The 56,172-nt window shown below is 71.3% G+C and carries 53 protein-coding genes and 1 riboswitch; of the genes, 29 read left to right on the top strand and 24 right to left on the bottom strand.

Features of this window, described 5'->3' with window-relative positions:
• Positions 1-40 precede the first annotated feature (40 nt).
• Complete coding sequence (locus AB0F52_RS00265) at positions 41-394, top strand: hypothetical protein (RefSeq protein WP_103337040.1); 354 nt, start codon at positions 41-43, stop codon at positions 392-394.
• Between the two features lie 335 nt (positions 395-729).
• Here the strand turns inward: AB0F52_RS00265 and AB0F52_RS00260 are convergent, their stop codons facing one another.
• Positions 730-1,404, bottom strand: coding sequence for a hemolysin III family protein (locus AB0F52_RS00260; RefSeq protein ID WP_360162880.1), 675 nt, complete (start codon positions 1,402-1,404; stop codon positions 730-732).
• 80 nt (positions 1,405-1,484) lie between these two features.
• Here AB0F52_RS00260 and AB0F52_RS00255 point away from each other — a divergent pair, with 80 nt between their 5' ends.
• The 3 genes from AB0F52_RS00255 to AB0F52_RS00245 all read left to right on the top strand — a co-directional run bounded on the left by AB0F52_RS00255 (position 1,485) and on the right by AB0F52_RS00245 (position 7,220).
• Positions 1,485-2,261 carry an isoprenyl transferase gene (locus tag AB0F52_RS00255; RefSeq protein WP_360162877.1) on the top strand — a complete coding sequence of 259 codons (777 nt, stop codon included), beginning with the start codon at positions 1,485-1,487 and terminating at the stop codon, positions 2,259-2,261.
• A gap of 459 nt (positions 2,262-2,720) precedes the next feature.
• Positions 2,721-4,013, top strand: coding sequence for a PhoH family protein (locus AB0F52_RS00250; RefSeq protein ID WP_013229808.1), 1,293 nt, complete (start codon positions 2,721-2,723; stop codon positions 4,011-4,013).
• A 123-nt stretch (positions 4,014-4,136) separates the two neighbouring features.
• Positions 4,137-7,220, top strand: coding sequence for an amidohydrolase family protein (locus AB0F52_RS00245; protein WP_360162873.1), 3,084 nt, complete (start codon positions 4,137-4,139; stop codon positions 7,218-7,220).
• On the opposite strand, the gene AB0F52_RS00240 is transcribed toward AB0F52_RS00245, so the two are convergent.
• A complete protein-coding gene (locus AB0F52_RS00240) occupies positions 7,221-8,660 on the bottom strand; it encodes a GuaB1 family IMP dehydrogenase-related protein (RefSeq protein ID WP_360162870.1) in 1,440 nt (479 codons plus the stop codon).
• 44 nt (positions 8,661-8,704) lie between these two features.
• On the opposite strand from AB0F52_RS00240, the gene AB0F52_RS00235 reads away from it, so the two are divergent.
• Positions 8,705-9,172, top strand: a complete 468-nt coding sequence (locus AB0F52_RS00235) for a DUF309 domain-containing protein (RefSeq protein WP_360162867.1) — start codon at positions 8,705-8,707, stop codon at positions 9,170-9,172.
• A complete protein-coding gene (locus AB0F52_RS00230) occupies positions 9,166-9,681 on the top strand; it encodes a hypothetical protein (protein ID WP_360162864.1) in 516 nt (171 codons plus the stop codon). The genes AB0F52_RS00235 and AB0F52_RS00230 overlap by 7 nt, the downstream gene beginning before the upstream one ends.
• Here AB0F52_RS00230 and AB0F52_RS00225 read toward each other — a convergent pair.
• Complete coding sequence (locus tag AB0F52_RS00225; protein WP_360162861.1) at positions 9,678-10,301, bottom strand: MBL fold metallo-hydrolase; 624 nt, start codon at positions 10,299-10,301, stop codon at positions 9,678-9,680. The genes AB0F52_RS00230 and AB0F52_RS00225 overlap by 4 nt on opposite strands.
• A gap of 364 nt (positions 10,302-10,665) precedes the next feature.
• Between AB0F52_RS00225 and AB0F52_RS00220 the strand changes: the two genes are divergently transcribed.
• A complete protein-coding gene (locus AB0F52_RS00220) occupies positions 10,666-11,154 on the top strand; it encodes a hypothetical protein (RefSeq protein ID WP_360162858.1) in 489 nt (162 codons plus the stop codon).
• Here AB0F52_RS00220 and AB0F52_RS00215 read toward each other — a convergent pair.
• The 6 genes from AB0F52_RS00215 to AB0F52_RS00190 form a co-directional block, all read right to left on the bottom strand.
• A complete protein-coding gene (locus AB0F52_RS00215; protein WP_360162855.1) occupies positions 11,151-11,765 on the bottom strand; it encodes a Pr6Pr family membrane protein in 615 nt (204 codons plus the stop codon). The genes AB0F52_RS00220 and AB0F52_RS00215 overlap by 4 nt on opposite strands.
• Before the next feature lie 99 nt (positions 11,766-11,864).
• Positions 11,865-12,305 carry a hypothetical protein gene (locus tag AB0F52_RS00210; protein WP_360162852.1) on the bottom strand — a complete coding sequence of 147 codons (441 nt, stop codon included), beginning with the start codon at positions 12,303-12,305 and terminating at the stop codon, positions 11,865-11,867.
• A gap of 194 nt (positions 12,306-12,499) precedes the next feature.
• Complete coding sequence (locus AB0F52_RS00205) at positions 12,500-14,032, bottom strand: ATP-dependent DNA ligase (protein ID WP_360162849.1); 1,533 nt, start codon at positions 14,030-14,032, stop codon at positions 12,500-12,502.
• A gap of 31 nt (positions 14,033-14,063) precedes the next feature.
• The gene (locus AB0F52_RS00200; protein WP_360162846.1) at positions 14,064-14,915 is read right to left on the bottom strand and encodes a helix-turn-helix transcriptional regulator; all 852 of its coding nucleotides are present in this window, start codon (positions 14,913-14,915) and stop codon (positions 14,064-14,066) included.
• The gene (locus tag AB0F52_RS00195; protein WP_360162843.1) at positions 14,915-16,312 is read right to left on the bottom strand and encodes a class II fumarate hydratase; all 1,398 of its coding nucleotides are present in this window, start codon (positions 16,310-16,312) and stop codon (positions 14,915-14,917) included. Before AB0F52_RS00195 ends, AB0F52_RS00200 begins: the two co-directional genes overlap by 1 nt.
• 27 nt (positions 16,313-16,339) lie before the next feature.
• The gene (locus tag AB0F52_RS00190) at positions 16,340-16,963 is read right to left on the bottom strand and encodes a hypothetical protein (protein ID WP_360162840.1); all 624 of its coding nucleotides are present in this window, start codon (positions 16,961-16,963) and stop codon (positions 16,340-16,342) included.
• Positions 16,964-17,040: 77 nt separating this feature from the next.
• Here AB0F52_RS00190 and AB0F52_RS00185 point away from each other — a divergent pair, with 77 nt between their 5' ends.
• The gene (locus AB0F52_RS00185; protein WP_360162837.1) at positions 17,041-18,030 is read left to right on the top strand and encodes an NAD(P)/FAD-dependent oxidoreductase; all 990 of its coding nucleotides are present in this window, start codon (positions 17,041-17,043) and stop codon (positions 18,028-18,030) included.
• A 1-nt stretch (position 18,031) separates the two neighbouring features.
• On the opposite strand, the gene AB0F52_RS00180 is transcribed toward AB0F52_RS00185, so the two are convergent.
• From AB0F52_RS00180 to AB0F52_RS00155, 6 genes are all read right to left on the bottom strand, one after another.
• Positions 18,032-18,784: a serine protease gene (locus AB0F52_RS00180; RefSeq protein WP_360162834.1), complete on the bottom strand. Its 753-nt coding sequence runs from the start codon at positions 18,782-18,784 to the stop codon at positions 18,032-18,034.
• 8 nt (positions 18,785-18,792) lie between these two features.
• Complete coding sequence (gene glpX / locus AB0F52_RS00175) at positions 18,793-19,842, bottom strand: class II fructose-bisphosphatase (protein ID WP_360162831.1); 1,050 nt, start codon at positions 19,840-19,842, stop codon at positions 18,793-18,795.
• Positions 19,843-19,927: 85 nt separating this feature from the next.
• Complete coding sequence (locus tag AB0F52_RS00170; RefSeq protein WP_103337055.1) at positions 19,928-20,149, bottom strand: exodeoxyribonuclease VII small subunit; 222 nt, start codon at positions 20,147-20,149, stop codon at positions 19,928-19,930.
• A complete protein-coding gene (locus AB0F52_RS00165) occupies positions 20,146-20,550 on the bottom strand; it encodes a hypothetical protein (protein ID WP_103337056.1) in 405 nt (134 codons plus the stop codon). The genes AB0F52_RS00170 and AB0F52_RS00165 overlap by 4 nt, the downstream gene beginning before the upstream one ends.
• Positions 20,547-21,794 carry an exodeoxyribonuclease VII large subunit gene (gene xseA, locus AB0F52_RS00160; RefSeq protein ID WP_360162826.1) on the bottom strand — a complete coding sequence of 416 codons (1,248 nt, stop codon included), beginning with the start codon at positions 21,792-21,794 and terminating at the stop codon, positions 20,547-20,549. The genes AB0F52_RS00165 and xseA overlap by 4 nt, the downstream gene beginning before the upstream one ends.
• Positions 21,791-22,546 (bottom strand): lipid droplet-associated protein, encoded by a 756-nt coding sequence (locus AB0F52_RS00155; RefSeq protein ID WP_360162823.1) that lies wholly within the window; start codon positions 22,544-22,546, stop codon positions 21,791-21,793. Before AB0F52_RS00155 ends, xseA begins: the two co-directional genes overlap by 4 nt.
• A 141-nt stretch (positions 22,547-22,687) precedes the next feature.
• Here AB0F52_RS00155 and AB0F52_RS00150 point away from each other — a divergent pair, with 141 nt between their 5' ends.
• Positions 22,688-23,683, top strand: a complete 996-nt coding sequence (locus tag AB0F52_RS00150) for a 4-hydroxy-3-methylbut-2-enyl diphosphate reductase (RefSeq protein ID WP_360162820.1) — start codon at positions 22,688-22,690, stop codon at positions 23,681-23,683.
• A gap of 191 nt (positions 23,684-23,874) precedes the next feature.
• On the opposite strand, the gene AB0F52_RS00145 is transcribed toward AB0F52_RS00150, so the two are convergent.
• Together AB0F52_RS00145 and AB0F52_RS00140 are read right to left on the bottom strand one after the other, a co-directional pair.
• Positions 23,875-24,795, bottom strand: a complete 921-nt coding sequence (locus AB0F52_RS00145; RefSeq protein WP_360162817.1) for a DUF6542 domain-containing protein — start codon at positions 24,793-24,795, stop codon at positions 23,875-23,877.
• 392 nt (positions 24,796-25,187) lie between these two features.
• The gene (locus AB0F52_RS00140; protein WP_360162814.1) at positions 25,188-26,102 is read right to left on the bottom strand and encodes a DNA recombination protein RmuC; all 915 of its coding nucleotides are present in this window, start codon (positions 26,100-26,102) and stop codon (positions 25,188-25,190) included.
• Between the two features lie 217 nt (positions 26,103-26,319).
• On the opposite strand from AB0F52_RS00140, the gene AB0F52_RS00135 reads away from it, so the two are divergent.
• From AB0F52_RS00135 to AB0F52_RS00125, 3 genes are read left to right on the top strand one after another with little or no spacing between them, the layout of a single operon-like run.
• The gene (locus AB0F52_RS00135) at positions 26,320-27,471 is read left to right on the top strand and encodes an exonuclease SbcCD subunit D (protein ID WP_360162811.1); all 1,152 of its coding nucleotides are present in this window, start codon (positions 26,320-26,322) and stop codon (positions 27,469-27,471) included.
• The gene (locus AB0F52_RS00130; protein WP_360162808.1) at positions 27,468-30,419 is read left to right on the top strand and encodes an SMC family ATPase; all 2,952 of its coding nucleotides are present in this window, start codon (positions 27,468-27,470) and stop codon (positions 30,417-30,419) included. The genes AB0F52_RS00135 and AB0F52_RS00130 overlap by 4 nt, the downstream gene beginning before the upstream one ends.
• Before the next feature lie 21 nt (positions 30,420-30,440).
• Positions 30,441-30,632, top strand: coding sequence for a DUF1737 domain-containing protein (locus AB0F52_RS00125; protein ID WP_360162805.1), 192 nt, complete (start codon positions 30,441-30,443; stop codon positions 30,630-30,632).
• A 4-nt stretch (positions 30,633-30,636) separates the two neighbouring features.
• Here AB0F52_RS00125 and AB0F52_RS00120 read toward each other — a convergent pair whose 3' ends face one another.
• Positions 30,637-32,037 carry an AlkA N-terminal domain-containing protein gene (locus AB0F52_RS00120; protein ID WP_360162802.1) on the bottom strand — a complete coding sequence of 467 codons (1,401 nt, stop codon included), beginning with the start codon at positions 32,035-32,037 and terminating at the stop codon, positions 30,637-30,639.
• Between the two features lie 102 nt (positions 32,038-32,139).
• On the opposite strand from AB0F52_RS00120, the gene ychF reads away from it, so the two are divergent.
• The 4 genes from ychF to AB0F52_RS00100 all read left to right on the top strand — a co-directional run bounded on the left by ychF (position 32,140) and on the right by AB0F52_RS00100 (position 34,680).
• Positions 32,140-33,222, top strand: coding sequence for a redox-regulated ATPase YchF (ychF, locus tag AB0F52_RS00115; protein ID WP_360162799.1), 1,083 nt, complete (start codon positions 32,140-32,142; stop codon positions 33,220-33,222).
• A 65-nt stretch (positions 33,223-33,287) separates the two neighbouring features.
• A complete protein-coding gene (locus AB0F52_RS00110) occupies positions 33,288-33,878 on the top strand; it encodes an ArsR family transcriptional regulator (protein ID WP_360162796.1) in 591 nt (196 codons plus the stop codon).
• Entirely contained in the window at positions 33,875-34,342 is a 468-nt protein-coding gene (locus AB0F52_RS00105; RefSeq protein WP_360162793.1) for a hypothetical protein, read from the top strand. Before AB0F52_RS00110 ends, AB0F52_RS00105 begins: the two co-directional genes overlap by 4 nt.
• Complete coding sequence (locus AB0F52_RS00100; protein WP_360162790.1) at positions 34,342-34,680, top strand: hypothetical protein; 339 nt, start codon at positions 34,342-34,344, stop codon at positions 34,678-34,680. The genes AB0F52_RS00105 and AB0F52_RS00100 overlap by 1 nt, the downstream gene beginning before the upstream one ends.
• 408 nt (positions 34,681-35,088) lie before the next feature.
• On the opposite strand, the gene AB0F52_RS00095 is transcribed toward AB0F52_RS00100, so the two are convergent.
• On the bottom strand, positions 35,089-35,373 hold the full coding sequence (locus AB0F52_RS00095; protein ID WP_360162787.1) for a 4a-hydroxytetrahydrobiopterin dehydratase: 285 nt from the start codon (positions 35,371-35,373) through the stop codon (positions 35,089-35,091).
• Between the two features lie 32 nt (positions 35,374-35,405).
• Positions 35,406-35,513: riboswitch (TPP riboswitch) on the top strand.
• Positions 35,514-35,532: 19 nt separating this feature from the next.
• Here AB0F52_RS00095 and AB0F52_RS00090 point away from each other — a divergent pair.
• From AB0F52_RS00090 to AB0F52_RS00080, 3 genes are all read left to right on the top strand, one after another.
• Positions 35,533-36,582 (top strand): thiamine ABC transporter substrate-binding protein, encoded by a 1,050-nt coding sequence (locus AB0F52_RS00090; RefSeq protein ID WP_360162784.1) that lies wholly within the window; start codon positions 35,533-35,535, stop codon positions 36,580-36,582.
• A gap of 83 nt (positions 36,583-36,665) precedes the next feature.
• Positions 36,666-38,222 carry an iron ABC transporter permease gene (locus AB0F52_RS00085; RefSeq protein ID WP_360164549.1) on the top strand — a complete coding sequence of 519 codons (1,557 nt, stop codon included), beginning with the start codon at positions 36,666-36,668 and terminating at the stop codon, positions 38,220-38,222.
• Entirely contained in the window at positions 38,222-39,229 is a 1,008-nt protein-coding gene (locus tag AB0F52_RS00080; protein ID WP_360162781.1) for an ABC transporter ATP-binding protein, read from the top strand. The genes AB0F52_RS00085 and AB0F52_RS00080 overlap by 1 nt, the downstream gene beginning before the upstream one ends.
• A gap of 19 nt (positions 39,230-39,248) precedes the next feature.
• Here AB0F52_RS00080 and AB0F52_RS00075 read toward each other — a convergent pair whose 3' ends face one another.
• Genes AB0F52_RS00075 through AB0F52_RS00065 form a run of 3 tightly spaced genes read right to left on the bottom strand, consistent with a single transcriptional unit; the run spans position 39,249 to position 42,195 of the window.
• A complete protein-coding gene (locus tag AB0F52_RS00075; RefSeq protein ID WP_360162778.1) occupies positions 39,249-40,130 on the bottom strand; it encodes an ABC transporter permease subunit in 882 nt (293 codons plus the stop codon).
• Positions 40,127-41,101 (bottom strand): ABC transporter ATP-binding protein, encoded by a 975-nt coding sequence (locus AB0F52_RS00070; RefSeq protein WP_360162775.1) that lies wholly within the window; start codon positions 41,099-41,101, stop codon positions 40,127-40,129. Before AB0F52_RS00070 ends, AB0F52_RS00075 begins: the two co-directional genes overlap by 4 nt.
• The gene (locus tag AB0F52_RS00065; protein WP_360162772.1) at positions 41,098-42,195 is read right to left on the bottom strand and encodes a sigma-E factor regulatory protein RseB domain-containing protein; all 1,098 of its coding nucleotides are present in this window, start codon (positions 42,193-42,195) and stop codon (positions 41,098-41,100) included. The genes AB0F52_RS00070 and AB0F52_RS00065 overlap by 4 nt, the downstream gene beginning before the upstream one ends.
• Before the next feature lie 148 nt (positions 42,196-42,343).
• Here AB0F52_RS00065 and AB0F52_RS00060 point away from each other — a divergent pair, with 148 nt between their 5' ends.
• From AB0F52_RS00060 to AB0F52_RS00050, 3 genes are read left to right on the top strand one after another with little or no spacing between them, the layout of a single operon-like run.
• The gene (locus AB0F52_RS00060; protein ID WP_360162769.1) at positions 42,344-43,060 is read left to right on the top strand and encodes a response regulator transcription factor; all 717 of its coding nucleotides are present in this window, start codon (positions 42,344-42,346) and stop codon (positions 43,058-43,060) included.
• Positions 43,057-44,379: a HAMP domain-containing sensor histidine kinase gene (locus AB0F52_RS00055; protein ID WP_360162766.1), complete on the top strand. Its 1,323-nt coding sequence runs from the start codon at positions 43,057-43,059 to the stop codon at positions 44,377-44,379. Before AB0F52_RS00060 ends, AB0F52_RS00055 begins: the two co-directional genes overlap by 4 nt.
• Positions 44,380-44,390: 11 nt before the next feature.
• Positions 44,391-44,780 carry an NUDIX domain-containing protein gene (locus AB0F52_RS00050; RefSeq protein ID WP_360162763.1) on the top strand — a complete coding sequence of 130 codons (390 nt, stop codon included), beginning with the start codon at positions 44,391-44,393 and terminating at the stop codon, positions 44,778-44,780.
• A 56-nt stretch (positions 44,781-44,836) separates the two neighbouring features.
• Here AB0F52_RS00050 and trpS read toward each other — a convergent pair whose 3' ends face one another.
• Complete coding sequence (gene trpS, locus AB0F52_RS00045) at positions 44,837-45,802, bottom strand: tryptophan--tRNA ligase (RefSeq protein ID WP_360162760.1); 966 nt, start codon at positions 45,800-45,802, stop codon at positions 44,837-44,839.
• A gap of 174 nt (positions 45,803-45,976) precedes the next feature.
• Between trpS and AB0F52_RS00040 the strand changes: the two genes are divergently transcribed.
• Positions 45,977-46,276, top strand: a complete 300-nt coding sequence (locus AB0F52_RS00040) for a YciI family protein (RefSeq protein WP_360162757.1) — start codon at positions 45,977-45,979, stop codon at positions 46,274-46,276.
• Here AB0F52_RS00040 and AB0F52_RS00035 read toward each other — a convergent pair.
• Positions 46,273-46,422, bottom strand: coding sequence for a hypothetical protein (locus AB0F52_RS00035; protein ID WP_360162754.1), 150 nt, complete (start codon positions 46,420-46,422; stop codon positions 46,273-46,275). The genes AB0F52_RS00040 and AB0F52_RS00035 overlap by 4 nt on opposite strands.
• A gap of 194 nt (positions 46,423-46,616) precedes the next feature.
• On the opposite strand from AB0F52_RS00035, the gene typA reads away from it, so the two are divergent.
• The 6 genes from typA to AB0F52_RS00005 all read left to right on the top strand — a co-directional run bounded on the left by typA (position 46,617) and on the right by AB0F52_RS00005 (position 55,986).
• Entirely contained in the window at positions 46,617-48,542 is a 1,926-nt protein-coding gene (gene typA, locus AB0F52_RS00030; protein WP_360162751.1) for a translational GTPase TypA, read from the top strand.
• A 381-nt stretch (positions 48,543-48,923) separates the two neighbouring features.
• Positions 48,924-50,660: an ABC transporter family substrate-binding protein gene (locus AB0F52_RS00025; RefSeq protein ID WP_360162748.1), complete on the top strand. Its 1,737-nt coding sequence runs from the start codon at positions 48,924-48,926 to the stop codon at positions 50,658-50,660.
• 290 nt (positions 50,661-50,950) lie between these two features.
• Entirely contained in the window at positions 50,951-52,762 is a 1,812-nt protein-coding gene (locus tag AB0F52_RS00020; RefSeq protein ID WP_360162745.1) for an ABC transporter family substrate-binding protein, read from the top strand.
• A 186-nt stretch (positions 52,763-52,948) separates the two neighbouring features.
• Positions 52,949-53,965, top strand: a complete 1,017-nt coding sequence (locus AB0F52_RS00015) for an ABC transporter permease (RefSeq protein WP_360162743.1) — start codon at positions 52,949-52,951, stop codon at positions 53,963-53,965.
• A 1-nt stretch (position 53,966) separates the two neighbouring features.
• Positions 53,967-54,890, top strand: coding sequence for an ABC transporter permease (locus AB0F52_RS00010; RefSeq protein ID WP_360164547.1), 924 nt, complete (start codon positions 53,967-53,969; stop codon positions 54,888-54,890).
• 79 nt (positions 54,891-54,969) lie between these two features.
• Positions 54,970-55,986, top strand: a complete 1,017-nt coding sequence (locus AB0F52_RS00005) for an ABC transporter permease (RefSeq protein ID WP_360162741.1) — start codon at positions 54,970-54,972, stop codon at positions 55,984-55,986.
• Positions 55,987-56,172: the final 186 nt, after the last annotated feature.

Genomic DNA, 56,172 nt, shown 5'->3' with positions numbered 1-56,172 from the left:
GTCGATAAAGGACGACCGGATATTGCCCGATGATTTTATCATGATGAAAAAGACGCTCTTCGCAGCCGCAGTCATCGGTGGCGCCATGCTCGCTGTCGCCGCGCCGGCATCCGCCGGTGAGGGCGGCGGGCACCACCCGGGCGGCGGCATCAGCATCGGCGACAACCTCTGCGCGGCCCCGTGGCAGTGGAACGGTCCCCTCGAGCTGCTGCACGCGGGCCACGCCCCGTCGTACGCGGCCTGCAACAACAACTCCACCGGCGGCGGTCACGGTGGCATCAGCATCCTCGACAACGCGTGCCTGCTGCCCTGGCAGTGGAACGGCCCGCTCGAGCTGCTGACGGTCGACCACAACCCGTCGTACGTCGCCTGCAACGGCAACTCGGCCGGCTGACCGAAAGGAAGAGCCGCCGGCTGGTTGATTGAGTGTGCACCAACCATCCGGGGCTCAATTACAAGAAAAAAGCGCGGCCATTCACTCGATGACGAGTGAATGGCCGCGCTTTTGTTTTTGCTCGAGCCGGCGAAATGCGATTCTGCCAGCGGGCCGGGCGGCCTGGCGGACCCAGCCGCACCCCACCCTGCATCCCGATCCGAAGCCCGAACGCGGCCGGTGGCACCGGGTCAAGACACGCTTTCCCGTCTTGACGCGGTGCCACCGGCCGTCGTCACAATCAGGCTTCGGGATGCAGGTCCTACGACGGTGCGACGAAGATCTGCAGACGCGTCCTAGGCGTACATGGCCAGCCAGATCGCGATGTAGTGCGACACGGCAGCCAGCACAGTGCAGGCATGGAAGAACTCGTGGTACCCAAAGGTCTCAGGCCAGTGGTTCGGCCACTTCACGGCATAGAACACCGCACCAAGCGTGTAGAACAACCCACCCACGCACAGCAGCACGAGCGCACCGACCCCGGCGTGCGTAGCCAGCTCCGGGAACACGAACACCGCAACCCAGCCAAGCGCGATGTAGATCGGCACCCCAAGCCACCGCGGCGCGTTCGGCCACAGCATCTTCAGCGCCACACCGGCGATCGCCCCGCCCCAGACGATCGACAGGATCACGTACCCGGTCGGCTTGGACATCGCCAGCAGCGTGAACGGCGTGTACGTCCCCGCGATGAACAGGAAGATCATCGAGTGGTCCGCGCGCTTCATCCACTTGTACGCGCGGGGGCTCCAGAACCGGCGGTGGTACAGCGCGCTCACGCCGAACAGGCCGAGGACAGTCAGGCCGTAGACCGACGTCGCCAACGTGGCGACCGGGGACACTGTGGACGCCGCCAGGGTGATGAGCGCGGCCGCCGCGACCAGCGCGCCGAAGAACGTCCAGAAGTGGATGTGTCCGCGCAGCCGGGGGCGGAGGTCCACTACGGGCTCGGGTGGTTCCGTCTTCAGGCTCACACATCCAGGTTACGACAGCGTAGGTTCTCCCGCGGTGCTCAAGTCACACGCCTCACACCGGGTGCGTAGGCTGACTCGACGTGAGTGTTCGCTCCTTCTTGTCCGACGTCGTGTACAGCGCCTACGGCAGGCGCCTCATCCAGCAGGCCGCCGGGCGGCATCCCCGGCACATCGCCATCATGCTCGACGGCAACCGCCGATGGGCCCGTGAAGCGGGCTTCACGGACGTTTCGGACGGCCACCGCGCCGGGGCCAAGAAGATCGCGGACTTCCTGAGCTGGTGCCAGGAGGCCGACGTCGAGGTCGTCACCATGTGGCTGCTGTCCACCGACAACCTCAACCGCGACCCGGACGAGCTCACGCCGCTGCTGAAGATCATCACCGACGTCACCGACGAGCTCGCCGCCCCCGGCACGGCGTGGCGGCTGCGGATCGTCGGCGCGCTCGACCTGCTGCCCGCCGAGGTCGCCAAGCGCCTCAGCGAAGCCGCCGCCCGGAGCGAAGGGCGCAGCGGGATGGAGGTCAACATCGCGGTCGGCTACGGCGGGCGCCAGGAAATCGCGGACGCCGTGCGCAAGCTGCTGCGGCAGCACGCCGACGAGGGAACGTCCATTCACGAGCTGGCGAAGATCCTCGACGTCGACCACATCTCCGAGCACCTCTACACGTCGGGCCAGCCGGACCCGGACCTCATCATCCGCACGTCGGGCGAGCAACGGCTCTCCGGCTTCCTGCTGTGGCAGTCCGCGCACTCGGAGTTCTGGTTCACCGAGGCGTACTGGCCCGCCTTCCGCCGGGTCGACTTCCTGCGTGCCATCCGCGACTACGCCTGGCGGCACCGCCGGTTCGGCTCCTAGACACCGGAAAAACCGCTGGTCAACGGCCCTGAAAGACACTCAGGGTTGATTTCGGACGACCGACGGTGAGGTGACGATCTGGCGAATCACCGTGTTGGCTCCCTGCGCGACGCCGGATTCGTGGGTACCTTCCGAGGTGAGGGCGCGCGTTCCGTGCGGGTCCTCGCGGGAGGCCCTGGTCGTGGCGGTGATCGAGGGGGCGGCACAGCCGCCCACGAGACGCTCGAGGGGGCCGGCACCCGGCCCTCGTGGCCGCACCACCTGACCCACCGGTCAGGAGGAGTGGTCCAGCCAGGGAGGTGCCCGGCCCAGCGAGTGCGGGCGTGAGGTGCACACGCCCTCGAGGGAGATGCCGTCGTGACTGCGCAGCGTTTGCCCCGTAAGGCCTCTGGCCACTCTTCGACCGGTGCCGTTCCTGGCCCGGAGAAAGCCTCGACCTCGCCCGAATTCCAGCAGCACATGTACGTGCTCGACACGTCGGTCCTCCTTTCGGACCCGTGGGCGGTCACTCGGTTCGCCGAGCACGCTGTCGTGCTTCCGCTGGTCGTCATCAGTGAACTGGAGGCGAAGCGCCACCACCCGGAGCTCGGCTGGTTCGCCCGGGAATCCCTGCGCATGCTCGACGACCTGCGCCGGCAGTACGGCAGGCTCGACGCGCCGCTCCCCATCGGGGACCACGGCGGCACGCTGCAGGTGGAGCTGAACCACTCGGACCCGTCGGTGCTCCCGTCCGGGTTCCGGACCGACTCCAACGACCACCGCATCCTCGCCTGCGCGCTGAACCTGGCGGCGGAGAACGCGGCGGTCACGCTGGTGACCAAGGACATCCCACTGCGGGTCAAGGCCGGGGCCGTCGGTCTCGAGGCGGACGAGTACCGCGCGCAGGAAGTGACGCCGTCCGGCTGGACCGGCATGGCGGACGTCGACGTCGAGCAGGACGTGCTGGACACGTTGTTCGGCGGCAGCACCGTCGATCCGGTCGAATACGGCATGGACGAGCTCGCCGAGCTGCCCTGCCACACCGGGCTGCGGCTGCTCGCGGGCAGCTCCAGCGCGCTCGGGCGGATCACGGCGGACAAGCGCATCCGGCTGGTCCGGGGCGATCGCGAGGCGTTCGGCCTGCACGGCCGCAGCGCCGAGCAGCGCGTCGCGCTCGACCTGCTGCTCGACTCCGACGTCGGGATCGTCTCGCTGGGCGGCCGGGCCGGCACCGGCAAGTCGGCGCTCGCCCTCTGCGCCGGCCTCGAGGCGGTGATGGAACGCCGTCAGCACCGCAAGGTCGTGGTGTTCCGGCCGGTCTACGCGGTCGGCGGCCAGGACCTCGGCTACCTGCCCGGGTCCGAGAGCGAGAAGATGCAGCCGTGGGCGCAGGCGGTGTTCGACACCCTCGGCGCGCTGGTCAGCCAGGACGTCCTCGACGAGGTCTTCGACCGCGGCATGCTCGAGGTGCTCCCGCTGACCCACATCCGCGGCCGGTCGCTGCACGACACGTTCGTGATCGTGGACGAGGCGCAGTCGCTGGAGCGCAACGTCCTGCTCACGGTGCTTTCGCGGCTCGGCACGGCGTCTCGGGTGGTGCTCACGCACGACGTCGCCCAGCGGGACAACCTGCGTGTCGGACGGCACGACGGCGTCTCGGCGGTGATCGAGAAGCTCAAGGGCCACCCGCTGTTCGCGCACGTCACGCTGACGCGCTCGGAGCGGTCGCCGATCGCGGCCCTGGTCACCGAGATGCTGGAGGACCACGGCTGACGGACCCCGGGGGCGGCGCGAGCGCGCCGCCCCCGGCAACCGTTTCCGCGGGTGCCGGACATCCGGTGAAAAACCCGCTCGGCCGCTGGACGGCCGATCCGGCGGGTGGGCATAGTTGGCCGTATGGCGCCAGAAGGCCTCTCCCGTCGTGAACTTCTCGTCCGAGGTGGCGCAGCCGCCGCCGCACTGGCCGTGGCCGGGGCGGGGGTCGCCGAGGCCGAACCGGACAGCCTGCCGGATGGCGGGCGGGACGGTGTGGTGCTGCGGGAGGGCACGAACATGTCCGCCGCGCTGTCACCGGACGGCCGGTGGATCGCGGTCGACCTGGTCACCGGGATCTGGGTGCTGCCCGCCGGCGGCGGTCGCGCCCGGCGGCTCACCGACGACCTCCAGGACGCCACGCTCCCCAGCTGGTCGCCGGACGGCCGCCGGCTCGCGTTCCAGTCCTACCGCGACGGCAACTTCCACCTGTACGTCATCGACGTCGCCGGCGGTGCGCCCCGCAAGCTCACCAGCGGGCGGTTCGACCACCGGGAACCCGTGTTCTCGCCGGACGGCACCAAGATCGCCTTCAGCAGCGACCGGGACGGCAGCTACGGCATCCACCTGCTGGACGTCGCTTCCGGAGTGATCAGCACGGTGGTGTCCACCCCGGACGAAGAGGCGTCGCCGCGGTGGTCGGCCGACGGCACGAAGATCGTCTTCACGGTGAACGACGCCGCCATCGACGTCGTCACCGTGGCCACCGGTGCCCGCACGCGCCTGGTCACCGCGACCGGCACCGACAAGTTCTACGGCCCCGCGTTCGGTCCCGGCGGCCGGCCCAGCTACCTGCGGCTGCGGGGCGCCGAAGCGGACCTCATGCTCGGCGACGAGCAGCTGACCAAGGGCGAGGACGTCTTCGGCTTCGCCGCGAACTGGTCCGGGTCCGCCGTGCTCTACACCGCCGACGGGCACCTCCGGCGGCGCGAACAGTCCGGCGCCGTCAAGGACATCCCGTTCGAAGCAAGCGTGTCCACGGCACCGCGCGACTACCGGAGGCGGGTTCGTGACCTGGAGTCGGCCGCGCCGAAGCCCGTCCGGGGCATCGCCGGTCCGGTGGTCTCCCGGGACGGCAAGCGGATCGCGTTCCGGGCCCTCAACGCGATCTACGTCGTCGCGGCCGGCGGTGGCCGGCCGCAGCGGCTGATCGACGACGGCTACTTCAACTCCGACCCGGACTTCCACCCGGACGGGACGAAGCTGCTCTACACGAGCGACCGGCTCGGCACCGCCGACCTGTGGCTGCGTGACTTCGGCACCGGCAAGGACACCGTGCTCACCCAGCTGGCGGGCGCCCAGGTCGCGCCGCGGTGGTCGCCGGACGGTGGCCGGGTGGCCTACGCCGACCAGGACGGCGCCACGTGGATCTACGACGTGACCACGGCCCAGGCCCAGCAGGTGACGCCGCCGCTGTTCATGCCGGGCCGCCCCACCTGGTCGCCCGACGGGTCGGTCGTCGCGCTGGCCGCGGTCAAGCCGTACTCGAAGCGCTACCGCGAAGGCACGAGCCAGATCCTCACGGTCGACCTGAAGACCCAGGAGCTCCGCTACGCCGAGCCGATGCCGTTCCGTTCGCTCGCCACCCGCGGCGACGACGGTCCACTGTGGTCACCCGACGGCCGGTACTTCGCGTTCACGGTCGAGAGCGTCGCCTGGATCGCCCCGGTCGACGGCACCGGACGGCTGATCGGTGCGCCGAGGCAGGTCACCCACGACGTCACCGACTCCCTGGCCTGGCAGGGGAACGACACGCTCGTTTACCTGTCGAAGGGGCAGCTCAAGGCCCAGAAGATCACCGGCGGCGAGCCGCGCACGATCCGGCTCGACTTCACCTGGGCCCGGCCGCGCCCACCGCACCCGACCGTCATCCACGTCGGCGCGGCGTGGGACGGCGTCGCCCGGACGCTGCGGCGCGACGTCGACATCGTCGTCGCCGGTGGCCGGATCGCCGACGTCCGGCCGCACCGGGACGCACCGGGGACCGTCGACGCGCACGACCTGACCGCCATGCCCGGCCTCGTCGACATCCACAACCACTGGCACCTGCGCGGCCGGCAGTGGGGTGACCGGCAGGGCCGGCTGTGGCTGTCCTACGGCATCACCACGACCCGCTCGCCCGGCGACCCGGTGTACCAGATGCTGGAGACGCGCGAGGCGCTGGAATCCGGAAACCGCGTCGGGCCAAGGTACTTCGGCACGGGTGAAGCCATCGACGGCTCCCGGATCTACTACAACTTCATGCGGCCGACCCTTTCGCCCGAGCAGCTGAACCTGGAGCTGTCCCGCGCGGTCGAGCTCGAGTACGACATGATCAAGACGTACGTCCGGCTGCCTGTGGCGCCCCAGCAGGCCGTGGTCCGGGCCGCGCACCGGGCGGGCATCCCGCTGTCGTCGCACTACCTGTACCCGGCGGCGAACATCGGCATGGACGCGATGGAGCACACCGGTGCCACCAACCGGCTCGGGTACTCGCACACCGTCAGCCGGATCGGCCGGGCGTACCAGGACGCCGTCGCCTTGTTCACGCGCTCGGGGATGTCACTCACGCCGACGTTGTTCACCTCCAGGGCGCTGTACGCGGACGACAAGTCGCTCGTGACCGACGAGCGCACCGAGGTCCTGTTCCCGCCGTGGGAATACCAGCAGCTCAAGACCACGGCGGACACCGCGGGCAACCCGGAGAACGCCTACCTCCGCCAGGTCCTCGCCGGCAACGTCGACATGGTGCTGCGGATCCACCGCGCGGGCGGGTTCGTGGTCACCGGCACGGACTCCCCGTTGGACAACGTGGCCGTCTCGACCCACCAGAACCTGCGGGCCATGGTCGCGTTCGGGTTCACGCCGTACGAGGCGCTCACCACCGCCACCCGCAACCCGGCGCGGTGGCTGGGACTCGAGGACCGGATCGGTGTGCTCAAGCCGGGTGCGTACGCCGATCTGTCGCTCGTCAGCGGCAACCCGTTGCAGGACATCAAGGCGGCCGCGAACGTCCGCAGCGTGCTGGTCGGCGGGGTGCTGCACACGGTCGGCGAGTTGCTCGCGCCCTACCGGAGCCAGCCGGGGCAGCGGGCGGCCACCGAGGTGGCGCCCGCGGCCCGGTCGGCGGAGAAGCAGCACTGGTGGCACGTTCCGGAGTGGTCGGAACACGTCTGCTGCGCTGGCTGACTACCAGCCTGCGGGAAGGGGACGGCCTTCGGCGAACCCGGCCGCCGACTGGACGCCCAGCAGCGCGCGCTCGTGGAACTCCTCGAGCGTCCGCGCACCCGCGTAGGTGCACGAGGACCGGACACCGGAGCCGATCGAGTCCAGCAGGTCCTCGACACCCGGGCGCTGCGGGTCGAGGGACATCCGCGACGACGAGATGCCCTCTTCGAACAGCGCCTTGCGCGCGCGGTCGAACGAGTTGTCCGTCCGCGTCCGCGCGCCGACCGCGCGCTTCGACGCCATGCCGAACGACTCCTTGTAGGGCCGCCCCTGCTCGTCGAACCGCAGGTCGCCGGGCGATTCGTAGGTGCCGGCGAACCACGAGCCGACCATCGCCGCGGACGCGCCGGCGGCCAGCGCCAGTGCGACGTCACGCGGGTGGCGGACCCCGCCGTCGGCCCAGACGTGCTTGCCCAGCTCGCGTGCGGCGGCCGCGCAGTCGGCGACCGCGGAGAACTGCGGGCGGCCGACGCCGGTCATCATCCGGGTGGTGCACATCGCGCCCGGCCCGACACCGACCTTGACGACGTCGGCGCCGGCCTGGATCAGGTCGCGCGTGCCGTCGGCCGTGACCACGTTCCCGGCGACCACCGGGACCTGCGGCGACACCGACCGGACGGCCTTGAGCGCGGCGATCATCTTCTCCTGGTGCCCGTGCGCGGTGTCGACGACCAGCACGTCGACGCCTGAGCCGAGCACGGCTTCGGCCTTCGCGGCGACATCGCCGTTGACGCCGACCGCGGCGGCGACACGCAGCTTGCCCGCGTCGTCGACGGCCGGGGTGTAGATGTCCGCGCGCAGCGACCCGACGGCGGTCAGCACGCCCGCGAGCCGGCCGTCGGCGTCGAGGCCCAGCGCCAGGTTCGCGCCGTGGCTGTGCAGGAGTTCGAAGACCTCCCGCGCCGGGGTGGTCAGCGGGACCGCGACGGCCGGGGGCTGCGCGACGTCGGCGAGCCGGGCGAAGCGGTCGACGCCCGCGCAGGCCGCTTCGTCGACGATGCCGACCGGGCGGCCTTCGCCGTCCACGACGACGACAGCGCCGTGCGCCCGCTTGTGGACCAGGTTGAGGGCGTCGGCGACGGCGTCGCCGCCGGTGAGCACCAGTGGCGTGTCCCACACGGTGTGGCGGCTCTTCACCCAGCCGACGATCTCGGCGACGGCGTGGCTGTCCACGTCCTGGGGGAGCACGACCAGCCCGCCGCGGCGGGCGACGGTCTCGGCCATCCGGCGGCCGGCGACCGCGGTCATGTTCGCGACCACGATCGGGATCGTCGCGCCGGTGCCGTCCGCGGTGGAGAGGTCGACGTCGAAGCGGGACTCCACGTCCGAACGGTTCGGCAGCAGGAACACGTCGTCGTAGGTCAGGTCGTGGGCAGGCCGGTGGCCGTCGAGGAAACGCACGAGTCCCCAGACTACCTGCCGGGCCCGTGGCAAGATCTCAGGGTATGAGCCGCCGCGACCGGGACGACGAGGGACGGGCACGCAACGCACGGCCGCGTGACGGCCTCGGCCGGCCGCTGCCGTACGGCGCGGACGGCGTCGAGCGCCAGCCCGAAGGCATCGCGCGCAGCCCGGCGCAAACGCTTGCGGAGGCCCAGCGGCTGCTCGACGACGGCAAGCCGTTCCACGCGCACGAGGTCTTCGAGGACGCCTGGAAGACCACGGACGGCCCGGACCGCGAACTCTGGCGCGGTCTCGCGCAGCTGGCCGTCGGGCTGACGCACGCGGCGCGCGGCAACAACGTGGGCGCGGTGTCGCTGCTCGAGCGCGGCGCGGCGAACATCGAGCCGTTCCGGGACGAGCCGCCGCACGGCATCGACGTCGCCGGGCTGCAGGAGTGGGCGCGCAGCCTGGCCGATGAGGCGAAACAGCGCGTACGGGTGTCGCCGGGCGTGCCGCGGCTGACGTGCTGACGGCGGTCGGTGCCGCGGTCATCGCGGCGGTGGCGTCACTGGTCGGCGTGACGCTGGGCGCGCTGGTCGAGCCGGTGAAGCTCAACGCCGCCCGGCGCGCGAAGCTGCGGCAGGACCGGGCCGACCGCTGCGCCGGGCTGATCGAGGCCGCCACGCGGGCGCGCAAGCACATCATCGACATCAACGTGATCCACCGCCGCCGGGAACTGGGCAAAGAGCTCGAGACCGACGGGCAGCGGGAGATCGAGTTCGAAGACGGGTACTACACGGCTCGCACCGACATGCGCGCGTTCTACGGGCTGCTCGTGATGAGCGGTCCGGACGAGCTGGTCGAGCAGGCGAACATGCTCCGCAGGAAGGAGATGGAACTCCACCACACCCGGTGGGAGCTCGACGACTCCGGGAAGTTCGACCGGAAGTTCCTGCCCACTCCGGTCCGGGAAGCCAGTGCCGCCTTCGACCAGGCGATCGAGGAGTTCGCCCTCGTCGCCCGGAAACACACCTCCTAAGGCTGGTCCCAGCCGTCCGAAGCCGCCTTCTCGGCGCCGATCGTCGTGCCCTCGCCGTGCCCGGTGTGGACCTTCGTCGCCTCCGGGAGCGCGAACAGCTTCTCGCGGATGGAGTGCACGATCGTCGGGTAGTCCGAATAGGACCGGCCGGTGGCGCCGGGGCCGCCGTGGAAGAGGGTGTCGCCGGTGAACAGGACGCCCAGTTCCGCCGCGTACAGGCACACCGCGCCGGGCGCGTGCCCCGGCGTGTGGATGACGCGGAGTTCGGTGCCGGCGATGGTGAGCACCTGACCGTCGGCCAGCTCGCCGTCCGGGGCGCGGTCCGGGTGCGTCAGGTTCCAGACGACCCGGTCGTCCGGGTGCAGCAGGATCGGCGCGCCGGTCGCGGCGGCGAGTTCCGGGGCGGCGTTGACGTGGTCGTTGTGCGCGTGGGTGCAGACGATGGCGGCCAGTTTCCGGTCGCCCACGACGTTTTCGATCGCCTTCGCGTCGTGCGCCGCGTCGATCACGATCACTTCCGCGTCGTCGCCCACGAGCCAGACGTTGTTGTCGACGTCCCAGCTGCCCCCGTCGAGCTGGAAGACACCGGAGGTCACCAGGTTCTGCACGATCGCCGTCATGCGCCCGACCCTAGTGGTCATTCGGTCGGTCGATGACATACCGGCGGTATGCTACCGTCGCCCTCCTGGCGGAGCCGGTGAAGCTGCGGTGCGGCCGATCCGGCGGTCTACCGGCCGCGGACCGGCGCGGTCGAGGGTGCGGACAGGCGGCTGTGGGTGCAGCTGAACCACCCCGGCCGGCAGAGCCCGCGGTACCTCTCGCGGCAGCCCGTCGCGCCGTCCGTGGTGCCCTTCGGCAATCGAGGCGTCCGTACCGCCTTCGCCATCCCGCGGGCCCTGACCGGCGAAGAGATCGAAGCGGGCTTCACGGGCGTGCAGATCCATGGCGCCCACGGCTATCTGGCCTCGCAGTTCCCTGGAGGTCGTGCGCGAACTCGGTGAGGCCGGGCTGGACCTGCTGGAAGTCTCCGGCGGCACGGACGAGAAGGCCGCGATGATGGGCGCCGGGCGCGCGAGCACCCAGGCGCGCGAAGCGTACTTCCTGGACTACGCGGCGAAAGCGCGTGAAGTCTCCGACGTTCCCCTGATGGTCACCGGCGGGTTCGCGTCACCGGACGGAATGGCCGACGCGCTGCGCTCGGGCGAGGTCGACGTGATCGGGCTCGGCCGCCCGCTGGTCGCCGACCCCGGCCTGCCCGCCCGGCTCCTCGCCGGCGAGGACGTCCGCGCCGAGCGGCTGTGCCCCAAGACCGGGGTCCGGCTGGCCGACAGCCTCCTGGAGATCCAGTGGCACACCCGGCGGATGCACCGGATCGCCGCGGGCAAGCCGGTCGACCGGCGCGGCGCGCTCCCGACGCTGATGCGGGCCGGACTCACCGACGGGATCAACGCCTTCCGCCGCGTCCGGGGTTAGGCGGGTTCGAGCCGCGTGAACCGGCGGTCGTGCAGGAGCGCGGCCGCCGCGAGCACGGTGAAGAAGAGGCCGATGAAGACGCAGTTCAGCGCGACCTGGCCGTAGCCGAGGGCGCCCGCGTCGACGAACGGGTACGGGTAGAAGCCGGTGACCGCGCCACGCGGGAGCGTGAAGGCGAGCCAGGCCAGCGGGTAGAGCAGCGACCACCAGACCGTGCGCCACGTGAGAGCCCCGCGCGGGCCGGCCAGGAGCCAGCCGAGCACGAACAGGACCGGGGTCACCTTGTGCAGCATCGTGTCGGAGAACAGCGAAAGACCGTGCAGGTCGTGCAAGCCGGCCAGGGCGACCTGGTAGACGATGCCGGTCACGATGATGCCGGCCAGCGCGTCGAGCCAGAGGACGGTGAACAGCCGCCCGCGCGCCCGGCCCAGCGCGACCAGCACCGAGGTGAGCACGACCAGCAGGTTCGAGTCGATCGTGAAGAAGCAGAACAGGTTCGCGACCCGCCCGTCCGGGGCGCTCGCGGTCGCGACGACCTGGGTGACGAGGCCGGCCAGGGCCACCACCGCGGTGACCGCGAACCAGGCGCGGGTGAACTTCTCGCTGCGCATCGCCGGAGCTTAGCTCCACTGTGGACATAAGTCGCGGACGCGGCGAAGCCGTGGACCGCCGGACGCGCCCCGGTGCCGTCCGCACCGGGGCGCCGGTCGTCACGCCGCGAGCAGCGAGTCCCGGAGGGCGACGAAGGCCTCGTACTCCGCCTTCTGCTCGACCGGCAGCTGGTAGGCGGCGGCCAGGAGCTTCGTCACGGACGGGAGGATGCTGAGCCGGAACGTCCGGCCGTCGGTCGTCTTGATGACGAACCGGCCCTGCAGGTCGCGCTTCTTGACCGAAGCCCGGTTGGCGTCGTTGATCGTCAGCGGCGTGCCCGCCGTGACGGTGCCGTTCTTCTCCTCGAGCGGAACGAGGACGAGATCGGTCTGCCCCGGCTTGAAGCCCAGGGCGAAGTTGGCGACCGAGGTGGTCCGGAAGACCAGGTAGTTCTTCTGCCTGATCTCCGCGGCGTACACCTTGGTGTAGCTCGCCCCGTCGGCGACGGCTCCGTCGAAGGCGGCGTGGATGGCCGCCTTCATCTGTTCCTTGCTGACCACTGCGTGCTCCTCCATGACCGCTCGGGAAGTGAGCGGGATCTCTGTGAAGGAGCGCACTTTAGGGATCATCGCCGTCGGCCATGGCGGGAAAATTCCCGTCAACTTTCGCCTGAAGCAGCGCCGAGCGCATCGGCTGTCCGCCCACTTTGGCCGGGCCGGGCCGCGGGCACCAGCGACTTTCGTCTGTCCTTGCGTCAGCTCCCTTCCGAGCGGTCGCCGTGCAGCAGGCCGCGGACCGTGTCGATCGTGTCCGCCTCGGCCGGGTCCTTGTCCGGGCGGTAGCGGACCACCCGGGCGAACCGCAGCGCCAGACCACCCGGGTAGCGCGTGCTCACCTGCGCGCTGTCGAGCTCGATCTCCACCACGACCTCCGGCCGGACGTACACCGTCCAGTCGTCGCGGTGGGTCTCGATCTCCTGGAACGTCCTGGTCTGCCACGCCAGCAGCTCGTCGGTCATGCCCTTGAACGTCTTGCCGACCATGATCGGCGGGCCGCCGTCCGGGTCGCGCGCGCCCAGGTGCAGGTTGGACAGCGTGCCGGTGCGCCGGCCGTGACCCCACTCCGCCGCGAGCACCACCAGGTCGATCGTGTGCACCGGCTTGACCTTCAGCCACGCCCGCCCGCGCCGCCCGGCCGCGTACGGCGCGGCCAGGTCCTTGACCATCACCCCTTCGTGGCCCGCTTCCATCGCCGCCTCCAGGACCGAAGCGGCCCGCGAAGTGCCCACCTCGCCGGGGATCACGTGCGCCCCGGCGACCTTGCGCAGTGCCGCGTTGCGCTCCGACAGCGGCGCGTCCAGCAGGTCGACGCCGTCGAGGTGCAGGCAGTCGAAGAAGTACGGCCGCAGCAGCAGCGCCTTGACCTGCTCCTCGCGGGTGCTGCCGAACCGGCTCATCGTGTCCTGGAACGGCCGCGGCCGCCCGGCGTCGGTCAGCGCCAGCGTCTCGCCGTCGAGCACCACCGACTCGCACGGCAGCGCCCGCACGAGGTCCACCAGTTCCTGCACGCTCCCGGTGATCTCGCGCAGCGTCCGCGTCCAGACGTGCACCTCGTCGCCCTGGCGGTGCACCTGGATCCGCGCACCGTCCATTTTGTACTCGACGATCGCCTCGGCGTGCTCGGCGACGGCTTCGTCCAGCGACTCGGCCGGCGACGCCAGCATCGGCTTGATCGGCGTGCCGAGGGTGAGCCGGAACTCCGCCAGCGCGGCGGGCCCGCCGGTCATCGCCGCGACCCCGGTGACGCCGAGCTTCCCGGACAGCATGAAGGCCCGCCGCACGTCCTCGGCCGGCACCTCGGCCGCGGCGGCGATGGCGTCGACCATCACGCCTTCCAGCGCGCCCTGCCGCAACTCCCCGGTGACCAGCCGGAACAGGAACTGCTGCTCGTCCTTCGGCAGCCGCTCGAACAACGCCCGCAGCACTTCCTGCCGGCGCGTCGACGAACCCGTGCCCGCCGCGACCCCGGCCGCCGCGGTCAGCGCCGCGTCCACCTCCAGCACCGAGGCCACCGGTTCGGCGGCGGAGCCCGCGCCCAGCCCGGCCAGGGTGCGCCAGCCCGCACCCAGCCTGTCCTGCGCCGTCTGCCCGGTGAGGTACGCGATCACCGTGGGCAGCTCGGCGATCTCCGCCGCGCGCAGCACTCCGGCCAGGAGGGCGATCTTCGCCTTCCTGGACCTGGTCGCCGCCAGTTCGGCGGACGCGCGGACCAACTCGCTCAGCAACACCCGGACATCATGACCCGGACCACCGACAATTTCAGGTTGGCAGGACGTTTTCCCTGGTCAGGGGCGCCTCGGCGATCCAGCTGGCCAGCAGGCCGAGCGCGCGCTCGCTCTCCGACCCGGGCTCGGCGTGGTAGATCACCAGACCCTGGTCCGGGTCGTCGGGCAGCCGCAGCGTCTCGTACCGCAGCCGCAGCTCGCCGACCACCGGGTTCATGATCAGCTTCCAGCCGCGGGCCTTCTCCTGGACCGCGTGCTCGGCCCACAGCTCCCGGAACCGCTCGCTCGCCAGCGAAAGCTCGCCGGCCAGCCGGGCGAAGTGCGGGTCATCGGGGTGCTTGCCGCTCTCGGCGCGCAGGTTGGCGACGACGTCCCGGCACACCTCGTCCCACTCCGGGTGCAGCTGCTTCGCGCGTTCGTCGGTGAAGACGAGCTTCGGCATGCTGCGCTCTTCGAGCCGGCCGAAGTCGAACGAGACCGCGCCGCCGAGGGCGTTCCAGGCCAGCACGTCCAGGTAGCGGCCGAAGACGAACGCGGGCGCCTGGACGGCGTCCAGCAGGTGCTGCAGCTCGGGCCGGACCCGCTGCGGCGCGCTCTTCTCCCGGCGCTTCGGCGCGGCGAGGTTGCGCAGGTAGGACTCCTCGCCGGCGTCGAGGCGCAGCGCGCGGGCCAGCGCGCCGAGGATCGCGTCCGAGACGTTCTTCCCGCGCCCTTGCTCCAGCCGCGTGTAGTAGTCGACGCTGATGCCGGCCAGCTGCGCCAGCTCCTCACGGCGCAGGCCCTTGACCCGCCGCTGGGTGACCCCCGGCGGCAGGCCGAGGTCGGCGGGGTCCAGGGCGGCGCGGCGCGCCTTCAGGAAGGCGCCCAGCTCGGCGGCGTCACTCATCATTTGCCGCCGCGGGCCATGCGCAGCACGTCGAGGGCCTCGTCGAGCTGCTCCTCGGTGAGCTTGCCGTCCTGCACGTACCCGCGCTCGATGACGACCTCGCGGATCGTCTTCAGCTCCTTCAACGCCTGCTTCGCGACCGCGGCCGCCGCTTCGTAGCCGATGTACTTGTTCAACGGCGTCACGATCGACGGCGAACCTTCGGCGTAGGTCCGCGCGCGTTCCGCGTTCACCGTGAGGCCGGCGAACACCTTGTCCGCCAGCAGCCGCGAAACGGCCGCGAGCAGCCGCGCCGATTCGAGGACGTTCCGGGCGATCACGGGCAGGTTGACGTTCAGCTGGAAATTGCCCGCCGCGCCCGCGAAAGCGACGGCCGCGTCGTTGCCGATCACCTGCGCGACCACCTGCAGCGTCGCCTCCGGGATCACCGGGTTCACCTTGCCCGGCATGATCGACGAGCCCGGCTGCAGGTCCGGCAGCGCCAGCTCGGCCAGGCCGGTGCGCGGACCGGACCCCAGCCAGCGCAGGTCGTTGGCGATCTTGTTGAGCGACACGGCGACGGTGCGCAGGTGCCCGGACGTCTCGACGACGCTGTCCTGCGTGGCCTGCGCCTCGAAGTGGTCGCGGGCTTCGGTCAGCGGCAGCCCGGTCACCGTGGCGAGTTCCGCGGCGACCGACGAGCCGAAGCCGTCCGGCGCGTTCAGGCCCGACCCGACGGCCGTGCCGCCGATCGGCAGCTCGCCCAGCCGTGGCAGGCCCGACTTCAGCCGTTCGACGCCGAAGCGGACCTGGGACGCCCACGCGCCCGCCTCCTGCCCGAGCGTGATCGGCACCGCGTCCATCAGGTGCGTGCGGCCGGACTTCACCACGTCGGCCCACTCCGCGGCGCGCACCTCGATGGCGCCGGCGAGGTACTCCAGCGCCGGGATGACGTCCTTGAGCACGGCTTCGGTCGCGGCGACGTGGATGGTCGTCGGGAAGGTGTCGTTCGACGACTGCGACGCGTTGACGTGGTCGTTCGGGTGGACGTCCCGGCCGAGGGCGCGGGAGGCCAGCGTCGCGATGACCTCGTTGGCGTTCATGTTCGACGACGTCCCGGACCCGGTCTGGAAGACGTCGATCGGGAAGTGCGCGTCGTGGGCGCCGGCGGCGACCTCGTCGGCGGCGGCCGCGATGGCGTCCGCGACGTCGGCGTCGAGCACGCCCAGCTTGCGGTTCACGCGCGCGGCGGCGGCCTTGAGCAGGCCGAGCGCGCGGATCTGGGCGCGCTCCAGGCCCCGGCCGGAGATGGGGAAGTTCTCCACGGCCCGCTGGGTCTGCGCGCGGTAGAGCGCGTCGGCCGGCACGCGGACCTCGCCCATGGTGTCGTGTTCGATCCGGTATTCCTGATCAGCCATGACACCGATTCTGGACCTGTTCGCGAATCACCGCGGGGTGGCGTTGCGCACCCTGCGGCGTTCGCCGAGCACCGCCGTGACGGCGATCGCCGCCACCAGGCCCACGCCGCCCAGGCCCGCGAAGACCAGGGGCACGGCCGGGTCCTGCCGTCCGGCGAGCTGCGTCGCGACGAGGCCGACCGGGTCCTCGACGACGGCCACGCGGCTGCCGGCCACCAGCCGCGTGCCGGTGCCCGGGTCGAGCGCATCCGGGCTCCCGTCCGGGTTCCGCACGTCGTAGGTGTAGGCGGGGCCGCCTCTCAGCCGGTGCACGGTCTCCGCGGTCACCAGTACTTCGACCGGCTTTCCCCGCGAAAGCAGGATCTCGTCGCCGGCCGCGGTCCAGCCGCCCTGCACCGCGGCCAGTACCGGCAGCAGCCCGAGCAGCGCGAGCAGGAGGCCCGTCCGGGCCAGCCAGCGGCCGAACCCGACGAGGGCCGCGAAGGCGACGATGACGAACGGAACGAAACCCACCGGCTCGGCGGACGGCAGCCCGAGCCACACCGCGAGAACGAGCCAGCCGAGCAGCGCCGCGGCCGCCGCGGTCGCGCTCAGCAGCGTCCGCCGCACCCCCCACGGTGGGCGCCGGTCGTCCGGCCGCCGATGTCGCACCCCGTCGAGTGAACTCCGATCCCGCTAGGATCGGGTGTGTTCTCGATCACCGCCATCCACCACTGGCTGGAGCGAGCATGACTGACGTTACTGGGGATTCCTACGACCTCGTCATCATCGGTGCGGGCCCGACGGGCCTGTTCGCCGCCTACTACGCCGGGTTCCGCGGCCTGTCGATGGCGGTGGTCGATTCGCTGCCCGAGCCCGGCGGCCAGGTGACCGCGATGTACCCGGAGAAGATGATCTACGACGTCGGCGGGTTCGCCGAGATCCGCGGCCGCGATCTGGTCGAGGGCCTGGTGAAGCAGGCCGCGCCGTTCAAGCCGAAGTACCTGCTGGGGCGCAAGGCCGAAAAGCTGGAGCCGGCCGGGGACGGCGTCGAGCTGACCCTCGACGGCGGCGAGACGCTGCACGCCCGCGCGGTGCTGATCACCGCGGGCATCGGCGAGTTCACCCCGCGCCCGCTGCCGGCCGGCGACGGCTGGCTCGGTCGCGGCATGGTGCACTTCGTCCCCTCGTTCCAGGCGCACGCGGGCCAGCACGTCGTGATCGTCGGTGGCGGCGACTCGGCGTTCGACTGGGTGCTCGCGCTGCACCCGGTGGCGGCGAGCGTGACGCTGGTGCACCGCCGCGCGAAGTTCCGCGCCGCCGAGTCGATCGTCCGGCAGGCGCGTGAGCTCGGCACCCGGATCATCACCGACGCCGAAGTCACGCGGTTCGTCGAAGCACCCGACGGCGCACTCGAAGCCGTCGACGTCTCGATCAAGGGCGCCGGCGAAGAACGGCTCCCGGCCAACGCCGTCGTCGCCGCGCTGGGCTTCACCGCGGACCTCGGCCCGATCGAGAGCTGGGGCCTGGAGATCGACCACCGCGCCATCGCCGTCGACTCGACCATGGCGACCGCGCGTGAACGCGTCTACGCCGCGGGCGACGTCGCCGCGTACCCGGGGAAGGTGAAGCTGATCGCGACCGGCTTCGGGGAGGCCGCGACGGCCGTCAACAACATCGCCGTCGCGCTCGACCCGGACGCCCACCTGTTCCCGGGCCACTCGAGCAACGCCGAGTAGCTCAGGCCTTCGTCTTCTCGGCGATCCAGGGCGCGTAGGCGACGACAGAGGTGTAGATCGACGGCGCCGTCGCGCATTGCGGGTCGTTGTTGCCCGGCCGGCTGGTGACGCCGGCGAGCTGCCAGTGGTCGCCGGCGCGCACGATCTCCGGACCACCGGAGTCGCCGAAGCACGCCCCGGACTTGCCGCCCGGGTTGTCCGTGCACAGCTCGGCCGTGCCGTCGAACACCGACGTGCACTTCGTGCCCTCGACGATCTGCGTGTCGAGCTGCTGCAGCGTCGTGGGGATCTCGCCGCAGTTGACCTTCGGGCAGGTCTGGCCCCAGCCGAGGATCCGGGTCGCGGTGCCCGGCGACGCGGCCGCCGCGAGCCCGATCGGCGCCGCGGTGGCCGGCGTCGTCAGCCGAAGCAGCGCGATGTCCCCGGCCGGGCTCTCCGTGTTGAACGCCGGGTTGACGATGATCTCGGCGGGCTGCGCCACTTCGCCGCCCTGGCCCGAGTCGTTCGTCCCGACCCGCAGTGAAATGGCCGACGTGGTCTTGCCGAACGCGCAGTGCGCGGCCGTGACCACCCAGGTGGGCGCGATGAGCGCGCCGGCGCAGAACAGCTTGCCCGACGAGGTGTGCAGCGAGACCGTGAACGGGTACGGCTGGTCCGCGGCGACACCCCCGACGATGGCGGGGGCGGCCGCGGCCGTGCCGGGGACCAGGGCGGCGAGGATCAGGGCCAGTAGGGCCGGCAGTCGCCTGGTCACGGAACTCCTTACGGCAGCGGGGGCACGACGTCGTCGTCGGGCGCGTCCAGGTGGCCGTCGAAGTTGACCGAGGAGTACGCCCGCAGCTTGTTCAGCCGGTGGTAGCCGTCGATCATTCTGACGGTCCCGGACTTGGACCGCATCACGATGGACTGCGTCGTCGCCCCGCCCTCGCGGTAGTGGACGCCACGCAGCAGGTCGCCGTCGGTGACGCCGGTGGCGCAGAAGAAGACGTTGTCGCCGCGCACGAGGTCGTCGTTCATCAGCACGCGGTCGAGGTCGTGCCCGGCGGCGAGGGCCTTCTCGCGCTCGGCGTCGTCCTTGGGCCACAGCCGGCCCTGCAGCTCGCCGCCGAGGCACTTCATCGCGCAGGCCGCGATGATGCCCTCGGGGGTGCCGCCGATGCCGAGCAGCATGTCGACGCCGGTGGTCGGGCGGGCCGCGGCGATCGCGCCCGCGACGTCGCCGTCGGAGATGAACCGGATCCGCGCGCCGGCCTCGCGGACCTCTTTGATGATCTGCTCGTGCCGCGGGCGGTCGAGGACGCACACGGTGACGTCGCTGACGCTGCTGTGCTTCGCCTTGGCGACGCGGCGGATGTTCTCCGCGATCGGGGCGCCGAGCTCGACCTTGCCGGCTGCGTCCGGCCCGACGGCCAGCTTCTCCATGTAGAACACCGCGGACGGGTCGAACATCGCGCCGCGCTCGGCGACCGCGAGCACTGCGAGGGCGTTCGGCATGCCCTTGGCCATCAGCGTGGTGCCGTCGACCGGGTCGACGGCGACGTCGCAGTCCGGCCCGTCGCCGTTGCCGACCTCTTCGCCGTTGAACAGCATGGGCGCTTCGTCCTTCTCGCCCTCGCCGATCACCACGACCCCGCGCATCGACACCGTCGAGACGAGCTGGCGCATCGCGTCGACGGCCGCGCCGTCGCCGCCGATCTTGTCGCCGCGGCCGACCCAGCGACCGGCGGCCATCGCGGCGGCTTCGGTGACCCGGACCAGCTCCATCGCGAGGTTGCGGTCGGGCGCTTCACGACGACTGTCTACGGCGGGCATCTGTGCCTCCCGGATCGTGGAACTGGCGGGTAGCCAGTCTGTCAGATACCCGCCGTGTTTCCAGATACCGAGGGCATGGCCTACCTCACTGCTCGGAGTCGTCCTCCACGGACGCCAGGGCGGCCTCGATCCGCTCGCGTGCGCCCTCGAGGTGGCGCTCGCAGACCTTCGCGAGCTTCTCGCCCTTCTCCCACAACGCGAGCGACTGCTCGAGGGACAGGCCACCGGCCTCGAGCTCGCGGACGACCTCGACGAGGTGGTCGCGAGCCTGCTCGTAGCCGAGTTCCTCGCTGGGTGTCTCACTCACGCTCGGTGTTCTCCGACCTTCCGGGCTGACGGGTGGGCGCTGTTCGCGCACACTACCGCGCTGGCCATCGCGTGGTCGTACCCGACGAACGCCAGCGCGAACTCCTGCCCGTCACCCTCCGCGATCGCCTCTTCGAGGTTCTCCTGCGCCCCGGCCACCCGCCGCCGGTGCCCCGCGCCGTCGGCGAACCACCAGCGCGAGCCGACCTGCATCGACGTCGCCTCGGACAGCCGCCGCAGCTGCGGGCCCAGGTCGCGGCGGGCGGCGGTGCCGCAGCCGGCGAGCAGGGCCGTCCAGCACTCGGCGGCGGCCCGGTCGGTGCGCACCGCCTGGTCCAGGAGCGGCCGCGCGCCGAGCTTCCTGGCCGCGTCCACGGTGAGCGGGAGGAACGTCACCTTCACCCCTGCTCTCCTTCCGCCACCGCCTTGATCGCGCCGTCGCCCACCCGCACGCGCAGCTGGGCACCGGCCTCGACTTCGGAGACGGAGCGGAGTACCTGGAGGTTGCCTTCGGGGTCGACGAACTGCACGACCGCGTACCCGCGGGCCAGCGTCGCCGCCGGCCCGAGCGCGGTCAGCCGGGCCCGTGCGCTCGCGAGCTCGGCTTGGTCCTTGGCGAGCAGCGTCAGCATGGCGCGACGGGCGCGTTCGCGGTGGACGTCGACGTCGTCCAGGCGGCGCTGGATCGGCCCGAGCGGGTCGGCCAGCGACGGGCGGCTGCGGATCTGGTTGAGCAGCCGCGCCTGGGTGTCGACCCAGCCGTGCAGCGCGCGGCGGCCGCGGTCACGCATCTGCCGGACGCGTTCGGTCTCCTCTCGCAGGTCCGGGACGATCCGCTTGCCGGCGTCGGTCGGCGTCGAACAGCGCAGGTCGGCGACGTAGTCGAGCAGCGGGGTGTCCGGTTCGTGCCCGATGGCACTGACCACCGGCGTGCCCGTGGCCGACACCGCGCGGCAGAGCGCTTCGTCGGAGAACGGCAGCAGGTCCTCGACGCTGCCGCCACCGCGGGCGATGACGATGACGTCGATGTCGGGGTCCGCGTCGAAGATCCGCAGCGCGCGCATGACCTGCGGCACCGCCTGCGAGCCCTGCACGGCCGTGTTGAGCACCTTGATCCGGACGTGCGGCCACCGCCCCTGCGCGTTGGCCAGGACGTCCCGCTCGGCCGCCGACGCGCGGCCGGTGATCAGCCCGACGCCCTTCGGCAGGAACGGGATCGGCCGCTTGCGCTGGGCCGAGAAGAGGCCTTCGGCGGTCAGCAGCTTCTTCAGGCGTTCGATCCGGGCCAGCAGCTCACCGATGCCGACCGCGCGGATCTGGTCGGCGCGCAGGCTGATCGTGCCGCGGCCGAAGAAGTACGACGGCTTCGCGTGCACGACGACGCTCGCGCCCTCCCGCAGCGGCGGCTCCATCTCGCGGATCAGCCAGTTCGGGCAGGTGACGGACATCGAGACGTCCGCCGACGGGTCGCGCAGGGTCAGGAACGCGGTCTGGGTGTTGGGCCGGGAACTGACCTGGGTGACCTGGCCCTCGACCCAGACGGCGCCGAGCCGGTGGATCCAGTCGCCGATCTTGCGCGCGACGGTCCGGACCGGCCACGGCGATTCCGCGGTGCTCGCCGGAGCCGGTGCGGACTCGGTGCTCACCGGCCTGCCGCGCCGTCGCCGCCGTCTTCGTCTTCCTTGGCCCGGTCCGCCTTGCGGGCGTTGGCGATCCGGCGGGACAGCATGCCGGTGAACGAGGAGCGGTCGGCGTGGGTGCGCTCGTACTCGAGGATGGTCTCGAGCTGCTCGATCGAGAACTGCCGCAGCCGGGCCCGCAGCTGCGGAAGGGTGAGCTGGTCGTAGCCGGTCAGCCCGGCCGGACCCTCGTACCCCGCGGCGCTGGTCCGCGGCGTTTCGCTCTTGGTCTTCTTGTCGACCTTGGGCGTACCGGGCTTGGGCTTCTTCGGCGGTTCGGCTTCGGCGGCTTCGCTGTCGTGCTCGCCGTCTTCGTGGTCCTCGGCGAGCGCGCGTTCTTCCGCGGCCCACGGATCGCCGAGCTCCGCTTCGAGCTCGGCGGCCGACGGCACGCGGCCGTTGATCTCCGAACGCGGTTCGGGCACTTCGGCGACCGGGGCGGCGTTCGGCCGCGCGGGCGGGACGTCGCCCAGCTCGGCGTCCTCGTCGAACGTCGCCCAGCTCGGCGTGTCTTCGATCGGGCGCAGGCTCGACAGGGCGCTGTCGCCCTTGATCGCCAGCTCGGTGACGTGCTGCTGCACTCGCATGGACGCCTGCAGCACCTGGCTGACCACGGTCACCGGGAGCCCGGCCAGCTGCCGGGGAAGTTCGCGAACCCGCTCGGCGGTGGAGACGGCGAGGCCCGCGGCGACCCGGAGGGGGAGCGGGAATGGCTTCATGGGTCCAGCCTGCCGCATGAGCGTCCCTCCTGCCCAACCGGACGGGCGCAGCGCGTGACCTGCGGCACAACCCGGCCGGGGGACGAAGCTCACCCGAAAGGGACTTCGAGTCCGTCTCGGGGCTGCCCGTACCCTGGGGGCATGAGTGCAGCGAGTCCCGGAATCGAGCCCGCGGGTACCCCGACGATCACCGGAACCGCTTCCGGCAAGCGGGTGCTGCTCGCCAAACCCCGTGGTTACTGCGCGGGCGTCGACCGCGCGGTGATCGCCGTCGAGAAGGCCCTCGAGGTCTACGGCGCGCCGGTGTACGTCCGCAAGGAGATCGTGCACAACCGGCACGTGGTCGACACGCTGCGCGAGCGCGGCGCGATCTTCGTCGACGAGACGTCCGAGGTGCCCGAGGGCGCGCTCGTGGTGTTCTCCGCCCACGGCGTCTCGCCGATGGTGCACGCGGAGGCGGCCGAGCGGAACCTGCGCACGATCGACGCGACCTGCCCCCTGGTGACGAAGGTGCACAAGGAGGTCAACCGCTTCGCGAACGACGACTACGACATCCTGCTGATCGGGCACGAAGGCCACGAAGAGGTCGAGGGCACGGCCGGCGAGGCGCCGGACAAGGTCCAGCTGGTCGACAAGGCCGAGGACGTCGACAAGGTCGAGGTGCGCGATCCCTCGAAGGTGATCTGGCTGTCCCAGACGACGCTGTCGGTCGACGAGACGATGGAGCGCGTCGACCAGCTCCGCGAGCGCTTCCCGGATCTGGCGGACCCGCCGAGCGACGACATCTGTTACGCGACGACGAACCGGCAGGTCGCGGTCAAGGCGATGGCCGCCGAGTGCGACCTGGTGCTGGTGGTCGGGTCGACGAACTCGTCCAACTCGAAGCGCCTGGTCGAGGTGGCCCTGAAGGCGGGGGCCCGGGCGTCGTACCTGGTCGACTTCGCGCACGAAGTCGACGAAGCGTGGCTTTCCGGCGTGACGACGGTGGGCGTGACCTCGGGTGCGTCGGTACCGGACGTGCTGGTCATGGAGCTGCTGGACTGGCTGGCCGAGCGCGGCTACGGCGACGTCGACGAGGTCACGACGGCCAACGAGAAGATCTCGTTCGCGCCGCCCAAGGAACTGCGGAAGGTCTGAGCCCCGCTCCGGCGGCGGGCCACCGTGCGGCTCGCCGCCGTGTCGTCCCCCCAATCACGCGTGATGCCCTCCCAATCACGCGCGATGCCCTCTGATCACACGTGATGTCTCCCTGATCACACGTGATGCCTTTGGGTGCACGCGAAACGGCGGTCACCTCGCGCTCGCGAGAGGTGACCGCCGTTCGTTCGTCAGCGTTCTTCTTCGTCCCAGGGCCGGTTCCGGCGCGGTGGGGCGTTCCGCCCACCGGACGGGCGGCGCGGCGGCGGGGTTTCGCGGCCGTCCTCGGGCGGGCGCGGACGCCGTCGTGGAGCAGCGTCCCCGCGCGGCTCGCGCCGGCGCGGGTCGCCCTCTTCCGGACGGGGCGTGCGCCGGTTGGCCGGCGGCGGCTTGCGCGTGCCGCGGGTGCCCGGGTCACGTTCGGCGGGAGCGCGAGGAGTCCGGCGTTCGCCGTCGGCGGGCGGGCGGGGGCGTCGCGGCGGTTCGCCGTCCCGGCCGCGCCGAGCGCCGGCCGGGAGCGGGGTCTGCCCGGTCCGGTTCGAGCCGGCCGGCCGCGGCCGCCCACCGGCCGCGGCGCGCGGGGCGGGCTTCTCGTCGTCCTCGTCTGCCCGGCGGTCGGGCTTCTTGGCCTTCTTGGGGGCGTCCGGGTCGCGCTCGCGGAAGATCCGGACGAAGCCGATCAGCAGCGTGATGCCGGTGGTGATCGCCATCATGGGGAAGCTGTTGATCAGCGGCGTGCCGATGTTCAACGCTTTCGACAGCATGTCGTCGCCCTGCGCCCCCGCCGTCGACCCCGAGGTCAGCAGGATCACACTGGGCACGGTGATGGCCAGCACGAGCGGCGGCATCACCATCGGCCCGAACAGGCCCCGCCGCCGCACCGCGCAGACCGCGATCACGGCCCCGGCGATGTAGCAGACGATGAAGATCACGGGGATGTTCGTCTGGCTCGGCTTGCCCAGGAGGGCGCCCACGACAGCCAGGCCGAGGCCGATCAGGACCGCCGCCCACCAAGGCAGTCCACGCCTCGAACCGACGACAGGACGCTCGTCCCACGCAACGGGGACGTCGTCGGCATCTGGATCGCTCTGGCGATCGCGAATCGCGGTCACAGGGCAACACCGTATCTCGTGGTTGTGAAGATCTTGCCAGCACCGCCGCCGACGTGGGCCGACAGCCACCTGCGGGCACGATCCGGTGGCGCCGGGTAGCGGCGGTGGAGCGAACCGGGCGGCCCGCTCTCGCCAGGGTCCTCCGTGAGGGACGTCGAGGACAACCTGCGGTCGGAGGGTCGCTCGCGGGGGCTCCGCTCGAAAGCGCTTGCCGCGGGGCCCGGCGGCAAGTGGAGACCCGGGAAGGCGCGCGGTCACCGCTGGTCAGGCGCGGTACGGCCACGCTCCACGCGGCAGCCGCCCACCAGCACCCGGGTGTGGCGGGAATCGCGGCTGCACGCTTCCTGCGCCTGGTTCACCCGCGCGGGCCCACCCTCGAAGACCCTGGGGGCTCAGCTGGCTGCCAGCTCGTCCCCCTTCCGCACCGTCGGCACGGCCGCCGGGCTTCCTGCCGCGTCAGTGAGTGGTGCCACCGTGGCCCGGAAGGTCTCCAGCGCCTCCAGCTCGCGCCGGCGGGCCGACAGGAACCGCTGCAGGTGGGTGCTCGACAGGTTCAGTGCCTCCACTGCGCCACCCGCCGCGCGGTGGGCCGCCGCCGCTCCGGCTCGCACCTGCTCCACGTCCGCCTCCAGCGTGCGGTCGCTCGCCGCGAACAACGCCGCCGAGGCCAGCACCCCGAAGCCCGTGGGGCCGCACAGGAACACCCGTCGGTCGATCAGCCAGCGCAGCAGCTCCGGGTCCGTGTCCAGCGCCGCGACCACCGCCGCGTCGGACGGGACGAACATGATCGTGCCGTAGATCGCGTCCGCCCAGCGTTGGTAGCCCTTGCCCGCCAGGTCCGCCGCGCGGGACCGGATCTGCCGCACGTGCGCGCGCAACGCGTCCATCCGCTCGTCCGGGTCGTCCGTCTCCACCGCCTCGGACCACGTCGCCATGCTCGCCTTCGCGTCCACCGGGACCGTGCGGTCGCCGCCCACCCGCAGCACCATGTCCGGCTTCGCCGAGCCGCCGCCGCCCAGGTCCGTCTGCAGGGTGAAGTGCAGGTCCTCGCGCAGGCCCAGCGCCCGCGCCGTCTCGACCAGCACCTGCTCGCCCAGCTCGCCCCGGCCGCTGATCGACGCGAACGCGACCTCGTAGCGCCGCAGCGCCAGCTGCTGCTGGTCCGCCTTGGCCCGCTCGGCCGCCACCAGCCGGGCCGCCGCGTCCGCCCGGCGCATCCCGTCCTGGTACAGCCGCCACAGCACCGCGACGGCGAACAGCAGCAGGACCGCGAGCACGATCGCCGCGGTGGTCAGCACTGTCGCCACTTCGTCTCTCCCTCCGAGCTCCGGGCTCGCAGACATCATGGCGGACCGCACCGACAAAACCGCACCCGATCCGTCGCTCTGGGTAGCTGACCTGCGAACACATCGATTCCGCGCAGGGCGTGTCCGATCTTGCCCGCTCGTGTTAGTACACACGTTCGAGTGAGTGGGCGGCGTGCCTGCGCGATTTCGTCGGAGCCGGGTCGTACCGTTGGCGCCCGTGAGATTCCTGCACACCTCCGACTGGCACATCGGCCGCACGTTCCACGGCGCCGACCTGCTGGCGGAACAGGAAGCGGTGCTCGGGCACCTCGCCGACCTCGTGGCCGGCGAGGCGATCGACGCCGTCCTGGTGGCAGGTGACGTCTACGACCGCGCGGTCCCCTCCGCCGAAGCCGTGCGGGTGGCGACGAAAGCCGTCGCCCGGATCCGCGCGGCCGGCGCACAACTGGTCGTCACGCCCGGAAACCACGACTCGGCGCCCCGCCTCGGCGCCTTCGCGGAGTTCGCCGCGGCGGGCGGCCTCCACCTGCGCACCACCGTCGCCGGGCTGGCCGAACCGGTGCTGCTCGACGACGAGCACGGCCCGGTCGCCGTCTACGGAATCCCTTACCTGGAGCCGGAACCGGCGCGCCACGCGCTGGGCGTACCGGACGCGCGCGGCCACACCGGCGTGCTCACCGAGGCCATGCGCCGGATCCGCGCGGACCTCGAAACCCGGCCCGGCGTCCGGTCGGTCGTGCTCGCGCACGCGTTCGTCACCGGCGGCGAACCCACCGACTCCGAGCGCACGATCGCGGTCGGCGGCGTCGAACAGGTGCCCGGTTCGGTCTTCGACGGCGTCGACTACGTGGCGCTCGGCCACCTCCACGGCCCGCAAACGCTCGCCGAGCACCTGCGGTACTCCGGCAGCCCGCTGGCGTACTCGTTTTCCGAGGCCCGCCAACGCAAATCGGTCTGGTTGGTCGACGTCGATCAAACCGGCCTCGCCGAGGTCCGGCGCCACGAGCTGCCCGTGCCGAGGGCACTCGCCACGCTCACCGGCGAGCTCGAAGACCTCCTGCTGGATCCGGCGCACGACGCCCACCTCGGCCACTTCCTGTCGGTCACGGTCACCGACCGGGTGCGCCCGGTCGACGCGATGCGGCGGCTGCGCGAGCGGTTCCGGTACGCCGTGCACCTGGAGTGGGAGCCCGCGGGCGGGCACGCCGACGCCCCGCTGCGCTACTCCGACGCCGTCCGCGGCCGGTCCGACATCGAGGTCTCGCGCAGCTTCCTCGACGACTGCCGCGGCGCTCCGCCGACCGAGCGCGAAGAACAGCTCCTGTTCCGGGCCCTGGAAGCGGCCGACCGGGGGGCCCTCGCGAAATGAGGCTGCACAGGCTGGAGGTCGAAGCCTTCGGGCCGTACTGCGCACGCGAAGTGGTCGACTTCGACGTGCTCGGCGCCGACGGTCTCTTCCTCCTGCACGGCGAAACCGGCGCGGGCAAGACGACGCTGCTCGACGCGATCGCATTCGCGCTGTTCGGCGTGGTCCCCGGCGCCCGCAACGAGGCCAAGCGGCTGCGGTGCGATCTCGCCGACCGCGACCAGGTCACCGAGGTCGCGCTGGAGCTCACGGTGCAGGGCCACCGGCTGAAGATCGTGCGCAACCCGGAGTACCAGCGGCCGAAGCGGCGCGGCGAGGGCACAACCACCCAGCAGGCGAGGGTGTCGCTGAGCTGGGTCGGCACCGCGCCCGCCGGCTTGGCGCCGGAAGGCCTGATCCGGATCGAAGAGGTCGCGCGCACCGTCGAGCGGCTGCTCGGGATGACCGCGGCCCAGTTCTTCCAGGTGGTGTTGCTGCCGCAGGGCGAGTTCGCCCGCTTCCTGCGTTCGGACACCGCCGAGCGCGAGAAGCTCCTGGAACGGCTGTTCGGCACCGAGCGCTTCGCCGACGTCGAACGCTGGTTCGCCGACCTGCGCGCCGAACGCGGCCGGGAGCTGGAGGCGCGGCAGCGGGACGTGCGGGAGCTACTGGCGCGATACGCGCAGGAGGCCCAGCAGGAGCCACCCGAGACGGACGTGGCCGAGTGGGTCGACGTCGTGCTCACCGAGTCGCGGGCGCGAGTCGGACAAGTGACGGCCGAGGAGGAGCGGGCGCGCTCGGCCGCGCAGCGGGCGGACGTCTACCTGCAGGAAGAACGCGCGGGCGCGGAAAAGATCCGCCGGGTCCGCACCGCGCACCTGCGGCTGCTCGAGATCACCGAACAGGCGCCGCAGCGGGCCGAGTGGGCGCAGGAGGTCGCCGCCGCGCGGCGGGCCGCCGGGGTCGCCGTGGAGGCCGACCTGCTGGATCGGCGGGCCACCGAACTGACCGAAGCCGAGCAGGTGGAGAAGGCCCGCGGTGCCCGGCTCCGGGAGTTCGGCACCCGGGCGACCGGCGACCTGAAGGCGCGGGCGGCCGCCGCGCGCGAAGAGGCGGGCGCGGTCGCGGAACTGGTCGCCGAGGCCGAGCAGCAAGAGCTCGACGGCATGCGGCGGGACGACCGGAAGCTCGCCGCGGTCACGGCCGGCGAGCAGGTCGAGGCGCTGACCACCGAGCTCGCCGCGATCCCCGGCCAGCTGACGAAACTGCGGGCGGACGCCCTCGAAGCCGCCGAAGCCGAAGCCAAGCTCGACGGCGCCAAGGCGAAGGTGGACGAGCTGCGCGCCTTCGCCCGCGATGCCGCCGAACTGCCCGAGGCGCAGGCGAAGGTCGGCCGGGGTGAGGCGAAGCTGCGCGAAGTCGTCGACGCGCACCAGGCGGCCCGGCAGCGCCGGCTCGACCTGCGGGAGCGACGGCTCGACGGCATGGCGGCCGAGCTGGCCGCCGCGTTGCCGGACGGCGCGCCGTGCCCGGTGTGCGGGTCGGCCGAGCACCCGGCGAAGGCCAACCGGGACGTCGAGCTGGTCGACCCGGCGGAGGAACGCGCGGCCGAGGAAGCCGAGCAGGCGGCGGACGCGGTGCGGCAGCGGGTGGTCGTCGCGCTGGAAGAGGCGAAGGCGCGGCTGGCCGGGCTGATCGAGCGGCTGGCCGGGCGCACGGCCGAGTCGATCACCGCCGAGCTGGCGGACGCCCGCGCCACCGTCGCCGCGCTGACCGGGCAGGCCGCCGCCAAGGCCAAGCTGGGGCACCAGGTCGTCCTGCTGGAGCGGGACCTGGAAGCGCGCACCGAGCGCCTGCGCCGGGCCGAACAGGCGGCGACCGAAGCCACGACCGACGTCCGCGCCCTGGAGGAGCGGCTGGCCGAGCGGGAGCGCCGCCTGGTCGCCGGCCGGGGCGAATTCGCGGACGTCGGCGCGCGGCGGCAGCACCTCCTCGGCCTGGCCGAGGCCCTGGAGGCTGTCGCGGAGGCCCGGACGGTCGTCCTGGGCGCTCGTGAACGGGTCGCCCAGCAAAAAACCCTGGTCGACGCGGCGGTCGCGGCGAAGGGGTTCACCTCGCTGAAGAAGGCGCGCGCGGCGATGCTGCCGGACGAGCAGATCGAGAAGCTGGAGCAGGGCATCGCCGAGGCCGAGGCGGCCGCCGCGGGCGCGCGGGCGCTGCTGGCCGAGCCGGACCTGTTCGGGATCTCGCCGGACGACGTCGCGGACGTCGCGCGCGCGGCCGACGCGGCCCAGCTGGCCCGGGCACGCGCCGACTCCGCGTACGCGGCGCTTCGGGCGGCCACCGCGCAGCACGACGAGCTGACCCGGCTGGCCGGCCTGCTGCGTGCGGCGCTGGCCGGGCTCGCGCCGGCCGAGGCGGAGTACGCCGAGCTGCGAGCCCTGGCCGAGGTCGTCAACGGGCGCGGGCAGAACAGCCGCAAGATGTCGCTGCGGTCGTACGTGCTGGCGGCGCGGCTCGAAGAAGTCGCCGTCGCCGCCACGCACCGGCTGCGCACGATGAGCCAGGGCCGGTACTCGTTCGTGCACTCGGACGCGGCCGGGGCGCGCGGCACCCGCGGCGGGCTCGGCATCGACGTGCTGGACGACTACTCGGGCACCATCCGGCCGGCGAAGACCCTGTCCGGTGGCGAGTCGTTCCTCGCATCGCTGGCCCTCGCGCTGGGGCTGGCGGACGTCGTCGCGGGGGAGGCCGGTGGCGCACTGCTGGACACCCTGTTCGTCGACGAGGGGTTCGGCACGCTGGACGCCGAAACCCTCGACGTCGTGATGAACATCCTCGACGAGCTGCGCGCCGGCGGGCGCGTGGTCGGGCTCGTGTCCCACGTCGAGGAGCTGAGGCAGCGCATCCCGACGCGGCTGCGGATCCGGAAGTCCCGCACGGGCTCGACATTGGAGGTGCGCGCGGGCTGATCACCCGGCCAAGATGGACCCATGACCGACCAGCCGCCGAACGGCCTGCCCCGCTACCGCCTGCTCACCGGCCCGGACGACGCGAAGTTCTGCCACCGGGTCAGCGAGGCGCTGGAACTCGGCTACCGCCTGTACGGCTCGCCGGCTGCGACCTACGACGGCGAGCAGGTCATCGTCGCCCAAGCCGTCCTGTGGCAGGGCGAGCAGGGCTAGGCGGTCAGGGCTGGGCAGCGGCGCGCCGGAGGTACATCCCGGCGTAGGAACACCACGGCGTCCACGCACGGGCCCGCTCGCCGAGCGAGCCCGGCGCGAGGCCCAGCGCTTCGGCGCCGCGCCGGACCTCGGTGTCGCCGGTGAGCAGGACGTCCGGGGCGCCGAGGACGCGCATCAGCACGTAGTCGGCCGCCGACGGGTCGACCCCCGGGCACGCCAGCAGCTCCGCGCGCAGTTCGGCCGCCTCCCGGCCGACGTGGACCTCCAGGCGTCCTTCGGCCAGGGCGGCGGCGACGCCGGTCACGGTTTCGCCGAGCCCGGCCGTCGCGATCTGGGCCGCGGTCGGGAAGAGCCTGCGCACGCCCCACTCGCCCGGCACCTCCTCGCCCGGAGGCACCTCGCGCAGCAGGGCGCGGAGCAGCAGTTCCTCGCCGTCGACGGCGCCCGGCACCCGGATCCCCGGCACGGCCGCGACCACCGGAGCCAACGCCGGGTCGGCGCCGAGGACGCGGGTGACCGCCGCGGGGTCGGCGTCGAGGTCGAGCAGCCGGCGCACCCGGCTGACCGCGCTGCCGAGATCGCGCAGGTCGGTGAGCATCAGCTCGCAGCGCACGTGGTCCGGCGCCGGCGTCAATCGCACGACTCCGGTGCCGTGGGCGAGCCGCAGGGTCCGCGCGTAGGCCTCCGAAGTGACTTCCTCGACGCCCGGCACCGCGTGGTCCGCGAAGAAGCGAAGCAACCCCGAAGCGTCGAAGGGCGGCCGGAACGGCAGCCGCAGGCTGAGCCGGGTCCCGGTCACGTCGCTCTGCCGGCCACGTCGTGAAGCCGCGAAGGCACGAAGCTGCGAAGGCGTCGTGGCGAACACCTCGCGGATCGTCTCGTTGAACTGCCGCACGCTGGAGAAGCCCGCCGCGAAGGCGACGTCCGTCAGCGGCAGCTCGGACATCTCGATGAGCAGCCGCGCCGAGTGCGCGCGGTGCGCCCGGGCCAGGGCCAGCGGGCCCGCGCCCAGCTCGGCGGTGAGCACCCGGCCCAGCTGGCGTTCCGAGTAGCCGAGCCGCCGCGCGAGACCGGGGACGCCTTCGCGCTCGACGGTCCCGTCGGAGATCAGGCGCATCGCCCGTGCGGCCAGGTCGGCGCGCACGTTCCAGTCCGGCGAGCCGGGCACGGCGTCCGGCAGGCAGCGGCGGCAGGCGCGGAAGCCGTTGGCCTGCGCGGCCGCCGACGTCGGGAAGAAGCGGACGTTCTGCACCTTCGGCGTCGAGGCCGGGCACGACGGGCGGCAGTAGATGCCGGTGGTGCGGACGGCCATGATGAACTGGCCGTCGAAGCGCGAGTCGCGGGCGGTGACCACGCGGTAGCAGCGTTCGGCGTCGCGCCAGAGTGAGAGCGTTTCGGTGACCATTGATCCGAGCATGCCAGCAGGTCAGCGCCGTCGCTGGCGGAAATCCGCCACGGCGTTGGGTGCGTGGGGCGTGGGCGGGGCAGCCACGTAGACTGCGGGGTCGTGAGCCTCACCCTCGGTATCGTCGGCCTGCCCAACGTCGGCAAGTCCACCCTGTTCAACGCGCTGACTCGTAACAACGTGCTCGCCGCGAACTACCCGTTCGCGACGATCGAGCCGAACGTCGGGGTCGTGCCGCTGCCGGACCCCCGGCTGGACAAGCTGGCCGAGCTGCACAAGTCGGAGAAGATCGTCCCGGCCGTGGTGTCCTTTGTGGATATCGCGGGCATCGTGAAGGGCGCGTCCGAGGGTGCCGGGCTGGGCAACAAGTTCCTGGCGAACATCCGTGAGGCGAACGCGATCTGCCAGGTCATCCGCGTGTTCGATGACCCGGACGTGATCCACGTCGACGGCCGGATCGATCCGCTGAGCGACATCGAGACGATCAACACCGAGCTGATCCTGGCCGACCTGCAGACCCTCGAGAAGGCCGTCTGGCGGTTGGAAAAGGAAGCGCGGAGCAAGAAGGAAGCCAAGCCCGCGCTCGAGGCCGCGCAGAAGGCGAAGGAGATCCTCGACAGCGGACGCACGCTCTTCTCGGCTCAGAAGGACGTCGACCTCGAACTGCTTCGCGAGCACAGCCTTCTGACGACGAAGCCGTTCCTGTACGTCTTCAACGCCGACGAAGGCGTCCTCACCGACGAAGCCCGCCGCGAGGAGCTGACCAAGCTGGTCGCGCCGGCGGACGCAGTGTTCCTCGACGCGAAGGTCGAGGCGGAGCTGCTGGAGCTGGACGACGAGGAGTCGGTCCGCGAGCTGCTCGAGTCGGTCGGCCAGCCGGAGCCGGGGTTGTACTCCCTGGCCCGCGCGGGTTTCCACACCCTCGGCCTGCAGACGTACCTGACGGCGGGCCCGAAGGAGTCCCGGGCGTGGACGATCCCGCAGGGCGCGACGGCCCCCCAGGCGGCGGGCGTGATCCACACGGACTTCGAGCGCGGCTTCATCAAGGCGGAGATCGTCTCCTACGACGACCTGATGGCGGCAGGCTCGATGGCGGCCGCCCGGGCGGCGGGCAAGGTCCGCATGGAGGGCAAGGACTACGTCATGACCGATGGCGACGTGGTCGAGTTCCGCTTCAACGTCTGACGCACGGTTCGTAAGGGTCAACTACTGACTGTTGCTTTCATTGGACGCAGGATATACTGCGTCCAATGAAAGCTTCGCCGAGCCTGCTCCCCCTGCTGCGGTCCCGCATGCAGGGTGAGCTGCTGGCGCGGGTCCTGCTGCACCCGGAGCGCGAGTACAGCATCACCGAGCTCGCCGAAGCCTCCGGCGTCACCCCCACGGCCGTGTTGCGCGAGGTCGAACGGCTCGTCGGTGGCGGCATCCTGGAAGACCGGCGGGTCGGCCGGAGCCGGCTCGTCAAGGCCCGCACGGACACCCCGCTCTACCGGCCGTTGAGCGAGGTCATCGCGGTCACCTTCGGGCCGCTGCCGCTGCTCGCCGAGGCTTTGGCCGGGCTGGCGGGCGTGCGGGAGGCCTACATCTACGGGTCCTGGGCCGCGCGCTACCGCGGTGAACCGGGACCACCGCCCGGGGACGTCGACGTGCTCGTCGTCGGTTCGCCCGATCCGGACGCGCTGTTCGACCTGGCCGAGGGTGTGTCGCGGCGGCTGGGCCGCGAGGTCAACGTGCACCGGATCTCGCCGGCGTCGTGGTCCGCGGACAGCAAGGATCCCTTCCTCACCAGCGTGCGTGCGCGTCCGCTGGTTCCGTTGCCTCTCGAGCAGGAGACCCGATGACCCGGTGGAACCAGGGCCGCGCCACGATCGACGCGCTCATCGCACGCGGTTCGCTCGAGCACGTGCCGGCTTCGCGGGAAGCCGCGGAAGCGGAGCTCGTCAGGGCCCGCACGCACGTCGCTTCGGCGCGGCGGCTGCTGGACTCGGATCCGGAGGGCGCCTACACGCTGGCCTACGACGGCGCCCGCCGGGCGCTGGCGGCCGTCCTGCAGAACCAGGGCCTGCGTGCGACGAGCCGGGGTGGTCACATCGCCGTCTACGAGGCGGTTCGCGCGCAACTCGATCCGCCGCTGGGGCCGCTTCTGCGTCCCTTCAACCGGATGCGGATCCGGCGCAACGAAGTCGCCTACCGGTCTTCCGAGGCGCCTTCGGTGACCGCCGAGGACGTGACGGCCGATGTTTCGAAGGTCGACGATCTCATCGGGGTCGCCGAAAAGACGATCCCGACCATGTCTCGTTACTGATGGGAAACGCTTTGGACCGCCCGCTGACCCCGGCCGAGCGCGCGGCACTGGACACGCTGCTCGCGGCCGACTTCCCCGGTGCCGCGGAACTGCGCGCGCAGGCCGCCACGGCCCGGGTGGTCGGCCGCTGCGGCTGCGGCTGTCCCACGATCGACCTCGCCGTGGACGAAGCGACCCCGCGCTCGCCGAAGAAGGAATCGGTGGCGGTGGAGGCCGACGTTCCGGACGGCGGCCTCATCGTGTTCGTCGACGACGGCCGGTTGTCGTGCCTCGAATACTGGACGACGGCCGACGAGCGCCCGGCCGAGTTCCCGCCGCCCGGGCAAATCACCTTGTAGCCCGCCGGACCCGGAGGTCCGGCAGGCTTGGCCGGACTAGCCGAGCAGGCCCAGCACCGCGATCACGATCAGCACCACCGCGGGGGCGAGGGCGTTGATCCAGGCGCGCTGGGCGGGGGTGAGGGCGGCGGTGCTGTTCATGGCGTTTCCTAGGGGCCGAACCGATGCTTCCGCTCCGAACAGCGCGCTGATCATGCCGCCCGTTAACAGCTGTGATCGAACTCTCAGCCGTCCAGGTGACGGCGGTTGCGGGCGGTGAACCAGAGCACCCCGCCGGCCGCCGCCACCATCGCCGCGAACGCCGCCGTGCCGACCACGATTGCCTGAGTCATCTGTGTCTCCCTCCCGAAGGTTCCGGTAACCAAGAGACGCCGAAGCCGGGCGAAGGTGCACTCAGCGTAGCCGAGATCACACCGCGGCGAGCACCGCGTCGATCTGCGACGCCAGGTCGAAGTCCTTCGCCGTCAGGCCGCCTGCCGAGTGGGTGCTGAGCCGGAAGGTCAGCGTGCGCCAGCGGATGTCGATGTCCGGGTGGTGGTCGGCGGCTTCGGCGAGCTCCGCCACCCGGTTCACCACCTCGATCGCCTGGGGGAAGCTCGCCAGCTCCACCTCGCGCGCGATCACCGCGCCGGACCGCGTCCAGTCCGCGCCCAGCCGGGCGTCGACCTCGTCGTCGTTCAAGATTTCCGTCATGTCTCCATGGTCGACCGTCCTGGACTACGCTGCACGGTTGCCACGGGAGTCCGGTGAGCCGGGCTGAGAGGCGGGGTCACCCGCGACCGTTCGCACCTGACCGGATCATGCCGGCGACGGGAGGGCTTCCCTCCGCGTCGGCGAAGTGCAGGAGGGTAGATGAAACGCAGGGCTGTGCGCGCCGCGACGGCCATCGCCGCCGTCAGTGCCGTCGCCGCGGCGTGCTCGCTGTCGGACGGTGACGGTGGCACGCAGCAGACGCCCACCGTCACCCTCGTGACGCACGATTCGTTCCTGGCGCCACAGGAGGTGCTCGACGCCTTCCAGAAGCAGTCGGGCATCAAGGTCTCCGTGCTCAAGCAGGGCGACGCCGGTTCGCTGACCAACAAGCTCGTGCTGACGAAGGCCAACCCGATCGGCGACGTCGCGTACGGCGTCGACTCCACCTTCGCCTCCCGCGCGCTCAGCGAGGGTGTCTTCGATTCCTACACCAGCCCGGAAGCCGACCGCGGGCCGCAACGCTACGCCGTCGACCCCGAGCACCGGCTGTCCGCGGTCGACGTCGGTGACGTCTGCGTCAACGTCGACACGAACTACTTCACGAGCAAGGGGATCCCCGCGCCGGAGACCTACGACGACCTGGCCGACCCGAAGTACAAGGACCTGCTGGTCGCCGAGGATCCGGCGACGGCGTCGCCCGGGCTGGCGTTCCTCCTCGGCACCGTCGCCAAGTACGGCGACGCCGGCTGGAAGGACTACTGGACGAAGCTGAAGGCCAACGGCGTCAAGGTCGTCAGCGGCTGGGAAGAGGCCTACACCAAGCAGTTCTCCGGCTCGTCCGGCAAGGGGCCGCGGCCGATCGTCGTCTCGTACGCGTCGTCGCCGGCCGCCGAAGTCGGGGACGACGGGAAGCCGCGCACCAAGGCGCTGCTCGACACCTGCTACCGGCAGGTCGAGTACGCCGGCGTGCTGGCGAACGGCAAGCAGGTCGAGAACGCCCGCAAGGTCGTCGACTTCCTGCTCTCGCAGCAGTTCCAGGCCACGGTCGCGGCCAACATGTACGTCTACCCGGCGCGCCAGGGCGTCGACCTGCCCGCGGGCTGGGCGCAGGTGGCCCCGCTGCCGCAGAGGCCGCAGGCGCTGCCCGCGGACCAGGTGCAGGCCGGACGCGAGAAGTGGATCGGCGAATGGCGCACGCTCCTGCAGTGAGCTCCGAGGCTCCACCGCGGAGTCCCGGGAAAGCCACCGCCCCGCCGCGGACCGCCCGCGGGCTCGGCCTGGCGCTGCTCGGGCTGGCCCCGATCGGGTTCCTGGTGGTGTTCTTCGCCTGGCCGGTGCTGGCGATCATCGGCCGCGGGTTCGCCGCGGGCGGGCTCGGCGTCGTGCTCGGCGACGCGCGGACCTGGCAGCTGGCCGGGTTCACCGTCGCGAGCGCGGCCGCGTCGACGGTGGTCGCGGTGCTGGCCGGGCTGCCGGTGGCGTTCCTGCTGGCCCGGGTGCGGCTGCCCGGCGTCGGCCTGGCGCGGACGCTGGTGCTGGTGCCGTTCGTGCTGCCGACCGTGGTCGTCGGGCTGGCGTTCCGGGCGCTGTGGCCGGACGGCGGGGTGCTGCCGATCGTGCTGGCCAACGCCTTCTTCAACGTCGCCGTCGTCGCGCGAACCGTCGCCGGGCTGTGGGCGCGGCTCGATTCGCGGACGACCGACGCCGCCCGGGCGCTCGGCGCGTCGCCGTGGCGGGCCTTCCGGTCGGTGACGCTGCCCGCGCTGGCGCCCGCGGTCGCGTCCGCCGCGGCCGTCGTGTTCCTCTTCTGCGCCACCAGCTTCGGAGTCGTCCTGATCCTGGGCGGGGCGCGCTACCGGACCCTGGAAACCGAGATCTACCTGCGGACGGTCGACCTGCTGGACCTCTCGGGCGCGGCCGCGCTCTCGCTGATCCAGTTCGCGGCCGTGGTCGCCGCGCTGGTCCTCGGCGGGCTGGCGCGCCGGCGCAAAGAAGGCGCCCGGATCGGATCGGGCGGGGCGCGGCGGCCACGGGGCGGCGAGTGGTGGATCGTCGGCGCCGCGGGGGTCGTGCTCGCGTTGCTGGTGACGCCGATCGTCGCGCTCCTCGCCGAATCGGTGTCCACTGAGGACGGCTGGAGCCTCGCCGGGTACCGGGCGCTGACGAGCACCGGCGAGAAGGGCGCGCTCCAGGTGTCCGGCTGGGACGCCGCGCTGAACTCGCTGAAGGTGGCGATCGACGCGACGTTGCTCGCGCTGGTCGTCGGCGTGCTCGCGTCCGTCGTCCTCGTGGCGCTGCGGCGCTCGCCCGCCAAAGCCGCGCGCGGGCTGGGCGAGACGATGGACGCCGTGCTGATGCTGCCGCTCGGGGTGTCCGCGGTGACCGTCGGGTTCGGCTACCTGGTGACGCTCGACGCGTTGCCCGGTGACCTGCGGACGTCGCCCTACCTGGTGCCGCTGGCCCAGGCGCTGGTGATCATCCCGCTGATCGTGCGGATGGTGCTGCCGGTGCTGCGCTCGGTCGACGTCCGGCTGCGGCAGGCCGCCTCGACGCTCGGGGCGAGCCCGCTGCGGGTGTGGTGGGAGATCGACCTGCCGCTGACGCTGCGGCCGCTGGTCGCGGCGGCGGGCTTCGGTTTCGTCGTGGCCCTCGGCGAATTCGGCGCGACGAGCTTCCTCGCCCGGCCGACGGCGCCGACGCTGCCGGTCGCGGTCGCGACGCTGATGGCGCGCCCGGGTGAGCTGAACAACCAGATGGCCTACGCGGCGTGCGCGTTGCTGATGCTCGTGACGGTGCTGGCGGTCGCCCTGATCGACCGGCTCGGGCGCGGCGGGGTGGGAGAGTTCTGATGGCGTTGTCGGTGCGGGACCTGACCGTCCACTACGGATCGTTCGCGGCGGTGCGCGACGCCCGGCTGGACATCGCCGACGGCGAGGTGCTGGCGCTGCTCGGCCCGTCGGGCTCGGGCAAGTCGACGCTGCTGCGGGCGATCACCGGCCTCGAGCCGTCGGCGCGCGGCTCGGTGAGCTGGGACGGCGAGGACCTCGGCGCGGTCCCGGTCCACCGGCGAGGCTTCGGCCTGGTGTTCCAGGACGGCCAGCTCTTCGCCCACCGCGACGTCGCCGCGAACATCGCGTTCGGCCTGCGGATGCACGGCGTGCCGCGCGCGCGGTGGGCGCCGCGGGTCGCCGAGCTGCTGGAGCTGGTGGGCCTCGCTGGCTTCGAGAAGCGGCGGGTGACGGAGCTGTCCGGCGGCCAGGCCCAGCGGGTGGCGCTGGCCCGGGCGCTGGCACCGAAGCCGCGGCTGCTGCTGCTCGACGAGCCACTGTCCGGTTTGGACGCGGGACTGCGTGAGCAGCTGGCGATCGACCTGGCGGACCTGTTGCGGCGCAGCAAGATCACCGCGCTGCTGGTGACGCACGACCAGGAAGAGGCGTTCACCCTGGCCGACCGCGTGGCGGTGCTCGACGCGGGGGAGGTCCGCCAGGAGGGTGCGGTCCGGCGGGTGTGGCGGAATCCGGCGGACGACGACGTGGCCCGGTTCCTCGGCGTGACGACGTTCGTGGAGGGGACGGCTGCGGCCGGGGTGGTGCAGACGTCGCTGGGGGACGTGCCGCTGCCGGACGCCGCCGACGGCCCGGTGCGGCTGGGGCTGCGGCCGCACGCGCTGAAGGTGTCGGCCGAAGGAGTGCGCGGCGAGGTCGTCGCGGCGGTCCACCGGCGGGAACACCTGCGGCTCGTGGTGAAACTCGCGGATTCCACAGTGGACGCCGTGGCGCCGGCCGCGTCGGACCTGCGGGCCGGGGACGCGGTGAAGCTGGAGCTCGACCCGGACGGCGTCGCGCTGGTCGGTTGACGCCGTCCGGAAAGGAACCTCAGCCGTCTCGGGTCGACAGGCGGGCGTAGGCCAGCGAAAGCCCGATCACGATGTAGCAAGCCGCCCGCAGCGCGCCTTCGCCCAGCATCTGCGTGCCCATCGGGTCCTGCAGGACCTCCGCCGGGGCCATCGACCAGTTCTGCGTCAGCAGGAACGGGTGCAGCCAGTCCAGCGACGTCAGGAACCCGAGGATCGTGAACACGATGTCGCCCGCCAGGACGGAAGCCACCACCAGCATCGGGTGCTCGGTCCAGCTGGACAGCGCCAGCGCCACGGCGCCGACCGCCCACAGTTGCAGCACCACCCAGCCCGCCACCAGCAGGATCCGGGCCAGCGCGCCGCCCAGGGACAACGTCGTGCCCGACAGCGTGAACAGCGAATCCGTGCCGTTGATGATGAGCCCGGTCACCACGCCCGTCACGCACATCGCCAGCACCGAAACGACCGACACCGTCGCGACGCCGAACGCCTTGACCGCCAGCAGCCGGCCGCGGCCGACCGGGGCGATCAGCCAGCCGCGCAGGGTGCCGTGCGAGGTCTCGCCCGCGATCGCGTCCGCGCCCGCCATGGCCGAGGCCAGCGGGAGCAGCAGCGCCAGCGACATCACGATCGCCGCGATCGGCAGCACGAACGCGTTGTTGACCGCCGAGGCCAGCAGCGCTCCGCCGCCTTCGTCCGGCCCCCCGCCGGCGTTGGGGTTGTCGTCCACCAGCGTCAGCCCGATGCCGATCACCACCGGGATCAGCGCCAGCAACCCGAGCACGGCCAGCGTGCGCGGCCGCCGGAAGATCCAGCGCAGCTCCGCGGCCAGCAGCCGTGGCAGCGGCACCGTGTCGTGGCCCGTGCGGGCCGCCGGTGCGTCGAGAACCGCCGTCGTCATTCCGCCCCCTCGGTCAGCCGCGCGAACAGGTCTTCCAGGCCGGTGCGGGCCCGCGTCGCCTCGTGGACCGCGACCCCCGCGCCCACCAGGACCTGCAGCACCCGCGGCGCCTCGGCCGCGGTCAGGTCGGCCCGGATGCCGTCCGGCGTGAGCCGGGCGCCGATCCGGTTCTCCCGCAGCACTTCCACCGCCTGCTCCGCGTCCGGCGTGCGGACCAGCAGGGCCGCGTTCCCGGACTCCAGCAGCTCCGCCAGCTCGCCCTGCGCGACGACGTTGCCGGACTGCAGGACAGCCACGTGCGTGCACGTCGCTTCGACTTCGGCCAGCAGGTGCGACGACACCAGCACGGTGACGCCCTCGGCGTGCAGCTCGGCGACGATCCTGCGGATCTCCCTGGTACCAGCAGGGTCGAGGCCGTTGGTCGGCTCGTCGAGCACGACCATCTTGCGAGGTACGAGCAGCGCCGAAGCGAGCCCGAGCCGTTGCTTCATGCCGAGCGAATACCCCTTGTACCGCCGGCGCGCCGCCCCGGTCAGCCCGACGCGCTCCAGCGCCGTGTCCACCGCGGTAGGGATCCCGGCCGAGGACAGCCGCGGTTCCGCCGCGGCGAAGCGCAGCAAGTTGTCGCGCCCGGAGAGGAACGGGTGGAAGCCCGGCCCCTCGACCAGCGCGCCGACGTCCGGCAGCGCGTGCGCGGCGGCGTCCGGCATCGGCCGGCCGAGCAGCTCGACCTCACCCTCGGTCGGCCGGACCAGGCCGAGCAGCATCCGGATGGTGGTCGTCTTGCCCGAGCCGTTCGGCCCGAGCATCCCGACGACCGCGCCCTGCGGGATGTCGAGGTCGACGTGGTCGACCGCGACGGTGCTGCCGTAGACCTTGCGCAGTCCCCGGGTCCGCGCGGCGAGCGGGACCGCCGGGGCGGACGCCTCCGAAGAGACGTCCGCCCCGGACTGAACAGCCGTGCTGGTCACTTCTGACCCAGCGCTTCGTACAGGACCTGCGCCGGCACCGCACCGGCGGCGAACCGGCCGTCGTCGGTCAGCACCGCGCTGCCGACCTTCGTGGTGACGAGGTAGCCGCTGCCCCACGCGCCGTTGACCTTCTTCGCGAACCGCTCGAGCAGCGCCTTCGGGTCCGCGTTGCCGCCGCGGCCTTCACGGCCGGACTGCTGCTTCGGCGCCGCGTTCAGCGCGTCCGCCGGGACCTTGCCGGTGACGACGGTGTCCCAGCCGTCGCCGACGACCTTGACGTCCTGCTTCGCCTGCTCGGCGAGGTCCTTGTGCTGCTGGTCGATCGTCGGCGTCTTCTCCTGCACCTTGGCGCCCTTCGGCGGGGTGAAGGTGAAGAGGTCGGCGGGCTGCTGGGTGAACTCGATCTCGGTGAACGCCACCTCGAGCGCCGGCGTCGCCGTGCCGTTGCTCAGCACCGACACCCGCAGCGGCATCCGCGTCTGGGAGTCGACCGCCACGCGGATCTCGCGCAGCAGCGTCCGCTCCGTCGGCTTCGGCGTCAGGACCAGCTCGTAGGCCGGGCGGCCGGCGACGGTCGCGGTGCCGTCGACCGACACCGTGCTGCTCTCGCGGACCTTCGCGAGCAGTTCCGTCGACGCAGCCAGCGGGTCCGCCGTCTTGTCGCTGCCCGCGCCCTTCTGCTGGGCCACGTCGGCCGGGATGGTCACCTTGGTCGCGGTGTTCGTCTTGGAGCTGTAGTCCCAGACGGTGGTGCCGTCGTGGACGACGGTCTGCTGGCTCGCGCCCTGCGTGACGGCCAGCCGGCTCTTGCCCGCGCCGTCGGTGAACAGGTGGGCCGAGTCCATGTTCAGCGCCGATGCGCCCGGCACCGCGTTCCCCAGCGCGGGCAGGCCCAGGTCGTTGCTCACCTTCACCGTGCCGTCGAACGCGCCCGGCTTCGCCTTGGCCACCGACTGGACCAGGTCCTCGGCGCTCACCTGCGGCAGCGCCGGCTTGTCGTCGGCGCTGGCCGGCATCGCGACGAACGCGAGGCCACCGGCACCGAGCGCGGTGCCGAGGACCGCGGCGGTGATGCCCTTCGTCTTCGGTTTCATGCGTCTCTCCCTGTGGTGTTCCCGGACTCGAGTGTGCCCGGCTCCCTGGCCACGACGCTTCCCTCTCGAGGCTGAGATACCCCTGAAGGTTCTCCCTCTCCGGCTGAGATCGCGCTGAGAACCGACGCACGACCTGCGAAAACCGGCCATGATGAGTCTCGTGAAACCTCGGGTGCTGGTGGTCGACGACGAACCGGGCGTGCGGAAGGCGCTGCAGCGCGGGCTGCGCGCGGAGGGCATGGACGTGGTCACCGCCGCGGACGGGCCCACCGGCCTGCAGCTGGCGAGCACGGGCTCGTTCGACGTCGTCCTGCTCGACATCATGCTGCCGGGCCTGTCCGGCTACCGCGTGCTGGAGCGGCTGCGCAAGGACGGCGTGACCACGCCGGTGCTGCTCGTCTCGGCGAAGGACGGCGAGATCGACCAGGCCGACGGCCTCGACCTCGGTGCCGACGGCTACCTCGTCAAGCCGTTCTCGTTCGTGGTGCTGGTCGCGCAGGTCCGGGCGGTGCTGCGCCGGGCCGGGCCGGAGGCCGGCCGCGGCACGCTGCGGCTCGGCGCGCTGGCCGTCGACCGCGGGCTGCGGCAGGTGCACTGGCACGACGAAGAAGTCGGGCTGAGCCCGCGGGAGTTCGCGCTGCTCGAGGTCCTCGTCGGGCGGGCGGGCACGGTCGTCACGAAGGACGAGCTGCTGCGCGCGGTCTGGGGCGAAGAGCAGGCGGTGACCCGCAACCTCGTCGAGGTCTACATCGGGTACGTGCGCCGCAAGCTCGACGCGGTCGGGGCCGGCGCGCTGCTACGGACCGTGCGGGGGCACGGCTACCTGGCGTCCGACGCGCAGCTCGACGAGGTCATCACCCCGTGACCTCCTGGTGGCGGGGCCGGACCCTGCAGGCCCGGATCACCGTGCTGGCCGCGACGATCACCCTGGTCTGCCTGCTCGGGCTGGCGGCGCTGGCCGCGTCGAACCTCTCACCCCGGCTCATCGGCTCGGTCGACCACGAGCTGACGAGCGCGCTCGGCCCGGCCGGAGCCGAGGTGAGCGCGGGCCGTCCGCTGTCCGGGTCCGCCCCGGTGACGCTGCGGGTGCTCGACATCGCGGGCGCGCCCGTGGACGGCGGCACCCCGACCGGGCTCTCCGCTTCGGACGTCTCGGCGCTTAAGGCGGGACAGCCGGTCCAGCGCGACGGCGCGCGGTACCTGGGGACGGTCGTCAGCGCGCCGGACGGGGCGCAACGGCTGGTCGTCGCGGGAGCCGGCCTGGTCGGGTTCGCCGCCGCGGTGCACTACGGCGGAGTGTGGCTGGTGGTCGTCGCGGTGGTCGGCGCGCTGGTCGCGGGGTTCGCGACGTGGCTGGTGGTGCGCCTGTCGCTGCGGCCGGTCGCGCGCATGCGGGGTTCGGTGCGGTCGCTGCCGCCGGGGGCGCGGCTGGCGCTGCCGGACTCGCACGACGAGCTGCGCGCGCTGGCGGAGGAGTTCAACGCGCTGCTGGAACGCCAGGAACAGGCCAGCGACCGGCTCCGGCGCTTCACCGGCGACGCCGCGCACGAGCTGCGCTCGCCGGTCGCGTCGATCCGGGTGCAGGCCGAGGTCGCCGTCACCAACCCCGATCCGGAGCTCGCGCAGGAGACGCTGTCGGACATCTTGACCGAGGCCGAGCGGCTGTCGTCGCTGCTGGACGGGCTGCTGTCGCTGGCCCGCTCGGACGCGGGGGAGGTGCCGCCGGCTTCGCCGGTCGAGCTGGTGAGCGAGGTCCGCGCGGCGGTGGCCCGGCTCCCGGCGGGGACCCCGGAGGCCCGGGTGAGCACGGCGGTCGCCCAGGCGTGGGCGTCGGCCGCGCACGCGGAGGTGGAGCTGGTGCTGGACAACCTGCTACGCAACGCGTGCCGCTACGCGCGCGGCCAGATCGTGGTGTCGGTGCTGGCGTCGCGGTCATCGGTGCGGGTCGTGGTCGACGACGACGGCCCGGGCATCGCCGCGGAGCACCGCGAAAGGGTGTTCGACCGGTTTTACCGGATCGCGGACGACCGGGCGCGCTCGTCGGGCGGCACGGGACTGGGCCTGGCGATGGTGGCGGAGACGGTGCGGCGCCGAGGTGGCCGCGTCCAGGTGGGCGAGTCCCCGGACGGCGGCGCGCGGTTCGTGGTCGTCTGGCGCGCGGCCGTGGGTGAAGCTTCCGGGTAGGTTCCGGGACTGTGAACGCTGTGATCGTGGGAGCCGCCCTGGTGCGGGACGGCAAGCTGCTGGCCCAGCAGCGGGCCTGGCCGCCGAAGCACGCGGGGCAGTGGGAACTGCCCGGCGGCCGGGTCGAAGAAGGGGAATCCGAGGCCTTCGCGCTGGCTCGCGAGTGCAGCGAGGAGCTCGACGTCGTCGTCGAGGTCGGCTGCCGGGTCGGGGAGGACATCCCGCTGCCCGGGGGCCGGGTTCTCCGCATCTACGCCGCGAAGCTCGTTTCGCCCGGGGAGGAGCCGCGGGCCGTCGAACACCGAGCCGTTCGGTGGCTCGGGCCCGACGACCTCGACGACCTCGACTGGCTGCCCGCCGACCGGATCCTGCTGCCGGCCTTCCGCGCGCTGCTCACTTGAGTCCGTGAATGCCACATCGAGGAACTTCAGGTCTCTGGATGTGGCATTCACGGACTTCAATGGGCGCCGATCATCCGCAGTGCCGCGTCGAGCCGGTGCGAGCCGCGTTCGCGGGCGCGCTCCGCGCCCGCCTTCCGCACGCGATCCAGCTCCGCGACGTCGTCGAGCAGCGACGACGCGCGTTCCCGCAGCGGCCGCAGCTCTTCGATCACCGCGTCGGCGACGGCGTCCTTCACCGCTCCGTACGAGGAGAACTCGTCAGCCAGCTCCGCCGGTGACCCGCCGCGGCAGGCGGCGAGGATCTCCAGCAGGTTCGCCATCCCCGGCCGCGTCTCCGGGGCGTGCACCGGCACCGAACCGCCGTCGGTGACCGCGCGGCGGATCTTGCGGCGGATCTGGTCGGGCTCGTCGAGCACGAACACCACGCCCACCGCGTCCCGGGCCGACTTCGACATCTTGCGCGTCGGGTCGGCCAGGTCCTTCACCCGCGCGCCGGCCGGCGGCAGCACCGCGCGGGGGATGGTGAACACCTCGCCGTAGGTGCCGTTGAACCGCTTCGCCAGGGTCCGCGTCAGCTCGACGTGCTGCCGCTGGTCCTCGCCGACCGGCACCTCGTCCGCGCCCTGCAGCAGGATGTCGGCGGCCATCAGCGCCGGGTAGGTCAGCAGCGACAGCCGCACCCCGGCCTGCCCCTTCGACTTCTCCTTGAACTGGATCATCCGCGCGGCCTCGCCGTAGTTGCAGGTGCACTCCAGGACCCAGGTCAGCGCGCCGAGCTCGCGGGCCAGGTCGGACTGGACGAACACCCGCTCGGGATCGATGCCGGCGGCGATCAGCACCGCCAGCTGCTCGCGCGCCAGTGATCGGAGTTTCGATGGGTTGTGCGGGGTCGTCATGCCGTGCAGGTCGGCGACGAAGTACAGGTCCTCCGCGCCGCCCTCGAGGGCCCAGCGGCGGACGGCGCCGAGGTGGTTGCCGAGGTGGACGTGACCGGAGGGCGTGATGCCGGACAGCTTGCTCATCGTGGGTTCCTTCCGCGGGGGACCACCCCGGAGAAGGCACGAAAAAGGCCGCCCGTCCGGGGCGGCCACTGGCTGGTTCAGCGCAGGGTCAGCAGGCCGCCGAGGGCGGCCACCAGCTGGACGTCTGCGCGTGCATACGAGCGATCATAACCGAGCGGGTCTACCGTCGTAACCATGTTCGTCGTGCTGCTGACCTACACCGCACCGATCGAAGAGGTCGACCTGGCGCTGCCGGACCACGTCGAGTGGCTGAACCGGCAGTACGAGCGTGGGCTCTTCCTCGCCTCCGGGGCGCGGAAGCCGCGGGTCGGCGGCGTGATCATCACGCGCCCGATGTCCCAGGGGAAGCTGGACGCCATCTTGGCGAGCGACCCGTTCGCGGTCCGGCACCTGGCGAAGTACGAGGTCGTCGAGTTTTCGCCGACGAAGACAGCGCCCGAGCTGCGGGGGATCAACGAAGCCATCCCGCACTAGGCGGCCAGATCCAGCTTCGCCTTCTGCAGCGCCAGTACCGGGCACTTCTTGCAACGCGGCTTCGACCGGCAGCACTTCTTCTTGACCTTGCCGGCCTTCATGAGCTTGCGCACGACCTTCCGCGGGTCTTTCGGCTTCTTGCCCACGGGCACGCACCTTCCGGATCGGCGACCTTCACCGGGTTTCCACGTTAGGCCAGCCTAACCGACAGGGGGGCGTGGGGCCGCTCACAATGGGGTGGCAGGTATCCTGGGTGAGGTCCGCGTGTGACCAGAGCCGGTCACGGGATGCCTGACGGCTTGCGCGGCCATCCAAACCCTTGAAGTTCAGGAGTTCTCGCGTGCCCGCAGCCAGCGCTACCGTCGAAACCGGCCGGCCGACCGGTAAGACCCGGCCCGACCTGCGCAATGTCGCGATCGTAGCCCACGTCGACCACGGCAAGACCACGCTGGTGGACGCGATGCTCCGCCAGTCCGGCGCCTTCGCCGAGCGCGCCGAGCTCGTCGACCGCGTGATGGACTCGGGTGAGCTCGAGCGCGAAAAGGGCATCACGATCCTCGCGAAGAACACCTCGATCCACCGCCAGACGCCCGAGGGCCAGGTGACGATCAACGTCATCGACACCCCCGGCCACGCCGACTTCGGCGGCGAGGTCGAGCGCGGCCTGGCCATGGTCGACGGCGTCGTCCTGCTGGTCGACGCGTCCGAGGGCCCGCTCCCGCAGACCCGGTTCGTGCTCCGCAAGACCCTCGAAGCCGGCCTGCCGGTGATCCTGCTGGTCAACAAGACCGACCGGCCGGACGCCCGGATCGCCGAGGTCGTCGAGGAGACCCACGACCTGCTGCTCGAGCTGGCCAGCGACATCGAGGACGCCGACCACGACGCGATCCTCGACCTCCCGGTCGTCTACGCCTCCGCGCGCGCCGGCAAGGCGAGCCTGGAGCAGCCCGCCGACGGCGAGATCCCCGAGAGCGAGAACCTCGACCCGCTGTTCGACACGCTGCTCCGGCACGTGCCGCCGCCCGCCGCCGACCTCGACGCGCCGCTGCAGGCGCTGGTCACCAACCTCGACGCGTCCAACTTCCTCGGCCGCATCGCGCTGATCCGCATCCACGCCGGCAAGCTGCGCAAGGGCCAGACCGTGGCTTGGATGCGCGAAGACGGCACGGTGCAGAACGTCCGCATCTCCGAGCTGCTGGTCACCGAGGCGCTCACCCGCGTCCCGGCGACCGAGGCCAGCGCGGGCGAGCTGGTCGCCATCGCGGGCATCCCCGACATCACCATCGGCGACACCCTCGCCGACTCCGACAACCCGGTGGCGCTGCCCCGGATCACCGTCGACGAGCCCGCCATCTCGATGACCATCGGCGTCAACACCTCGCCGCTGGCCGGGCGCAACGGCGGCGACAAGGTCACCGCGCGGCTGGTCAAGGCCCGCCTTGACCAGGAACTGATCGGCAACGTCTCGATCCGCGTCCTGCCGACCGAGCGCCCCGACACCTGGGAGGTCCAGGGCCGCGGCGAGCTGGCGCTGGCGATCCTCGTCGAGCAGATGCGGCGCGAGGGCTTCGAGCTGACCGTCGGCAAGCCGCAGGTCGTCACCCGGATCATCGACGGCAAGGTGCACGAGCCGTTCGAGCGCCTGTCGATCGACTCGCCGGAAGAGCACCTCGGCGCGATCACCCAGCTGCTGGCCTCGCGCAAGGGCCGCATGGAACACATGGGCGGCCACGGCTCCGGCCGGCTCAAGCTCGACTACGTCCTCCCGGCGCGTGGCCTGATCGGCTTCCGCACCGACTTCCTCACCGAGACCCGCGGTACCGGCATCGCGAACCACGTGTTCGAGGGCTACTTCCCGTGGGCGGGCGAGATCCGCACCCGGCACAGCGGCTCCCTGGTCGCCGACCGCACCGGCCCGGTCACCGCGTACGCGATGATCCAGCTGGCCGACCGCGGCACGTTCTTCGTCGAGCCGGGCGCCGAGGTGTACGAGGGCATGGTCGTGGGCGAGAACCCGCGCTTCGAGGACCTCGACATCAACATCACCAAGGAGAAGAAGCTGACCAACATGCGTCAGTCCTCCGCCGACGTGATGGAGACGCTGGCCCGCCCGCGCAAGATGGGCCTGGAAGAGGCGCTGGAGTTCTGCTCGGTCGACGAGTGCGTCGAGGTCGCGCCCGAGGTCGTCCGGGTCCGCAAGGTCACCTTGGACGTCAACACCCGCGCGAAGGAGCGTTCGCGCGCCAAGAGCCGCGACAACGCCTGATCCCTCCGGCTTCGAAAAAACCTCCCGGTGTGCGTCGCCGGGAGGTTTTTTCGTGTCCCTTCCCTTACGCTGGGTCGGCCGGTGGCGGACCCAGCGTCATGAATTCCGTCGTTCTTCTCCTTATATCTTTATAGGGGTCGCGGCGGTTTCAACGCCTGGCGCCGACCACCGACGTGAACCGTTTTCGTGTCCGGCCCGTGTTCGTTCCGCCGTTCCGGAACGGTCCGGGAACCCGGACGGTGTTCCGCGCGTCCTCTCCCATAGCGCCCACCTTGGGGCGGCGAGGCCGCCCGATCCGGGTATGGGAATCTCGGTTTCGGCGGCGAAGGCGGTCGTGGGAGCATGACTGACCCGATCGGGCGAAACTGGGAGGAACGGGGCGTGCGGGTGAATCGCAAGGCGGTGCCGGTACTGGCACTCGCGGCCGTACTGCTCACCGCCTGTTCCAACACCCCGCCACCCCCGGTCGTGTCGTCGTCGGTCGCGCCCGTGTCCACCACCGGCAAGACGCCGTCGCAGATCGTCGTCGGCGTCGACGACGTGCTCGGCGGGTACAACCCGCACAACCTCGCGGACTCGTCCCAGGTGACCTCCGCGCTCTCGCAGCTGCTGCTGCCCTCGGTGTTCCGCCAGAAGGACGACGGCACCACCCAGCTCGACAAGAACCTGATGAAGTCCGCGGAGGTGATCTCGCAGCAGCCGTTCGTGGTGGCCTACGAGATCCGGCCCGACGCCTCCTGGTCCGACGGCGCGCCGATCGCCGCCGAGGACTTCGACTACCTGCGGACCCAGCTGCGCGACCAGCCCGGCGTGATCGAGCCGGCCGGCTACCGGCAGATCACCGACCTGCAGTCCCGCGAAGGCGGCAAGCGCGTCGAGGTCACCTTCGCCAAGCCGTATCCCGGCTGGCAGACGCTGTTCTCCGACCTGCTGCCCGCCCACCTGCTCAAGGACGCGCCCGACGGCTGGCGCGGGGCGCTCGCGTCGAACTTCCCGGCCATCGCCGGCCCGTTCTCGATCAAGAGCCTGGACACCGCCCGCGGCGAGGTGATCCTCGAGCGCAACGAGCGCTACTGGGAGAAGCCCGCCGCGATCGACCGGATCGTGCTCCGCCGGTCGGACCAGAACACGCTGCTGGCCGCGCTGCGCAGCGGCAACGACCAGTTCGCGCTGGCGCGGACCACCGGCGACGAGCTCAAGCTGCTCGGCGAGCTCGGCTCCTCCGTGCGGCTGCACACGGTGGCCCGCCCGCTCGTGGCCGACGTGCTGCTGCGCCCGGTCAGCGCGACGCTGCAGGACGCCCAGGTGCGCGCCGGGGTGGCCGCGCTGATCGACCGCACCAAGCTGATCACCGAAGGCGTCAACGGCGGCCCGTCGTCGGCGCTCCACGCCGACGCCCAGGTGACCGCGCCGTCGGTGAAGGGCTACGCGGCGACCATCCCGCCCGGCCCGCCCACCGCCCCCGACGTCGCCAAGGCCGAGCAGTCGCTGACGGCGGCCGGCTACACCAAGACCGCGGGCACCTGGCGCAAGAACGGCCGGGCGCTCTCGCTGGTCATCGCCTCCCCGGCCACCCAGGAGCCGTACGCGACGATCGCCAAGGAGCTCACCAGCGAGCTCGCCGCGCAGGGCATCGAGGTCAACGCGATCACTCCGCAGCCGCGCGACCTGTTCAGTGGCCTGCTGGCGATGCCGGTCGTGGGCGGGGTCCAGCAGCCGACCGGCGACTCGGCGGGCAACGTCGGGATCGACATCGCGGTCGTCCCGCAGGCGGTCGGCGGCGACTCCGCGTCGGTCCTCGCCTCGACCTTCGGCTGCCGCCCGGAGCAGACGGCCGAGGGCGTGGACAAGACCAAGCCCGTCGTCCCGGGCAACGCGGCCGGCTTCTGCGACCCGGCGCTGCAGCCGTCCATCGACGCGGCGCTGTCGGGATCGACCTCGGTCACCGAGGCGCTGACCACCCTAGAGCCTGAACTTTGGCGCCAGAACGTGGTGATTCCGCTGTTCCAATTGGCTGACACCCTGGCGATCGGATCCGGCATCTCGGGCGTCACGCCCGGTCCCCCCATGGTGGGCCCGTTCGGGTCGGCGGTGAACTGGACTCGCGGCCCGAAGTAATCGGTTGGCTACGCATTCAGTACTACCGGGTGATCTTTACCAACGCCTTCGAGTGGGGCGTTGTGAATCCATGAGGTAACCGTCGTATTTCTGGATGTCGACTGGAAGTCACCCTTTGGTCACGATCGACCCGGAACTGGTGACTGTCGGTACTTTTCCTTTCTAGCGTGCTCCCGCAGTGCGCCAGTTGAGTGTCGCTTGGCGTGTCGTAGGCTCCGGCCCATCCAAACCGGAGCGGTGTGGGCCCTTGTCCCGATATTCAAGGGCTCAGTGCTAGGAGGGCACACTTCATGAGGAGATCCAAAGCTGTCTCCGCTTTGTCGCTCGTCGCCGGCGCTTCGCTGTTGCTGAGCGCCTGCAGCGGCGGCGATTCGGGTTCGGGCAACACCGACCAGAACGGATCGTCGACCGACGTCAAGGCGATGGCTGCCGGCAAGGCCGAGACCGGCGACCTGTTCAAGCTCGCGGACACCCCGGGGTACGACGGCACGGTCACGATCGGTATCGACGACGGGTACTCGGGGTACAACAACCAGACCCCGGACACCAACAGCTCGTACAACAACTACGTCCTGACCGCGGTGCTCTCCGGTACGTTGAAGCTCGACGGCAACAACAAGGTGCTGCTGAACAGCGACGTCTTCCAGTCGTGGGACATCACGCAGAAGGACCCGCAGCAGGTCACCTACAAGATCAAGCCGAACATCAAGTGGTCGGACGGTCAGGCCTACGACTGCAAGGACATGTACCTGGCGTGGCTGTCGCAGAGCGGCCTGGCCAAGGGCCCGGACGGCAAGAACCCGTTCAACTCGGCGTCGAACACCGGTTACGACCTGATCAAGCAGGCCACCTGCAAGGACCCGCTGACCTTCGTCACCGACTACAGCGAGCCCTACCTCGACTACAAGGGCCTGTTCAACTCGCCGGCGATCATGCCCGCGCACATCCTCGAGGCCAAGACCGGCATCGCGGACATCACCAAGCTGGCCCCGACCGGCGACCCGGCCCAGATCAAGGCCGCCGGTGACTTCTGGACGAACGAGTGGAAGGGCTTCAAGGCGGACATCATGCCGTCGTCGGGCCCGTACAAGATCACCGCGTTCGACGCCAACCAGAAGGCCGTCACCCTCGAGAAGAACCCGCTGTGGGCGGGCGGCAAGGGTGGCCCGTCGAAGATCATCGTGAAGGCCATGGAAGACACCAAGGCCATGGCGACCGCGCTGCAGAACGGTGAGATCGACGTTGCCGCGTCTACCCAGCCGGACGCCACCGCGGCCCAGACGATGAAGGGCCTCGCGGCCCAGGGCGTGGTCTACGGTTCGGCCCCGCAGCTGACCTACGAGCACCTCGACCTGAACTTCAAGCGCATGTTCGCCGACAAGGACCTCCGCAAGGCGTTCCTCGAGTCGGTCAACCGCAAGGAGATCACGGACAAGCTGCTCAAGGAGGTCCAGGCGGACGCGGAGCCGCTGAACAGCGTCGTCTTCTTCCAGGGTGAAGAGGGCTACACCGACCTGTACAGCAGCAAGGCGGGCCTGGGCGCCGACGCGGCGGCCAAGACGCTGACCGACGCCGGCTGGGTCAAGGGCGGCGACGGCATCTTCGCCAAGAACGGCCAGCGCGCGTCGTTCAAGATCACGCACAACCAGAACGCCCGCCGCAGCCAGACCGTCGAGATCATCATCTCGCAGGCCAAGGCGGCCGGCATCGAGGTCAAGGACGAGACCGACGCCAACTTCCTCAAGGGTGGCCGCGTCTCGACCGGTGACTACGACATCGCGCTGTTCGGCTGGTCGGCTCAGCCGTTCAAGGCCGAGTCCCGCTCGATCTACGTCTGCCCGGACAAGGGTGGCGAGCAGAACTACCAGAGCCTGTGCGACCCGAAGATCGACGACGCCTACAACGCTGCGGTGAAGGCGACCGACGAGCAGGTCAAGCTGCAGAAGTACCAGGAAGCCGACAAGGCCATCGCCGACGACTACGCGACCCTGCCGCTGTTCCAGACGCCGAGCATGTGGGCGTTCAAGGGCATCGACCGCGTCTACATGCAGTCGTACGACGGTGTCCTGTGGAACGTCGGCGAGTGGGAGAAGAAGAAGTAGGGCTCGTCCCGCCTCTTCTTTCCCCTCGCTCCAGATGACCTGGGAGGTACCGGGGCCCGGCCACGAGCCGGGCCCCGGTACCCACCGGAAGTAGCTGTTGACCGTAGGGTTACCGCCACTACGGTAGACAACCGGGTAGCGGTCCAGCGCACTTCTGACGACCAGGCCCGGATGAGGAGCAGTTCGTTGAACCTGGTGATCTACATCCTTCGCCGTTTGGCGATATCGATCCCCGTCCTGCTGGTGGGGACGTTCTTGTGCTTCGTGATGGTCGCCGGCACCGGTGACCCGCTGGGCGAGCTGCGGCAGAACCCGACCATCAGCAAGGAAGCGCTGGCCGCCACGGCCGCCAAGCTCGGTCTCGACCAGGGCATCGTGCCCCGCTACTTCACGTGGCTGGGTGACTTCCTGAGCGGGAACTGGGGCATCTCCATCGCGCAGGGCAACGCCCTCGCGCCGGTGGCGCCCAAGGTGATGGCCGCCTTCGCCGTCACCCTCAAGCTGGTCGTCGGCGCCGAGATCCTCGCCCTGATCATCGGCATCATCGTCGGCGTGCTCGCCGCGGTGAAGCAGTACTCGATCATCGACTACCTCGCGACCACCCTCGCCTTCCTGCTCTTCTCGATGCCGATCTTCTGCGTCGCGATCGTGCTGAAGCGCTACGCGATCGAGATCAACGGCTGGGTCCGCGACCTCGGTCTGTCCGACGTCCTCGGCAACCCGTGGCTCCGCACGACCAGCCCGGAGCAGCTGAAGACCGACGGCGTCGGCGACTTCATCACCAGCACGATCGGCGCGTACCTGCTGCCGACCCTGTCGATCATGGCGATCAGCTTCGCCGCGTACAGCCGGTTCCAGCGCGCCTCGATGCTCGAGGTGCTGAGCTCGGACTACGTGCGCACCGCGCGCGCCAAGGGCCTCGGCAACGGCCGGGTCATCTTCCGGCACGCGTTCCGCAACGCCCTGATCCCGGTGTCGACGCTGTTCTCGGTCAACTTCGGCTCGGTGCTCGCCGGCGCGATCATCACCGAGACGGTGTTCAACTGGCACGGTATGGGCACATTGCTGGTGGAAGCCGTCTCGAAGAACGACACTCAGGTGATGATGGGTTGGCTCGTGGTGATCGCCAGCAGTGTCATCGTCGCCAACCTGATCGCCGACCTGATGTACGGCATCCTGGACCCGAGGATTCGCGTTGGCTGACTTGAACTCTCTCATCGCGGCGAGCGAGACCGAAACCGCCGACGGCACGCTGCCGCCGGAGGCGCTGCCGGAACCGCGCAGCCAGGGCAAGCTGGTCCTGCGGAAGTTCCTGCACCACAAGCTGGCGATGGCGTCGTCGGCCGTGCTGATCCTGATCGTGCTGCTCAGCATCCTGCTGCCGATCTTCTGGAAGCACGGCTACCAGGACAGCTCGTTCCCGTCCTTCGCCAAGCCCAGCAGCGACTTCCCGCTCGGGACGACGCAGGTCGGCAAGGACATGGTGTCGCAGGTGCTGCGCGGCACGCAGTACTCGCTGCTGATCGCGCTCACGGTGTCGATCCTGGCGACGGTGATCGGCGTGGTGTTCGGGGCGATCGCCGGCTACCTGCGCGGGCTCTCCGACTCGGTCATCTCCCGGGTGACGGACCTGTTCCTGATCATCCCGCAGATCGCCGCGGCGGCCATCCTCGCCAAGGTGTTCGGCGGCGGCTCCTGGTACATCGTCGCGCTGGTGCTGGCGGCGTTCGGCTGGATGCAGATCGCCCGGATCACCCGCGCCGAGGCGATGTCGCTGTCCCAGCGCGAGTTCGTGGACGCCGCCCGCGCGTCGGGCGCCGGGACGTTCCGGATCATCTTCAAGCACCTGGTGCCGAACATGGTCGGCAGCATCACGGTCAACGCGACCCTCGCGGTCGCGCAGGCCGTGCTGGCGGAAGCCGCGCTGTCGTTCATCGGCCTGGGTGTCCAGCTGCCGGACACCTCGCTCGGCCGCGTCATCCTGGAGAACTACGCCCAGCTGCAGACGCGGCCGGCGCTGTTCTTCGGGCCGTTCGTCGTGCTCGTGCTGATTTCACTGACGATCAACTTCATCGGTGACGGTCTTCGCGACGCCTTCGACCCGCGCCAGCGGAGAATGAAGGCCTGAACGCGTGCCGCGGGGGTGACCGGTTCCGGTCGCCCCCGCGTCCGTTTCCAGCGGAGATCGCCGGACCTGGGGGTTTCGGATGAATCTCGTGCTTTACGTGTTCCGCAGGCTGGCCATCTCCATCCCGGTCCTGCTGGTGGGCACGTTCCTGTGCTTCGTCATGGTGGCCAACACCGGCGACCCGCTCGGCGAGATCCGCAGCAAACCGGGGATCAGCGCGGCGGCCATCGCCGAGACCGAGCAGAAGCTCGGCCTCGACCAGAGCGTCGTCGCCCGCTACTTCAGCTGGCTGGGGCACTTCCTGACCGGCGACTGGGGCATCTCGATCGCGCAGGGCAACGCGTTCGCCCCGGTCCAGCCGAAGGTGCTGGCCGCGTTCAAGGTCACCCTGGAACTGGTGCTGACGGCGTCGGTGCTGGCCCTGGTCTTCGGGGTGCTGGTGGGGGTGCTCGCCGCCGTCAAGCAGTACTCGATCTGGGACTACCTGGCGACGACGCTGGCGTTCCTGATGTTCTCGATGCCCATCTTCTGCGTGGCGATCGTCCTCAAGGGTTACGCGATCCGCGCCAACATCTGGGTGCGGGACCTGGGCCTGTCCGACGTCCTCGGCGACCCGTGGCTGCGGACGACGAGCCCGGAGAGCCTCTCGGCCACCGGCGTCGGCGACGCGCTCGCGAAGTACGTCGGCGCGTTCCTGCTGCCCACGCTCTCGATCATGGCGATCACGTTCGCCGCGTACAGCCGGTTCCAGCGGGCGTCGATGCTGGAGGTCCTGGGCGCCGATTACGTCCGCACAGCGCGCGCCAAGGGCGTCTCGAACAGCCGCGTGATCTGGCGCCACGCGTTCCGCAACGCGCTGATCCCGGTGATGACGCTGTTTTCGGTCAACTTCGGCGCCACGGTGACGGGCGCGATCATCACCGAGACGGTGTTCAACTGGCACGGCATGGGCACGCTGCTGGTGGAGGCGGTCAACAAGAACGACCCGCAGGTGCTGATGGGCTGGCTGGTGGTGATCGCGGCGAGCGTGGTGATCGCGAACCTGGTCGCGGACCTGCTGTACGGCATCCTCGACCCCCGCATCCGGGTGGGCTGACCCGGCGCGGCTCCCGGCTCTCCCACACTGTCGCGAATGACTCATTCGGGACGTCAGAGGTCGCGAATGACTCATTCGGGACGTCAGAGGTCGCGAATGAGTCATTCGCGACCACGGGGGCGTCGGCCGGCGCCGGCGGCCCCCGCGAGCGAGCCCACGCTTCCGCGGAGAGGGGATCCCCGGCCG

Source organism: Amycolatopsis sp. NPDC024027 (assembly GCF_040638975.1).
Taxonomy (GTDB): Bacteria; Actinomycetota; Actinomycetes; order Mycobacteriales; family Pseudonocardiaceae; genus Amycolatopsis.
The sequence above is the reverse complement of the archived record's forward strand: the minus strand, read 5'-3'. Positions and strand labels throughout refer to the sequence as shown.

Bases quoted from the DNA above. Each gene is read 5' to 3' on its own strand.
- AB0F52_RS00265 (WP_103337040.1), top strand. From the start codon at position 41: ATGATGAAAAAGACGCTCTTCGCAGCCGCAGTCATCGGTGGCGCCATG.
- AB0F52_RS00250 (WP_013229808.1), top strand. From the start codon at position 2,721: ATGTACGTGCTCGACACGTCGGTCCTCCTTTCGGACCCGTGGGCGGTC.
- AB0F52_RS00245 (WP_360162873.1), top strand. From the start codon at position 4,137: ATGGCGCCAGAAGGCCTCTCCCGTCGTGAACTTCTCGTCCGAGGTGGC.
- AB0F52_RS00235 (WP_360162867.1), top strand. From the start codon at position 8,705: ATGAGCCGCCGCGACCGGGACGACGAGGGACGGGCACGCAACGCACGG.
- AB0F52_RS00225 (WP_360162861.1), bottom strand. From the start codon at position 10,301: ATGACGGCGATCGTGCAGAACCTGGTGACCTCCGGTGTCTTCCAGCTC.
- AB0F52_RS00215 (WP_360162855.1), bottom strand. From the start codon at position 11,765: ATGCGCAGCGAGAAGTTCACCCGCGCCTGGTTCGCGGTCACCGCGGTG.
- AB0F52_RS00200 (WP_360162846.1), bottom strand. From the start codon at position 14,915: ATGAGTGACGCCGCCGAGCTGGGCGCCTTCCTGAAGGCGCGCCGCGCC.
- AB0F52_RS00195 (WP_360162843.1), bottom strand. From the start codon at position 16,312: ATGGCTGATCAGGAATACCGGATCGAACACGACACCATGGGCGAGGTC.
- AB0F52_RS00185 (WP_360162837.1), top strand. From the start codon at position 17,041: ATGACTGACGTTACTGGGGATTCCTACGACCTCGTCATCATCGGTGCG.
- glpX (WP_360162831.1), bottom strand. From the start codon at position 19,842: ATGCCCGCCGTAGACAGTCGTCGTGAAGCGCCCGACCGCAACCTCGCG.
- AB0F52_RS00155 (WP_360162823.1), bottom strand. From the start codon at position 22,546: ATGAAGCCATTCCCGCTCCCCCTCCGGGTCGCCGCGGGCCTCGCCGTC.
- AB0F52_RS00150 (WP_360162820.1), top strand. From the start codon at position 22,688: ATGAGTGCAGCGAGTCCCGGAATCGAGCCCGCGGGTACCCCGACGATC.
- AB0F52_RS00130 (WP_360162808.1), top strand. From the start codon at position 27,468: ATGAGGCTGCACAGGCTGGAGGTCGAAGCCTTCGGGCCGTACTGCGCA.
- AB0F52_RS00125 (WP_360162805.1), top strand. From the start codon at position 30,441: ATGACCGACCAGCCGCCGAACGGCCTGCCCCGCTACCGCCTGCTCACC.
- AB0F52_RS00120 (WP_360162802.1), bottom strand. From the start codon at position 32,037: ATGGTCACCGAAACGCTCTCACTCTGGCGCGACGCCGAACGCTGCTAC.
- AB0F52_RS00110 (WP_360162796.1), top strand. From the start codon at position 33,288: ATGAAAGCTTCGCCGAGCCTGCTCCCCCTGCTGCGGTCCCGCATGCAG.
- AB0F52_RS00105 (WP_360162793.1), top strand. From the start codon at position 33,875: ATGACCCGGTGGAACCAGGGCCGCGCCACGATCGACGCGCTCATCGCA.
- AB0F52_RS00100 (WP_360162790.1), top strand. From the start codon at position 34,342: ATGGGAAACGCTTTGGACCGCCCGCTGACCCCGGCCGAGCGCGCGGCA.
- AB0F52_RS00095 (WP_360162787.1), bottom strand. From the start codon at position 35,373: ATGACGGAAATCTTGAACGACGACGAGGTCGACGCCCGGCTGGGCGCG.
- AB0F52_RS00090 (WP_360162784.1), top strand. From the start codon at position 35,533: ATGAAACGCAGGGCTGTGCGCGCCGCGACGGCCATCGCCGCCGTCAGT.
- AB0F52_RS00080 (WP_360162781.1), top strand. From the start codon at position 38,222: ATGGCGTTGTCGGTGCGGGACCTGACCGTCCACTACGGATCGTTCGCG.
- AB0F52_RS00075 (WP_360162778.1), bottom strand. From the start codon at position 40,130: ATGACGACGGCGGTTCTCGACGCACCGGCGGCCCGCACGGGCCACGAC.
- AB0F52_RS00065 (WP_360162772.1), bottom strand. From the start codon at position 42,195: ATGAAACCGAAGACGAAGGGCATCACCGCCGCGGTCCTCGGCACCGCG.
- AB0F52_RS00060 (WP_360162769.1), top strand. From the start codon at position 42,344: ATGATGAGTCTCGTGAAACCTCGGGTGCTGGTGGTCGACGACGAACCG.
- trpS (WP_360162760.1), bottom strand. From the start codon at position 45,802: ATGAGCAAGCTGTCCGGCATCACGCCCTCCGGTCACGTCCACCTCGGC.
- AB0F52_RS00040 (WP_360162757.1), top strand. From the start codon at position 45,977: ATGTTCGTCGTGCTGCTGACCTACACCGCACCGATCGAAGAGGTCGAC.
- AB0F52_RS00020 (WP_360162745.1), top strand. From the start codon at position 50,951: ATGAGGAGATCCAAAGCTGTCTCCGCTTTGTCGCTCGTCGCCGGCGCT.
- AB0F52_RS00005 (WP_360162741.1), top strand. From the start codon at position 54,970: ATGAATCTCGTGCTTTACGTGTTCCGCAGGCTGGCCATCTCCATCCCG.